Raw genomic sequence first — 57,671 nt, 5'->3', positions numbered from 1 at the left:
CATGGGTGTCAGGCAAAGTGGTCATGACCATGCGTCGCCGCCTGTTTGGTCATATGATGGGCATGCCAGTCTCCTTTTTTGATAAACAGTCTACAGGTACGCTGTTGTCACGTATTACCTATGATTCAGAGCAGGTCGCGTCATCGTCTTCCGGCGCGCTGATCACCGTGGTACGTGAAGGGGCCTCAATCATTGGCCTGTTTATCATGATGTTCTATTACAGCTGGCAGCTGTCACTGATCCTGATTGTACTGGCGCCAATTGTGTCAGTGGCGATCCGTGTGGTTTCCAAGCGCTTTCGTAGCATCAGTAAAAACATGCAAAACACTATGGGGCAGGTTACGACCAGTGCGGAGCAGATGCTGAAAGGCCACAAAGAAGTTCTGATTTTTGGTGGTCAGGAAGTCGAAACCAAGCGCTTTGATAAGGTCAGCAACAAGATGCGTTTGCAGGGTATGAAGATGGTTTCCGCTTCTTCTATCTCCGACCCTATCATCCAGTTGATTGCGTCTCTGGCTCTGGCCTTCGTGTTATATGCGGCCAGCTTCCCAAGCGTAATGGAAAACCTGACGGCAGGGACAATTACGGTTGTCTTCTCCTCAATGATCGCGCTGATGCGTCCGTTGAAATCGCTGACCAACGTCAACGCGCAGTTCCAGCGCGGTATGGCGGCATGCCAGACCTTATTTACGATCCTGGATAGCGAACAGGAGAAAGATGAAGGTAAACGTGTTATCGAGCGTGCTACCGGCGATCTCGAGTTCCGCAACGTGACTTTCACCTATCCGGGACGTGAAGTACCGGCTCTGCGTAACATCAACCTGAATATTCCCGCGGGTAAAACCGTTGCTCTGGTTGGCCGTTCGGGCTCAGGAAAATCCACCATCGCCAGCCTGATTACGCGCTTCTACGATATTGATGAAGGGCAGATTCTGATGGACGGACACGATCTGCGCGAATATACCCTGGCATCCCTGCGCGATCAGGTTGCGTTGGTTTCGCAGAATGTGCACCTGTTTAACGATACGGTTGCCAACAACATCGCCTACGCGCGTACCGATATGTACAGTCGTGAGCAGATCGAAAAAGCGGCACAGATGGCCTACGCCATGGATTTCATCAACAAGATGGATAATGGTCTGGATACGGTGATTGGTGAAAACGGCGTCCTGCTTTCCGGCGGACAACGTCAGCGTATCGCTATCGCCCGTGCCTTGTTGCGTGACAGTCCAATTCTGATCCTTGATGAAGCAACATCAGCTCTTGATACCGAATCTGAACGTGCGATTCAGTCTGCGCTGGATGAGCTACAGAAAAACCGTACTTCTCTGGTCATTGCTCACCGTCTTTCAACCATTGAACAAGCCGACGAAATCATCGTGGTGGAGGATGGTCTGATTGTCGAACGCGGAACCCATAGCGACCTGATTGAGCAGCGCGGGGTCTATGCGCAATTACACAAAATGCAATTCGGTCAATGATCGCACGTATCTGGTCTGGTGAATCACCGCTGTGGCGATTGTTACTTCCACTCTCCTGGCTTTATGGCCTGGTGAGTGGCGGGATCCGTCTATGCTACAAGCTTGGGCTGAAACGCGCTTGGCGCGCGCCAGTACCGGTTGTGGTGGTCGGAAACCTTACAGCCGGCGGCAATGGCAAAACACCGGTGGTGATTTGGCTGGTTGAACAACTGCAGCAACGCGGGATTCGCGTGGGCGTGGTGTCGCGTGGTTACGGCGGGAAAGCGGCTGCTTACCCGTTGTTATTGACCGCAGAGACCACTACCGCAGAAGCGGGTGATGAACCTGTGCTGATCGCCCAACGTACCGGCGTGCCGGTAGCGGTATCCCCGGTAAGATCGGATGCGGTAAAAGCCATTTTGGCCCAACATGACGTGCAGATTATTGTGACCGACGATGGGCTACAGCACTATCGTCTGGCGCGAGATGTTGAAATCGTGGTTATTGACGGCGAACGTCGGTTTGGCAACGGCTGGTGGCTTCCCGCTGGTCCAATGCGGGAACGCGCAGGTCGCTTAAAATCGGTGGATGCGACTATTGTTAACGGTGGCGTTGCGCAACCAGGTGAAATCCCTATGCGACTTGAACCGGGGCTGGCCGTTAATTTACGTACAGGTGAACGCCGTGATGTATCGCAATTGCCCAATATTGTCGCCATGGCGGGCATTGGCCACCCACCGCGTTTTTTTGCCACGTTGAAAGCATGCGGTGCCAGCGTGCAAAAAAGCATTGCGCTGGCAGACCATCAGTCTCTGACCTACAGTGACGTCAGTGCGTTTGTAAACGCCGGGCAAACGCTGGTGATGACGGAAAAAGATGCGGTTAAGTGCCGGGCATTTGCCGATGAAAACTGGTGGTATTTACCTGTTGACGCTCATTTGTCAGGCGATCGGCCTGACGTGTTGCTGGATAGTTTAATCTCGCTGACTCGCTAACTGATTCACGCTGCGGCAGCGAATCATTTATGAGGCCATAGATGTCGTTGCCGCACCTTTCTCTGACGGATGCCCGTCATCTTCACCTTGCCGCTCAAGGTCTGCTGAAAAAAACACGCCGTCGGGCAACCCCGGCAGATATTCTCGCGACTATTTCGCGCATGTCGTTACTGCAAATCGATACTATCAATATTGTGGCGCGAAGTCCTTACCTGGTGCTGTTTAGTCGTTTAGGAGATTATTCACCCCAATGGCTGGACGACTCATTACAGCAGGGCGAACTGATGGAATACTGGGCGCACGAGGCCTGCTTTTTGCCGCGCAGCGATTTTATGCTGATACGTCACCGCATGCTGGCCCCGGAGAATATGGGCTGGAAGTATAAAGCGGCGTGGATGAAAGAACATGCTCATGAAATTGAGCAACTGCTCCAGCACATCCAGCATAACGGACCGGTACGATCTGCTGATTTTGAGCATCCACGCAAGGGAACCAGCGGCTGGTGGGAATGGAAACCGCAGAAGCGTCATCTTGAAGGGCTGTTCACTGCCGGGAAAGTGATGGTGGTGGAACGGCGTAATTTCCAGCGCGTGTATGATTTAACCCATCGCGTCATGCCACACTGGGACGATGAACGCGACCCACTTTCGCAGGAAGATGCTGAAAGCGTTATGCTGGATAACAGCGCCCGCAGTCTGGGGATTTTCCGCGAACAATGGCTGGCAGACTACTACCGCCTGAAGCGCCCGGCGCTAAAAAACTGGTGCAACGAACGGGCGGAACAGCAACAGATTATTCCTGTCGACGTTGAAGGGCTGGGAACGCTATGGCTGCATAGCCACCTTCAGCCGCTACTCGAACAGGCGCTGGCGGGCAAATTAACGGCGACCCACAGCGCAGTGTTATCGCCTTTTGATCCGGTGGTTTGGGATCGTAAACGGGCAGAGCAGCTATTCGATTTTAGCTACCGGCTGGAGTGTTACACGCCAGCACCAAAACGTCAGTACGGTTATTTCGTCTTGCCGTTGCTGCACCGCGGGCAGTTGGTTGGGCGAATGGATGCCAAAATGCACCGTAAAACGGGCGTGCTGGACGTGATTTCGCTGTGGTTACAGGATGGGGTTAAGCCTGGGGTGACTTTGCAAAAAGGATTGTTTCAGGCGATTGACGATTTTGCCCGCTGGCAGCAGGCAACACGCGTTACGCTGGGACGTTATCCTGAAGGTTTATTTGCTGATGCACGCCATGGTTGGGAAATAGACCCAGCCCTTTAAGCGATTATGTTAATATTTACGGATTCACAATCCGGTCCATCTGGAGGAACTATGGATCATCGTCTGCTTGAAATCATTGCCTGCCCGGTATGCAATGGCAAACTCTGGTTTAACCAGGAAAAACAGGAACTGATTTGTAAACTGGATAACCTTGCTTTCCCACTGCGTGATGGCATTCCTGTGTTACTGGAAACCGAAGCCCGCGTTCTGACTGCTGATGAGAGTAAATCATGAGTTTTGTGGTCATTATTCCTGCGCGTTATGCGTCCACTCGTCTGCCGGGCAAGCCGCTACTGGATATCAACGGCAAGCCAATGATCGTGCATGTCCTGGAGCGTGCGCGTGAATCTGGTGCTGAACGTATCATCGTGGCCACCGATCACGAGGATGTCGCTCGCGCGGTAGAAGCGGTGGGGGGGGAAGTGTGCATGACCCGCGCCGATCACCAGTCTGGTACGGAACGCCTGGCGGAAGTCGTCGAGAAATGTGGTTTTAGCGATGATACCGTTATTGTGAACGTACAGGGTGATGAGCCGATGATTCCGGCGGTTATTATTCGCCAGGTGGCTGAGAATCTGGCGCAACGTCAGGTCGGTATGGCGACTCTTGCGGCTCCGATTCACAGTGCGGAAGAGGCATTTAATCCGAATGCGGTAAAAGTCGTTTTGGACGCTGAAGGATATGCGCTCTATTTTTCACGCGCGACCATCCCATGGGATCGCGATCGTTTCGCCAAAAGTCTGGAAACGGTGGGGGACACCTTCCTGCGCCATCTGGGCATTTACGGCTATCGCGCCGGTTTTATTCGCCGCTATGTTAACTGGCAGCCTAGCCCGCTTGAGCATATCGAAATGCTGGAGCAGCTGCGAGTGCTGTGGTACGGTGAAAAAATTCACGTTGCCGTCGCAAAAGAAGTCCCGGGTACCGGCGTAGACACTACCGAAGATCTCGAGCGCGTTCGCGCCGAAATGCCTTAGTTTTTCTCACGGCACTCCCCCATATTGATGCGTATTTTTGGGAGGAGTGTCGTATCGTTGCGCTTTCCCTCCACTTTTCTTTTCATCAATTGATCTCATCCGGGTGACATCTGTCTGCCCGACGCTCATTATGAAAGCAGTAGCATTTATGAGGGCAATCTGAAATGGAACAGTTGCGTGCCGAACTCAGCCACCTGCTGGGCGAAAAACTCAGTCGTATAGAATGCGTGAATGAAAAAGTGGATACGGCCCTGTGGTCACTGTACGACAGCCAGGGAAATCCGATGCCGCTGATGGCGAGAAGTTTCACCACGCCAGGTATGGCGCAGCAACTGGCATGGAAAACCTCCATGTTAGCGCGCAACGGTACGGTGCGTATGCCCGTCATTTACGGGGTCTTAACCCACGAAGAGCATCCCGGCCCCGATGTGTTACTGCTTGAGCGTTTACGGGGTGTGCCGGTGGAAGCGCCAGCCCGAACGCCCGAACGCTGGGAACATTTAAAAGATCAGATCGTAGAAGGTCTGCTGTCATGGCATCGGCAGGATAGCCGTGGCTGCGTGGGCATGGTGGATAACACGCAAGAGAATATCTGGCCATCCTGGTATCGCCAGCGTGTTGAGGTGCTGTGGACCACGTTAAATCAGTTCAACAATACTGGCTTGACGATGCAGGATAAGCGCATCCTGTTTCGTACACGTGAGTGTTTACCCGCGTTATTTGAAGGATTCAATGATAACTGTGTACTAATCCACGGTAATTTCAGTTTACGTAGCATGCTCAAAGACGCCCGTAGCGATCAGCTACTGGCCATGGTGGGACCGGGGTTGATGCTGTGGGCGCCCAGAGAGTATGAATTGTTCCGTTTAATGGATAACGCGCTGGCGGAAAGCCTGCTTTGGCAATACCTGCAACGCGCGCCTGTGGCGGAGTCCTTCATCTGGCGGCGCTGGCTGTATGTGTTATGGGATGAGGTGGCGCAACTAGTCAACACCGGACGTTTTAATCGCACCAACTTTGATCTGGCAACGAAATCACTGCTGCCGTGGCTCGCCTGAACCTTTTAACCACTGCCAGATGCGACCCAATGTTTCGTAACCAGCGCGATCGCTGTGCATCAACCAGACGGGAGAGGGGATCGCGCGTTCCCACGGATTTAGCGGTGAATCAATTGCTAACTGATTAGCCGGCGCGGGCAACGGGTGTAGTCCAGCCTGTTGGAAGAAAATCATTGCTCGTGGTAAGTGCGATGCGGAGGTCACCAGCAGGAACGGCGCGCTGCCGATGGCCTGCTTAACCGCTGCGGCTTCTTCTTCAGTATCTTTAGGTTTATCCAGCGTGATGATATCACCGTGTGGCACACCCAGTGACTGCGCTACGCGGGCTCCCGCTTCTGCAGTACTGACGTTATTGCTCTTTGCCGCAGCACCGGTAAAGATAAGCTTCGATCCCGGATTAGCACGCCAGAGGCGAATACCTTCATTCAGACGCGGAAGACTGTTGCTGATTAGGTTTGAACTTGGTGCCCACTGAGGATTCCAGGTATACCCTCCGCCCAGCACCACAATGTATTCCACTTTTTGTGTATCCTGCCAGGTTGGATAGCTGTCCTCAATCGGTTTCAGTAGGCTATCAGCGACGGGTTGCAAGCTAAGAAGTAACAGCGCCAGCCAACTCAGGCTAATGCACACTTTCCCTGTTTTTTGAAAGCGGCTAAACCAGAGCAGCGCCAGGCCTATACCCATGATAATGAGCATTAGCGGAAGTGGCAGCATCATACCGCCAATCACTTTCTTCAGCGTAAAAAGCATCCTTTTTGGTTCCTTTTTTAACCATACAGCAGGGGATCTGCAGCGATATTACACCAGGAAGGTTCATTCTCGGCGTGGGTGTGACAAAATAGCGGTTTTACTTAGTCACCCTAAAGCCAGCATGTGGAGAGCCTGATGCGGGATCGCAATTTTGATGACATTGCAGAGAAGTTTTCCCGTAACATTTACGGCACCACTAAAGGTCAGCTTCGCCAGACGATCCTCTGGCAGGATCTGGACAAACTTCTTGCCGACTACGCGGGCCAGACATTGCGTGTGCTTGATGCGGGAGGCGGAGAAGGGCAGACAGCCATTCTGATGGCGCAGCGGGGCCATCACGTTACCTTGTGCGATCTTTCTGCTGAGATGGTGGCGCGAGCGCAACGGGCGGCAGAAGAGCAAGGTGTGAGCGACAACATGCATTTTATACATTGTGCCGCTCAGGACATCCCACAGCATTTGGATTCTCAGGTTGATCTGATATTGTTTCATGCTGTGCTGGAATGGGTGGCCGATCCACAAACCGTCTTAAAAACATTGTGGTCGATGTTACGCCCGGGCGGTGCTTTATCGCTGATGTTCTACAATGCAAATGGCCTGTTGATGCGTAATGTGTTGGTCGGTAATTTCGGCTATGTACAGCAGGGAATGTATAAAAAGAAACGGCGCACGTTGTCTCCCGATTTCCCGCGCGACCCTCAGCAGGTCTATGGCTGGCTGGAGGAGATTGGCTGGGAGATAACCGGTAAAACGGGCGTGAGGGTGTTTCATGATTATCTGCGTGATAAACAAAAACAGCATGACTGTTTTGATGCTTTAACAGAAATAGAAACGCGCTATTGCCGCCAGGAACCGTATATCAGCCTTGGGCGCTATATTCATGTCACCGCGATTAAACGTCCGGCCCGAGCCGCAGATGCAAGGATAACCTATGAGTGAATTTTCCCAGACAGTCCCCGAACTGGTTGCCTGGGCCAGAAAAAATGACTTCTCCATCTCTCTGCCGGTAGACAGACTTTCGTTCCTGCTGGCGGTCGCCACATTGAACGGTGAGCGACTTGACGGTGAGATGAGTGAAGGTGAACTGGTGGATGCGTTCCGCCATGTGAGTGATGCGTTTGAGCAAACCAGCGAAACCATCGGCGTCCGCGCCAACAACGCGATCAACGACATGGTGCGTCAACGTCTGCTGAACCGCTTTACCAGCGAGCAGGCTGAAGGCAACGCCATTTACCGTTTAACGCCGCTCGGGATTGGCATCACAGATTACTATATTCGTCAGCGCGAGTTCTCTACGCTGCGTCTTTCCATGCAACTGTCGATTGTTGCAGGCGAACTGAAGCGCGCGGCGGATGCGGCAGCGGAAGGTGGCGATGAGTTCCACTGGCACCGCAACGTCTATGCGCCATTGAAATACTCGGTGGCGGAGATTTTCGACAGTATCGATCTGACCCAGCGCATCATGGATGAACAGCAGCAGCAGGTAAAAGACGACATCGCACAGTTGCTAAACAAAGACTGGCGGGCGGCGATTTCCAGCTGTGAACTGTTGCTTTCTGAAACGTCTGGTACGCTGCGTGAACTGCAGGATACGCTGGAAGCGGCGGGGGATAAGCTGCAGGCTAACCTGTTACGCATCCAGGACGCCACAATGACGCATGATGATTTGCATTTCGTTGATCGGCTGGTGTTTGATTTACAAAGCAAGCTCGACCGCATTATTAGCTGGGGTCAGCAGTCCATTGACTTGTGGATCGGCTACGATCGTCATGTGCATAAATTTATCCGTACCGCGATCGATATGGATAAAAATCGCGTCTTCGCCCAGCGTCTGCGTCAGTCTGTGCAGACCTACTTTGACGACCCATGGGCGCTGACCTATGCCAACGCCGATCGTCTGCTGGATATGCGTGACGAGGAGATGGTGCTGCGTGACGAAGAGGTCACTGGTGAACTTCCGGAAGATCTGGAATATGAAGAATTTAACGAGATCCGTGAACAACTGGCGGCGATCATCGAAGAACAGCTGGCTATCTACAAATCCAGACAAACACCACTGGATCTCGGTTTGGTAGTGCGCGAGTATCTGGCGCAATACCCGCGTGCGCGTCATTTCGACGTCGCGCGTATTGTTATCGATCAGGCGGTACGCCTTGGCGTAGCGCAAGCAGACTTCACCGGACTGCCAGCCAAATGGCGGCCGATTAATGATTACGGAGCCAAGGTACAGGCGCATGTCATTGACAAATATTGAACAAGTGATGCCGGTAAAGCTGGCGCAGGCGCTGGCGAATCCGTTATTTCCGGCGCTGGATAGTGCCTTACGTTCGGGCCGCCATATCGGTCTGGATGAACTGGATAATCATGCCTTCCTGATGGATTTTCAGGAATATTTTGAAGAGTTTTACAGCCGCTATAACGTGGAATTGATCCGTGCGCCGGAAGGGTTCTTTTACCTTCGTCCGCGTTCAACGACGCTCATTCCGCGTTCGGTCCTGTCTGAACTGGACATGATGGTGGGTAAAATTCTTTGCTATCTCTATCTCAGCCCGGAACGCCTGGCGAACGAAGGGATTTTTACCCAGCAAGAGCTGTATGACGAGCTGTTAACGCTGGCGGATGAAGCCAAACTGCTGAAGCTGGTGAACAACCGTTCAACCGGTTCTGACGTTGACCGCCAGAAGCTACAGGAAAAAGTGCGTTCTTCGCTCAACCGCTTGCGCCGCTTAGGCATGGTGTGGTTTCTGGGCCACGACAGCAGCAAATTCCGTATTACGGAATCTGTCTTCCGCTTTGGCGCGGATGTGCGTAGCGGTGACGATCCGCGTGAAGCACAGCGTCGCTTAATTCGTGATGGTGAAGCGATGGCGGTCGAGAACCGTCTGCAGCTCAACGATGAGCCCGAAGAGAATCAGCCGGACAGTGGAGAAGAAGAATAATGATTGAACGCGGTAAATTTCGCTCACTTACGCTGATTAACTGGAATGGTTTTTTTGCCCGTACGTTTGATCTCGATGAGCTGGTCACCACGCTGTCCGGTGGTAACGGTGCGGGTAAATCCACCACCATGGCGGCATTTGTTACGGCGCTCATTCCGGACTTAACCCTGCTGCATTTCCGTAACACCACCGAAGCTGGTGCAACCAGCGGTTCACGTGATAAAGGTCTGCACGGTAAGCTGAAAGCAGGGGTCTGTTACTCAATGCTCGACGTCCTCAACTCGCGTCATCAGCGCGTGGTCGTGGGTGTGCGTCTGCAACAGGTTGCGGGTCGTGATCGCAAAGTGGATATCAAACCGTTTGCCATTCAGGGGCTGCCGATGTCGGTACAGCCAACCCAACTGGTGACGGAAACGCTGAACGAACGCCAGGCGCGCGTACTGTCTCTACCTGAGCTGAAAGAGAAGCTTGATGAGATGGAAGGTGTGCAGTTTAAGCAGTTCAACTCAATAACCGATTATCATTCGCTGATGTTCGATCTGGGCATCATTGCCCGTCGCCTGCGCTCCGCGTCTGATCGTAGTAAATTCTACCGTCTGATTGAAGCCTCGCTGTACGGCGGGATCTCCAGCGCCATTACCCGTTCACTGCGTGACTACCTGCTGCCGGAAAACGGCGGCGTCCGTAAAGCGTTCCAGGATATGGAAGCCGCGCTGCGTGAAAACCGCATGACGCTGGAAGCGATTCGCGTAACCCAGTCTGACCGCGACCTGTTTAAACATTTGATCAGCGAAGCGACCAACTATGTGGCTGCGGATTATATGCGCCACGCCAACGAACGTCGTATCCATCTGGATAAAGCACTGGAATATCGTCGTGAACTGTATACCTCACGTAAGCAGCTGGCGGCAGAGCAGTACAAGCACGTGGATATGGCGCGTGAACTGGGCGAGCATAACGGCGCCGAAGGCGATCTGGAAGCCGATTATCAGGCCGCGAGCGATCACCTGAATCTGGTGCAAACCGCGCTGCGTCAGCAGGAAAAAATTGAACGCTACGAAGCGGATCTCGAAGAACTGCAGATCCGTCTTGAAGAACAAAATGAGGTGGTTGCGGAAGCCGTTGACCGCCAGGATGAAAACGAAGCCCGCGCGGAAGCCGCCGAACTGGAAGTGGATGAGCTGAAAAGCCAGCTTGCCGATTACCAGCAGGCGCTGGACGTCCAGCAGACGCGAGCCATCCAGTATACCCAGGCGATCCAGGCCCTAAATCGGGCGAAAGAGCTCTGCCACCTACCGGATCTGACAGCCGACAGCGCCGCCGAATGGCTGGAGACTTTCCAGGCCAAAGAGCAGGAAGCCACTGAAAAGCTGCTAACGCTTGAACAAAAAATGAGCGTGGCGCAAACCGCGCATAGCCAGTTCGAACAGGCTTATCAGCTGGTGGCGGCTATCAACGGCCCGCTGGCACGTAGTGAAGCCTGGAGCGTGGCGCGTGAACTGCTGCGCGAAGGCGTTGAACAGCGCCACCTGGCGGAACAGGTTCAGCCATTGCGTATGCGACTGAGCGAACTGGAGCAGCGTCTGCGCGAACAGCAGGATGCCGAGCGTCTGCTGGCCGAATTCTGCAAGCGTCAGGGTAAACAGTTTGATATCGATGAGCTGGAAGCGCTGCACCAGGAACTGGAAGCGCGCATCGCCGCCTTGTCGGACAGCGTCTCGTCTGCCAGCGAACAGCGTATGACGCTGCGTCAGGAACAGGAACAGCTACAATCCCGTATTCAGCATTTGATGAAGCGGGCACCTGTCTGGCTGGCTGCGCAAAATAGCCTGAATCAGCTTAGCGAGCAGTGTGGCGAAGAGTTTACCTCCAGCCAGGATGTGACCGAGTATCTGCAACAATTGCTGGAGCGCGAGCGTGAGGCCATTGTTGAGCGTGATGAAGTCGGTGCACGTAAAAATGCGGTTGATGAAGAGATTGAACGTTTAAGTCAGCCGGGCGGGGCGGAAGATCAGCGTCTGAACGCGCTGGCGGAACGCTTTGGCGGCGTGCTGCTGTCAGAAATTTATGATGACGTTAGCCTTGAAGATGCCCCGTACTTCTCTGCGCTGTATGGTCCTTCGCGCCATGCCATCGTGGTACCGGATCTATCACTAATTACCGAACAGCTTGAAGGGCTGACGGATTGCCCGGAAGATCTCTATTTCATCGAAGGGGATCCGCAGTCGTTTGATGATAGCGTCTTCAGCGTTGATGAACTGGAAAATGCGGTGGTGGTGAAAACCGCCGAGCGTCAATGGCGTTATTCCCGCTTCCCGAAGGTGCCTATTTTTGGTCGTGCAGCGCGTGAAAGCCGTATCGAAACCCTGCATGCCGAGCGTGAAGGGCTGTCTGAACGTTTCGCCACGCTCTCCTTTGATGTCCAGAAAACCCAGCGTCTGCATCAGGCGTTCAGCCGCTTTATCGGCAGCCATCTGTCGGTGGCGTTTGAAGCCGATCCAGAAGCGGAAATTCGCCAACTGAATAGCCGTCGCGTTGAACTGGAACGTGCGCTGACCAATCATGAAAATGATAATCAGCAAAGCCGTATGCAGTTTGAACAGGCGAAAGAGGGCGTCTCCGCGCTGAACCGCCTGCTGCCTCGCTTGAATCTGCTGGCCGATGACACGCTGGCCGATCGCGTGGACGAAATTCGCGAGCGTCTGGATGAAGCTCAGGAAGCCGCGCGTTTTGTACAGCAACATGGCAATCAGTTGGCGAAACTGGAACCTATCGTTTCAGTTCTGCAAAATGACCCTGAGCAGTTTGAACAGCTGAAGGAAGACTATACGTATTCCCAGCAGATGCAGCGCGACGCACGTCAGCAGGCTTTTGCGCTGACTGAAGTCGTACAGCGTCGGGCGCACTTTAGTTATTCCGACTCAGCCGAAATGCTGAGCGGTAATAGCGATCTGAACGAAAAATTGCGTGAACGCCTGGAACAGGCGGAAGCCGAACGTACCCGCGCTCGTGAGGCGCTGCGCAGCCATGCTGCACAGTTAAGCCAGTACAACCAGGTCATGGCATCGCTAAAAAGCTCTTATGACACCAAAAAAGAGCTGCTTAACGATTTACAACGTGAACTGCAGGATATTGGTGTCCGTGCGGACAGCGGTGCCGAAGAGCGCGCGCGTATCCGTCGTGACGAACTGCATGCGCAGCTCAGCAACAACCGTGCACGCCGCAACCAACTTGAGAAAGCACTGACCTTCTGCGAAGCGGAGATGGAAAACCTGACCCGCAGACTGCGCAAGCTGGAACGTGATTATCATGAAATGCGTGAGCAGGTAGTCACCGCCAAAGCCGGCTGGTGTGCAGTCATGCGGATGGTGAAAGATAACGGTGTGGAACGTCGTCTGCACCGTCGCGAGTTGGCCTATCTTTCTGGTGACGAACTGCGTTCGATGTCGGATAAGGCGCTCGGTGCGCTACGTCTGGCGGTTGCGGATAACGAACACCTGCGCGATGTGTTGCGTATGTCTGAAGATCCAAAACGCCCAGAGCGCAAAATCCAGTTCTTCGTCGCGGTTTACCAGCATCTGCGTGAACGTATTCGCCAGGATATTATCCGTACCGACGATCCGGTTGAAGCCATCGAACAGATGGAGATTGAGCTGAGCCGTCTGACGGAAGAATTAACCTCTCGTGAACAGAAACTGGCGATCAGCTCACGCAGCGTGGCGAACATTATTCGTAAGACCATTCAGCGTGAACAGAACCGTATTCGCATGCTGAACCAGGGGCTGCAAAGTGTGTCGTTTGGCCAGGTTAACAGCGTTCGCCTGAACGTCAATGTGCGTGAAACGCATGCTACCTTGCTGGACGTACTTTCAGAGCAACATGAACAGCATCAGGATCTGTTTAACAGCAATCGCCTGACCTTCTCAGAAGCGCTGGCGAAGCTGTATCAGCGCCTGAATCCGCAGATCGACATGGGGCAACGCACGCCGCAAACCATTGGTGAAGAGCTGCTGGACTATCGTAACTATCTGGAAATGGAAGTTGAGGTTAACCGTGGTTCTGACGGCTGGCTGCGTGCTGAATCTGGCGCGCTGTCAACGGGTGAGGCGATCGGGACCGGGATGTCTATTCTGGTGATGGTGGTGCAAAGCTGGGAAGATGAAGGTCGCAGATTGCGCGGGAAAGACATCTCTCCTTGCCGCCTGCTGTTCCTTGATGAAGCAGCACGACTCGATGCGCGCTCTATTGCGACTCTGTTTGAGCTGTGTGAGCGTTTGCAGATGCAGCTGATTATCGCTGCGCCGGAAAACATCAGCCCAGAGAAAGGCACCACCTACAAACTGGTGCGTAAAGTCTTCCAAAACACCGAGCACGTTCATGTGGTGGGGCTGCGCGGATTTGCGCCTCAGTTACCGGAACCACTGCCGGGGACTGAAGATGCCTCCTCGCAGGCAAGTTAAGCAAAAAGGCGGCTACAAGGCCGCCTTATTTTTTTCCGCAAAGACGTCATGCCTGGTGTAATTTCTTTAGACTTCTTTACATTAGGTTAGGCAAAAACTTTTTGATGTTTATATACTAAAGGTAAGCCCAACGCGTCACGGGCTTGCTCGTCATACTTCAGTTTGTATTGGCGTTTTACAGGTCCGACCCCGTCAAAATAAAAGGGGAATACAGGCGGCCTGGCTATTCAGAGTATGATAAAGAAAACAGGGGGCAAGGGATGTTGCTTAATAAAATGTGTGGTCGTCGGCTGTCGGCAATCAGTTTATGCCTGGCCGTAACATTCGCTCCACTGTTCAATGCGCAGGCCGATGAGCCTGAAATGATCCCTGGCGATAGCTCTGCGACCGTCAGTGAACAGCCAACAGCGTTGTCGCAGCCGCAGGTTCAATCTTCTGCGACGGCTATCATGGCGGGTATTCAACCGCTGCCAGAAGGCGTGTCTGTCGATAAAGCCCGCGCCGAAATACACTCTCAACTGCCAGCAGGCTATACGCCGGTCTACATGAGCCAGCTGGAACTGCTGTATGCCGCACGTGAAATGAAGCCGATGTGGGAAAATCGTGATGCGGTAAAGGCCTTTCAACAACAGTTGGCCGAGGTCGCGATTGCTGGCTTTCAGCCGCAGTTTACTACCTGGGTTGCACTTCTGACTGATCCGGCAGTAACCGGTCAGGCGAGAGACATTGTGCTCTCGGATGCGATGATGGGGTATCTGCACTTTATCGCTAATATCCCTGTCAAAGGTAATCGCTGGCTTTACAGCGATAAGCCCTATGCGCTAACGACGCCGCCGATTTCTGTCATCAACCAGTGGCAGGTCGCACTGGATAACGGTCAACTAACTTCGTTTGTTGCCAGCCTGGCGCCTCAGCATCCGCAGTATGCAGCCATGCATGAATCGCTGCTCAAGCTGGTAGGTGATACACGTCCCTGGCCGCAGCTCACCAGTACAGCAACGCTACGTCCGGGGGAGTGGAGTAATGACATCCCTGCGCTGCGTGAAATTTTGCGACGAACCGGGATGCTGGAGCCTGCCGTCAGTACGTCTGGCAAAGAAGGGCGTGGCACCTACGATCGTGAACTGGTTGATGCGGTAAAGCGTTTTCAGACGTGGCAGGGACTTGGCGCCGATGGCGCGATTGGCCCTGCCACGCGTGACTGGCTGAACGTGACGCCCGCTCAGCGTGCGGGCGTGCTGGCGTTAAATATTCAGCGCTTACGCCTGCTGCCGAGTGAGCTGTCTACCGGTATCATGGTGAACATTCCTGCCTATTCGCTGGTTTATTATCAGAATGGCAATCAGGTGCTGGCCTCGCGCGTTATTGTCGGGCGTCCAGATCGCAAAACGCCGATGATGAGTAGTGCGCTGAATAACGTGGTCGTTAACCCACCGTGGAACGTTCCGCCGACGCTGGCCCGAAAAGATATTCTGCCTAAGTTATGGAATGATCCGGGATATCTTGAACGTCACGGCTATACCGTGATGCGCGGCTGGAACAGTAAAGAGACGATAGATCCGTGGCAGGTTGACTGGGCCACCATCACTGCGTCCAATCTGCCGTTCCGCTTTCAGCAGGCTCCGGGCGCACGTAACTCGCTCGGACGCTATAAATTCAATATGCCGAGTTCGGACGCTATTTATCTGCACGATACACCGAACCACAATCTGTTCCAGAAAGATACGCGGGCGTTAAGTTCCGGCTGTGTGCGTGTGAATAAGGCATCTGAGCTGGCGAATATGCTGCTACAGGACGCGGGTTGGAATGATACCCGCATCTCGGATGCCCTGAAGCAAGGGGATACGCGGTACGTGAATATTCGCCAGAATATTCCGGTCAACCTCTACTATCTGACCGCATTTGTTGGCCCGGATGGTCGCACGCAGTATCGTACAGATATTTACAATTACGATCTGACAGCGCGATCCAGCGCACAAATTGTGTCAAAAGCCGAGCAATTAATCAGATAAATGAAGCAGTTCGAGGAAAATGATTGTCGTAAGTTATGCTGGAAACGGGGCAAAATGGCTGTGAGCCCCGTATTTCCTGGGGTTGGGAGCCTTGACGTGGACTACTTAGCCAGATAAGGTTTCCCGCGTGCGCTAGAGCATACATACGATAACATTGACCTTGTAGACCTTAATACCATGGACAAATTTGACGCTAATCGCCGCAAACTGCTGGCGCTTGGTGGTATTGCCCTCGGCGCTGCCATCCTGCCTACGCCTGCGTTTGCAACACTCTCTACCCCACGTCCGCGTATATTGACTCTGAATAACCTGCATACCGGTGAGTCAATAAAAGCAGAGTTTTTTGATGGCAGGGGCTATATTCAGGACGAATTAGCAAAACTTAACCACTTTTTCCGTGATTTTCGGGCCAATAAAGTGAAATCCATTGACCCCGGACTGTTTGATCAACTCTTCCGTCTGCAGGGCCTGCTGGGTACGCGTAAACCCGTACAGCTGATCTCCGGTTATCGTTCCGTCGATACCAATAATGAACTACGTGCGCGCAGTCGCGGTGTGGCCAAGAAAAGCTACCACACCAAAGGCCAGGCCATGGATTTCCATATTGAAGGCATCGCATTAAGTAATATTCGCAAAGCTGCGTTATCTATGCGCGCAGGTGGTGTAGGATACTACCCCAGCAGTAACTTTGTGCATATCGACACCGGCCCTGCACGGCACTGGTGATCCATAAGCTTAATGAAACAGGAGCTGTATGAACTATCGTATTATTCCGGTCACTGCATTCGCCCAGAACTGCTCGCTAATCTGGTGTGAGCAGACTCGTCTGGCCGCGTTGGTCGATCCCGGCGGCGATGCCGAGAAAATCAAACAGGAAGTGGATGCCAGCGGTCTGACGCTAATGCAGATCCTGCTTACTCACGGTCATCTTGATCATGTTGGGGCGGCAGCTGAACTGGCACAGCATTATGGTGTACCGGTTATTGGTCCGGAAAAAGAAGATGAGTTCTGGCTACAGGGGCTCCCTGCGCAGAGCCGCATGTTTGGCCTGGGCGATTGTGAGCCGCTGACGCCCGATCGCTGGCTGAACGAAGGTGATCGGGTCAGCGTTGGCAACGTGACGTTGCAGGTGTTGCATTGTCCGGGTCATACACCGGGACATGTGGTCTTCTTTGATGAGCAATCAAAGTTACTGATTTCGGGTGACGTGATTTTCAAAGGTGGCGTAGGGCGCAGCGATTTTCCGCGCGGAGATCACAGCCAACTGATCGATTCGATTAAACGTAAACTGTTGCCGCTGGGCGATGACGTGACGTTTATTCCGGGTCACGGCCCACTTTCTACGCTGGGTAACGAACGGCTTCATAACCCGTTCCTGCAGGACGAAATGCCTGTCTGGTAATACCGCAGATAAATAAAAAGGCCGCTATTGCGGCCTTTTTTGTACGCGATAGATTACAGTACTGCGACAATCGCTTCGCACAGCGGCGCCATGTTATCTGGCGTCATTCCAGCTACGTTTACACGTCCGGAAGCGACAGCGTAGACACCAAACTCTTCACGCAGACGCAGAACCTGCTCTTTTGTCAGGCCGCTGAATGAGAACATGCCGTTCTGTTTGATGATAAAGCTGAAGTCGCGATTCGCACCTTTCTCCTGCAGCGTATTCACGAACAGTAAACGCATGCGCTGAATGCGTTGGCGCATATCGGTCAGTTCCTGTTCCCAGATGGCACGCAGCGCGTCATTGCTCAGAATCGTGGCAACTACGGATGCGCCGTGTGCTGGCGGGTTGGAATAGTTAGCGCGAATGACTGATTTCATCTGACTAAACGCACGGTCGACGGTTTCAGCATCAGCAGCAACCAGCGTACAAGCACCTACGCGCTCATTGTACAGACCAAAGTTCTTGGAGTAGGAACTGGCAACGATCAGCTCTTTGTGCAGCGCGGCGAATGCGCGCAGACCTTCTGCATCTTCTTCCAGACCGCGGGCAAAGCCCTGGTATGCAAAGTCAAACAGCGGCAACCATCCTTTCTCGACAGAAAGCTGAGCCAGCGTTTGCCACTGCTCAAGCGTAGGATCGATACCGGTTGGGTTATGGCAGCAGCCGTGGAACAGTACCACATCGCCAGCCTGAGCTTCGCTGAGGCTGGCCAGCAGCGCATCAAAGTCTAATGAGTGGTTCGCTGCATCGTAATAGTTGTATTCACGAACTTCCAGACCTGCAGAGTTAAAGACGCTCTTATGGTTCGGCCAGCTTGGGTTGCTCACCCATACGCGTTTAGCCGACGTATTTCTTGCGAGAAAATCAGCTGCCACGCGCAGTGCGCCAGTGCCGCCAGGGGTCTGTGCTGTACGTGCGCGTTTATCGTTGATAAGCGAACTCGTTTTACCAAACAGTAATTCCTGAGTGCAACGACCAAACTCTGGAATACCGTCAATGCCAAGGTAGTTTTTGGTGGTTTCATTTTCCAGTATATATTGCTCGGCTTTTTTAACGCTGGTCAGCACCGGCGTTTTGCCTGTCTCATCTTTATATACACCGATCCCGAGGTTTATTTTTCCAGGGCGGTCATCGGCACGAAACAAATCAGCCAGACCCAAAATGGGGTCGGCAGGAGCGGCGGTAATGTTCTCAAACATGACGAGGTTCCATAGTGATTACAGAAGGGAAGTCCGCTATCAGGTTAACGGTAGATTTACAAAATGCCAACCGTTACTGACGAAAAGCTGAGGTGTTTTTTTAAGACGCAAGAATTCGCTAGCAGATATAAAAAAACAGGACCGAAGTCCTGTTTTTAAGGCATTTAACAAAGAGGTCTGCTATTAGAACTGGTAAACGATACCGAGTGCTACGGTGTCGTCAGAGTTCACACCCAGTTTGTTGTCAGAGTCGATCTGGTTGATCTGGTAGTCAACATAGGTGGACATGTTTTTGTTGAAGTAGTAGGTTGCGCCTACTTCAATGTAGTTCACCAGATCTTCGTTGCCTACACCTTCTACGTCTTTCGCTTTAGATTTGTTGTAGGAGATGGACGGGCGCAGACCGAAATCGAACTGATACTGAGCGACAACAAAGAAATCTTGCGTTTTGTTGGCGAAGCCGCTGGTGGTCACGCCATTCTGGGTAGTGGAGAGGCGGGTTGCGTTACGGGTTTCACCGTAGTTCGCTGCCAGGTAGATGTTGTTAGCATCGTACTTCAGGCCGGTTGCCCACTGCTCAGCTTTTTTGCCACCGTTAGCGTAGAAAGAGTTTTCCTGCGCGTTGGTACGGTCAGCTGCACCGTAAGCACCAACGATACCGAAGCCATCCATTTCGTAGCTTACAGAACCGCCAACGCCGTCGCCGTTAGAACGACCGGTATTGCCATCACGCTCGTTTTTACCCAGATACTGGATACCGAAGTTCAGGCCGTCAACCAGACCGAAGAAGTTAGAGTTACGGTAGGTCGCAACACCACCTACACGGCCAACGAAGAAGTTGTCGCTGTACGCGGTATCACCACCAAATTCTGGCAGCATATCGGTGTAACCCAGGGCATCGTAAACGATACCGTAGTTACGACCGTAGTCGAAAGAGCCCAGATCGGCATATTTCAGACCAGCAAATGCCAGACGGGTTTTGTTACCGTTCTGAGCGTCGCTGCCGCCTTCAGAGTTGTTACCGGCAAAGTTGTATTCCCACTGACCGTAACCGGACAGATCGGAATTAATCTGAGTTTCCCCTTTGAAACCAAGACGGGCATAAGTCTGATCGCCATCGTTGCCAGCGTTATCAGAAAAATAGTGCAGACCTACGGTTTTACCGTATACATCCAGCTTGTTGCCATCTTTGTTATAAACTTCTGCAGCGTTAGCTGCCCCGGCTACCAGCAGAGCAGGGATAACCACTGCCAGAATATTGCGCTTCATCATTATTTATTACCCTCATCGGTTTTTATATGACACCTGCCACTGCCGCCAATAAATTCCGTCAATGAAAATTTACGGAACTATTGATGAGAGTTTGGTGTCTTTATGTGTCTGACAGGCATCTTTCCATTCAAACTACCGTTTCGCTACCGTCAAAGTGCTACAAATATAAAGATTTGGTTTCAAAAAGAAAAAATGTGTAACAAGATGTTATTTTTGTGCGACTTTGTGAACAGCGTCAAACTTCGGATACCCTTGCGCCCAAAATTCTCGTTTTTATTTCTATTTATATGATTTTCTTATATTTAATTTTGCTAAGGTTATTTTTTCTCCGTAATACCGGAAAGTTTGGATTTTACGGGTAACGATTTTTGGACGTCTGGAGTGCCGTGCGAAAGGCTAAAAAATGTACTATTTAATCAGAAAATGCTAATCCACAATAAAATTACTGGTTATTTTTTGTGCAAATGTATTGCGATGAAATATTACGTAACAGGTGGAGGGGATTGAAAGGTTGTGTTTAACGTGAGATGGGTATCCAGATAACATGAAAAGGGTATAAAAAAGGCCAGCAATGCTGGCCTTTGAAACAATAACGCACGTTTAGAAGGTGGCGTTACGCGGAGTACGCGGGAACGGAATAACATCACGGACGTTTTGCACGCCGGTGACGTAAGCGATCAGACGCTCGAAGCCCAATCCGAAGCCGGAATGCGGAACGGTACCGTAGCGACGCAGGTCGCGATACCACCAGTAATCCTCTTTGTTCAGACCCATTTCCAGCATACGGGCATCCAGCACGTCCAGACGCTCTTCACGCTGAGAACCACCGATGATTTCGCCGATTCCAGGAGCCAGAACGTCCATTGCAGCAACGGTTTTACCGTCTTCGTTAAGGCGCATATAAAACGCTTTGATATCTTTCGGGTAGTTTTTCACCACCACCGGCGCTTTAAAGTGCTCTTCAGCAAGATAACGTTCATGCTCGGAAGACAGATCCACACCCCAGTAAACCGGGTTTTCAAACTGTTTGCCGCATTTTTCCAGAATGCTTACCGCGTCGGTGTAATCCACCTGCGCGAAGTCAGCGTCAATGAAACGTTCCAGGCGTGAAATCGCGTCCTTGTCGACACGTTCAGCGAAGAATTTCATATCATCTGCACGCTCTGCCAGTACGGCTTTAAACGCGTATTTCAGCATCGCTTCAGCCAGGCCTGCAACATCGTTCAGGTCAGCGAACGCCACTTCTGGTTCCAGCATCCAGAACTCTGCCAGGTGACGACTGGTGTTAGAGTTTTCTGCACGGAACGTCGGGCCAAAGGTATAAATTTTGGACAGGGCGCAGGCGTAAGTTTCACCGTTCAACTGACCGGAAACGGTCAGGAAGGCTTCCTTACCAAAGAAGTCTTTATCGAAATCGACTTTACCCTGATCGTTGCGCGGCAGGTTTTCCAGATCCAGCGTAGAAACACGGAACATTTCACCGGCACCTTCCGTATCGGAAGCGGTGATCAGCGGAGTCGATACCCAAAAGAAACCCTGCTCGTGGAAGAAGCGATGCAGCGCTTGCGCCAGCGTATGACGTACGCGCGCTACCGCACCAATCATATTGGTGCGCGGACGCATATGCGCCACTTCACGCAGATACTCGATGCTGTGACGCTTAGCCGCCATTGGGTAGGTATCAGGATCTTCAACCCAGCCCGCGACTTCAACTTCAGTGGCCTGAATTTCAAAGCTCTGTCCTTGTCCAGGTGATGCAACGACTTTACCCGTTACGATAACTGAACAACCCGTCGTCAGGCGCAGTACGTCCTGATTGTAATTGGGCAGAGAATTATTGATGACGGCCTGTACAGGATCAAAGCAGGAACCGTCATAAACGGCGAGGAAGGAGATGCCAGCTTTTGAATCTCGGCGGGTACGCACCCATCCGCGCACGGTGACTTCGCTGTCAACGGCTACGCGGCCCTGGAGTACGTCGGCTACAGGCACAACGCTCATAATATTCTCTCTGTTAATAGTCGGATATATAAACACATGTCCACCCATAATGGGGGGGATACCTATGTTACCTGGCATCTGCAATCAGACAAGCAGAATTCGTAGCTGGAGTGAAAGATTTCGGAAATAAACGCGAATAAGGGAGCCAAAATGGCTCCCTGGAAGGATTAACTGGCTTTTTTAATATGCGGGAGATCGAAGGCTTTGCGCAGTGCACGAACAAATGCTTTATCGTGGCAGATGGTTTTACCCGGGCTGTCAGATAACTTCGCCACTGGTTTGCCGTTACATTCCACCAGCTTAATTACGATATTAAGCGGCTTAACCTGTGGAATGTCGCATGTTAGCCGTGTCCCAATACCAAAACTCAACTGTACGCGGGAAGAGAAGTGGCGGTAGAGTTCAATCGCTTTTTTCAGATCGAGGTTATCTGAAAAGACCAGCGTTTTGCTCAGCGGATCAATACCCAGTTTTTCATAATGGGCGATGGCTTTTTCACCCCATTCCACCGGATCGCCTGAGTCATGGCGTAATCCCTGGTAGCGGGTCGCAAACTCAACGCCAAAGTCGCGTAAAAATGCGTCCATGGTGATGCAATCGGTCAATGCAATGCCGAGTTGATCAGGATACTCATTTAACCAGGCGGCCAGGGCTACACGTTGGCTGGTGGCAAGTTCAGGACTGATTTGCTGATGAGCCTGGAACCACTCATGCGCCTGCGTACCCATTGGGGTTAATGACAGGCGGCGGGCCAGATCGTAGTTACTGGTGCCGACAAACCAGGGCTCTTGCTGCAGGCGTTTAACGATAGCCTGCTGTACTTCGCGCGAAAAACGACGACGCGTACCGAAATCCATCAAATGGAAGCGGGACATATCGACATCTTTTGTTAAAGCAGAGAATTCTACTAGTTTGCTTTCCAGCTCATCGAGTGCCTGCGGGACGCCTGATTCAGGTGAGCGGTAACGGTGTACCAGTTCGCTAATCACCGCTAACAGCGGGACTTCCCACATGATCACTTCACGCCACGGACCGGTTAAGCGGATGTTTAGCTTACCGTTATCATTGGTGACGCAAACCTGTTCCGGGTTATAGCGGAAATCACGTAACCAGGTGAGGTAATCAGCTTTAAAGAAAGGCAGGCTGGAGAGCCACTGGTACTCATCCTCCTGCAGTCGCAGGCGCTGCATAGCATTCACCTGCTCACGAATAGAATCGGCATAAATACCGAGCAGGTCATCGCCACGGCAACGAAATTCAGCCGCTACTTGTACGTCATAGTAGTGGTGAAAAACGGCTTGCTGCATATGCAACTTATAAGCGTCTGTATCCAGCAGCGAGTGCAGAACAGGAGAAGCGAATTGTGTCATAGGTGCGCAGTAGCATCCTCTCACGGGAGCGTTTAGTACAATAAACAACTAAGAAAACCGCTGGAGTATACCCTGTTTAGCGATTTATTGAACCCCGATCACACCATAAGCTCTCTTTCTGGTCGAGGGCAATTCGTGCCACGTGTTATAAAAATGTAGCAAAAAGGGTGTTTGTGCCTGAAAAGATGAACATTCTGCGTAGCGCGATTTACGCAACAGGAATAGACTGAAGCCGAGACTCTATTAAAGATGCTAAAGGTTTTTTTATGACACAACAGCCACAAGCCAAATACCGTCACGACTATCGTGCGCCGGATTACCAGATTACTGATATTGATTTGACCTTTGACCTGGATGCTGAAAAAACCGTGGTCACCGCAGTGAGCCAGGTTGTCCGTCATGGCGCGTCCGACGCGCCCCTGCGCCTGAATGGCGAAGATCTGACCCTGGTGTCGATCCACGTAAACGACGAGCTGTGGACAGAGTATAGAGAAGAAGAGGGCGCTCTGGTCATCAATCAACTGCCGGAACGTTTTACGCTGCGTATCGTGAATGAAATTAGCCCAGCGGCGAATACCGCGCTGGAAGGGCTGTACAAGTCAGGCGATGCGCTGTGTACCCAGTGCGAAGCAGAAGGTTTCCGCCATATTACCTGGTATCTTGATCGCCCGGACGTGCTGGCGCGTTTTACTACCAAAATAATCGCCGATAAAACGCAATATCCGTTCCTGCTCTCCAACGGTAACCGCGTGGCGCAGGGTGAACTGGAAAATGGTCGCCACTGGGTTCAGTGGCAGGATCCATTCCCGAAACCGTGCTATTTATTTGCGCTGGTGGCCGGTGATTTTGACGTCCTGCGCGATACTTTTACTACCCGCTCAGGGCGTGAAGTAGCACTGGAACTGTACGTCGATCGCGGTAACCTGGACCGCGCGCCATGGGCGATGACCTCGCTGAAAAACTCCATGAAATGGGATGAAGAGCGCTTTGGCCTCGAGTATGACCTCGACATCTATATGATTGTCGCTGTGGATTTCTTCAACATGGGCGCGATGGAGAATAAAGGTCTGAACATCTTTAACTCCAAATACGTGCTGGCGCGTACCGATACCGCCACCGACAAAGATTACCTCGATATTGAGCGCGTCATCGGTCACGAATATTTCCATAACTGGACCGGCAACCGCGTGACCTGTCGCGACTGGTTCCAGTTGAGCCTGAAAGAGGGTTTAACTGTGTTCCGCGATCAGGAGTTCAGTTCCGATCTCGGCTCACGTGCGGTAAACCGCATCAGCAATGTGCGTACCATGCGCGGTCTGCAGTTTGCTGAGGACGCCAGCCCGATGGCGCATCCTATCCGCCCGGATATGGTCATCGAAATGAACAACTTCTATACCCTGACCGTGTACGAGAAGGGTGCGGAAGTGATTCGTATGATCCACACCCTGCTGGGTGAGGCTAACTTCCAGAAAGGGATGCAGCTGTACTTTGAGCGTCACGACGGTAGCGCTGCAACCTGTGATGATTTTGTGCAGGCGATGGAAGATGCGTCTAACGTTGATCTCTCCCATTTCCGCCGCTGGTACAGTCAGTCCGGTACGCCGATTCTGACCGTGCGTGATGACTATAACCCATCAACTGAACAGTACACGCTGACCATTAGCCAGCGCACGCCGACCACGCCGGATCAGGCCGAAAAACAGCCGTTGCATATTCCTTTCGCTCTCGAGTTGTATGACAACGAAGGGAAAGTGATCCCGCTACAAAAAGGCGGGCACCCGGTGAATTCCGTACTCAACGTCACCCAGGCAGAGCAGACGTTTGTCTTTGATAACGTCTACTTCCAGCCGGTTCCGGCGCTGCTGTGCGAATTCTCCGCGCCGGTAAAACTGGAATATAAATGGAGCGATCAGCAACTGACCTTCCTGATGCGTCACGCGCGTAATGATTTCTCTCGTTGGGACGCGGCGCAAAGCCTGCTGGCGACCTACATTAAGCTCAACGTTGCCCGCCATCAGCAGGGACAACCGCTGTCGCTGCCGGTACACGTGGCCGATGCATTCCGCGCAGTTTTGCTGGATGAGAAAATCGATCCGGCGCTGGCGGCAGAGATCCTGACGCTGCCTTCAGTAAATGAAATTGCCGAACTGTTCGACATCATTGATCCGGTGGCGATAACCGAAGTTCGCGAAGCGTTAACCCGCACGCTGGCGGCCGAGCTGGCGGATGAATTCCTCGCCATCTATAACGCTAATCATCTCGATGAGTACCGCGTTGAGCATGCCGATATTGGCAAGCGTACGCTGCGTAACGCCTGCCTGCGTTTCCTGGCCTTTGGCGAAACCCATCTGGCTGACACGCTGGTAAGCAAGCAGTACCATGAAGCGAACAATATGACCGATGCGCTGGCGGCGCTATCCGCGGCAGTCGCGGCGCAGCTTCCTTGTCGTGACGCGTTGATGCAGGAGTATGACAATAAGTGGCACCATGACGGTCTGGTGATGGATAAATGGTTTATCCTGCAATCCACCAGCCCGGCTAGAAACGTGCTGGAAACGGTACGCGGCCTGTTGAAGCATCGCTCTTTTAGCATGAGTAACCCAAACCGCATCCGTTCGCTGATCGGTGCCTTCGCGGGCAGCAACCCGGCAGCATTCCATGCGGAAGATGGTAGCGGTTATCAGTTCCTGGTTGACATGCTGACTGAGCTCAACAGCCGTAACCCGCAGGTGGCGTCACGTCTGATTGAGCCGCTGATTCGCTTAAAACGTTATGATGCAAAACGTCAGGCGAAGATGCGTGCGGCGCTGGAACAGCTGAAAGGTCTGGAGAATCTGTCAGGCGATCTGTTCGAAAAGATCTCTAAAGCGTTAGCCTGATAATATTGCCGGATGGGTCCGGCCTACCATTCACGCGTAGGCCGGATAAGCGGTAGCGCCATCCGGCATTTTTAACCTTGCTTGCGTAGCTGAACTTCATTGTCGCCACGCTGCATCACCCGGTTCAACACCTCGGCTTCCAGTTCTGTCAAACGCACGGAACCAATCCGGCGAGGTCGTGCAATATCCACCGTTAAATCCAGCCCGATTTTTCCGTCCTCAATCAGCAAAACGCGATCGGCCATTGCTACCGCTTCGCTGACGTCATGGGTGACCAACAGTACGGTAAAGCCGTGCTCTTGCCATAAAGAGACGATCAGCTCCTGCATTTCAAGGCGGGTTAAGGCATCCAGTGCGCCGAGGGGTTCATCCAGCAGCAGCAGACTAGGGCGATGAATTAATGCCCGGGCCAGGGCCACGCGCTGTTTTTGTCCGCCAGAAAGCGCTGCGGGCCACTCCTGAGCACGATTCTCCAGTCCAACGGCGGCCAGCGCATCTCGGGCCGCATTGTGCCAGTGACCTTTCAGACCCAGACCGACGTTATCGATAACCGTCTTCCATGGTAGCAGACGCGCATCCTGAAACATCATACGCGTATCATCCTGAATTTTCGCCAGTGAGGTGGTTCCGGCAAGTAATGCGCCTGAGGTGGGCGACTCCAACCCTGCCAGCAGACGCAGCAACGTGCTTTTACCACCACCGCTGCGGCCAACCACGGCAACGAACTGCCCGGCCTGTATATGCAAATCTAACTGATTGAGCACCGTATTGGCGGCGTATTGTTTTGTCACGGCGCTCAGCAACAGCGGCGTACCTTGGTTCAAGCGAGCGGTATTCATACGGTAGCCTCCTTTATATGGTAAGCCGGGTGCCAGCGCAGCCAGACTCGCTCCAGCAATTGGGCGCTGACGTCGGCAAGTTTGCCGAGTAAGGCGTAGAGAATAATGGCCACCACAACCACATCGGTTTGCAGAAATTCGCGGGCGTTCATCGCCAGGTAGCCAATACCGGCATTGGCTGAAATGGTTTCTGCGACGATAAGTGTCAGCCACATCAGCCCGAGAGCGAAACGCACGCCGACCATAATTGAGGGCAGGGCACCAGGGAGGATGACATGAACAAACAGTGAAAAGCCGGACAACCCATAGCTACGCGCCATTTCTACCAGCCCACGATCGATATTACGGATCCCATGCCAGGTGTTGATGTAAATCGGAAACAGCGTGCCTAACGCAACGAGAAAGATCTTGGCGGATTCATCAATGCCGAACCACAAAATCACCAGCGGGATCAGTGCCAGATGCGGTACGTTACGCAGCATCTGCACCGAGGTATCCAGCAGGCGTTCTCCCCAACGCGAAAGACCGCTGATCAGTCCCAGCGTCAGGCCAATCGATCCACCGATGGAGAATCCGATCAGCGCGCGCCAGGAACTGATGGCCAGATGCTGCCAAAGCTCGCCGCTGGCGGAAAGCGTCCAGAAGGCTTCGATAACACCCTCCGGAGAGGGCAGTATGCGGTTGGACAGCCAGCCCATTGATGATGCGAGCTGCCAGAGCGCCACCAGACCTACCGGTAAAAACCAGGGCGCGAGGCGCAATAACCATCCGTTTTTCGTCGTTGCCATTAGCCGCTCCTTAGCTTTGTGCGACTTTGCGCGGGATGAATTCGTTTGCAACCGCTTCGCCTTGCTGTTGCAGGCGCTGCGGTTGCGGAATTTCTGGTATCGCGACATCCAGATGCGGGAACAGCAGCTCACCAACCTTGTACGCTTCTTCCAGATGCGGATAGCCGGACAGCACAAAGCTGTCGATTCCCAGCGCGGCATACTCGTTAATACGTGCTGCGACCGTAGGACCGTCTCCAACCAGTGCGGTCCCTGCGCCACCGCGTACCAGTCCTACCCCTGCCCACAGGTTCGGGCTAATTTCCAGTTTGTCGCGTTTACCGTTGTGCAGTGCAGCCATTCGCTGCTGACCAACCGAATCCGTTTTTGAGAAGGCGGCCTGGGCTTTGGCGATGGTGTCGTCATCCAGATGGGCTATCAGACGATCCGCTGCCTGCCATGCCTCGTGCGTTGTCTCTCGTACGATCACATGCAGACGAATACCGAAGCGGATCTTACGCCCGAGCGCCGCTGCTTTGGCCCGCACCTGTTCAATCTTCGCTTTCACCTGTTCGGGCGGCTCGCCCCAGGTCAGGTAGAGATCAACCTGTTCTGCAGCAAGATCTTGTGCGACATCAGACGAGCCGCCGAAATAAAGCGGTGGTCGGGGTTGTTGTACGGGAGGGAAAAACAGCTTCGCGCCGCGGACGTGAATATGTTTGCCGTTGAAATCCACCGTTTCACCTTGCAGCAAGCGCCGCCAGACCTGAGTAAATTCAGCAGAGGCTTCATAGCGCTCGGTGTGATCGAGGAACACGCCGTCGCCTGCCAGCTCCTGTGGATCGCTGCCGGTCACTAGGTTAAATAACGCCCGGCCATTTGAGAGTCTGTCGAGCGTTGCAGCCTGACGTGCGGCAACCGTTGGCGAGGTAACGCTTGGACGCAGCGCGACCAGAAACTTTAATCGCTGGGTGACCGGGATCATCGAGGCGGCGACCAGCCAGGCATCTTCGCAAGAGCGACCTGTTGGGATCAGAACGCCGGTAAACCCAAGACGATCGGCCGTTTGCGCGATTTGTTGCAGATAACCGTGATCGACAGGGCGCGAACCTTCTTCCGTTCCAAGATAATGACCGTCACCATGGGTGGGTAAAAACCAAAACATGTTCAGACTCATAATTTTTCTCCTGCCTGCTGAGTGGGTTGCCAGATACGCTGGCGAATATCGATTTTTTTCGGCACCAGACGGTTGTCATAAAACAGATCGGCGGTTTGTTGTTGCAGGGCTGCAACAGAGGCGTTGACTGGCACAATGGTGGTTGGCGGACGGTGATCCAGATAAGACGCAATCACCGGTTCTGGCAGTCCCATGGTTTTGGCCAGCAGGGTAATACTTTGCTGGCGCTGGCTGAGGGTTAACGCATCGGCCTGGCTAAAGGTATCCAGTACGCCAAGAACAAATGCGCCATTTTTCTCGGCATAGGGACGGGCGGCGAGATAAAACGAACCGGTTTGCTTGAGGTCTGAGCCGTCTTTTAGCACGCGTACATCACCTTGCAGTAACGCGGCGGAATAATAGGGGTCCCAGATAGCCCATGCATCAACGTTTCCTTGCTGAAAGGCTGCTCGCGCGTCGGCGGGAGTCAGATAGGTCGGTTGAATATCGGTAAATTTCAGTCCGGCCTGCTGCAGCGCCCGGAGCAGTAAATTGTGGGCGCTGGACCCTTTCTGGAAGGCGACTTTATGTCCTTTAAGCTGCGCGACGCTCTGGATCGGGCTATTTTTCGGCACTAGAATCACTTCGGCTTTCGGCTTGGGCGGCTCGACGCCCACGTAAACCAGATCGGCTCCGGCAGCCTGGGCGAAAATTGGCGGAATATCACCGGTGCTGCCGAGATCGATACTGCCGATGTTGAGCGCTTCCAGCATTTGCGGCCCAGCCGGGAATTCGACCCACGAGATTTTAGTCTGCGGATAGCGTTTCTCCAGTAGCTGATGGCTTTTGGCCAGCACCATACTGACGCTTCCTTTCTGGTAACCAATACGCAGGGCATCGGGGGCCGATTCTGCGGCATGCCCCAGAGTTGACAACGACAACAACCCACTCAGTGCCAGCCATGACGTGTGACGCTTGAGAAGATCAAGCATGGGCGGCACCTCGCAGGGTGTTCAGTTGAGGAAGTTGGACATCGCGACGATGCAACGCCAGCCAGAAGGTATCAAGCGCACTGTCCAGACGCTGCTGAAGGTTGGGCGTAAACTGAGGTTTATGTTGATAATCAATGACCTGCGAATCATCGGCAAACACACCGTGCAGGATCTCCTGGGCCTTTAATGCGCTCAGTACCGGTTTCAGCGCGTAATCGACGGCAAGCAAATGCGCCACGCTGCCGCCGGTAGCCAACGGCAAAACTACTTTCCCTTCCAGCGCTCGCTCGGGGAGCAGATCGAGCAGGGTTTTCAGGGCGCCAGAGTAAGCGGCTTTATAGACCGGCGTGGCGACAATCAGCCCGTCTGCATCCTGCAATTGTTCGCTAAATGTCTTCAACGCCGGACTGTCAAAACGGGCATAGATTAGGTCTTCCGGGGCAAAGTTATGCAGGTTCCAGTGAAAGACTTCGACATCATGACCGTTTAGTTTTTCTCGGGCATATTCCAGTAACGCGCTGGAGCGAGAGGGAAAGCGTGGGCTTCCCGCCAGAGTAATGACGCGCATAATTTTAATCTCCCCTTATAACTAATTGTTTGCTTTTGCTTAACATTGATAACAATTTATGCAGTCTGGCAGAGAGATTTTGTTTATCGAAATGATTTATACGGGATAGAAAAGTTGGAAATTGAATAAAAAGGCAGGGGCCAGGAAAACGATTGCTATTTATTGCCGCAGGTCAATTCCCTTTTTGCTCGCGATCGCACATAATACGCCCCCGGTTTGCACACCGGGAATCCAGGAGAGTTCATGTACTACCCCTTCGTTCGTAAAGCCCTTTTTCAGCTCGATCCAGAGCGCGCTCATGAATTGACATTCCAGCAATTACGTCGCATTACCGGCACACCGCTTGAAGCGCTTGTGCGCCAGAAAGTACCGGCAAAACCGGTTACCTGTATGGGGTTGACGTTTAAAAATCCGCTCGGGCTTGCTGCCGGACTGGATAAAGACGGGGAGTGCATTGATGCGCTCGGCGCGATGGGATTTGGTTCCATTGAGATTGGTACCGTGACGCCACGTCCACAGCCGGGTAACGATAAACCGCGTCTGTTCCGTCTGGTCGATGCAGAAGGTTTGATCAACCGCATGGGGTTTAATAACCACGGGGTTGATAACCTGGTTGAGAACGTTAAAAAATCGCATTTTGACGGTATTCTGGGGATTAATATTGGTAAGAATAAAGATACTCCAGTAGAGAACGGCAAAGATGACTATCTGATTTGTATGGAAAAAGTCTATGCTTATGCGGGTTATATCGCGATTAATATCTCTTCACCGAATACGCCGGGATTACGTACGCTGCAATACGGCGAGGCGCTAGACGATCTCCTGACGGCAATTAAAAATAAGCAAAATGATCTGCAAACGATCCACCATAAATATGTTCCAGTGGCGGTTAAGATCGCGCCGGATCTTTCTGTGGAAGAACTGATCCAGGTTGCTGACAGTTTAGTTCGTCATAATATTGATGGCGTAATTGCGACTAACACTACGCTCGATCGTTCTCTCGTTCAAGGAATGAAAAATTGCGATCAAATGGGTGGCCTGAGCGGTCGACCGTTACAATTAAAAAGTACAGAAATTATTCGCCAGTTGTCTCAGGAATTAAAAGGCCAGCTGCCGATTATTGGTGTTGGTGGTATCGACTCGGTGATTGCTGCACGTGAGAAAATAGCTGCTGGTGCCACCCTCGTACAGATTTATTCGGGCTTTATTTTTAAAGGTCCGCCGTTGATAAAAGAAATCGTCAGCAATATCTGAATGCTACCTTAATCACAAACCAGGGCTTTATTTCTAGCCCTGGTTGTTTTATATTCCTTTACTGTTGCTTATTTAAACATTCTGAGCTTTTATTATTAGGGCAATAAACGAAGCGGCAAAAGGATACTGTCGTAACGGTGATGATTAAGGAAAGGAGAGAAACTGATGCGAATTAAACCCGACGATAACTGGCGCTGGTATTATGATGAAGAGCACGATCGTATGATGCTCGATTTAGCCAATGGCATGTTATTCCGTTCGCGTTTTGCTCGTAAAATGCTCACTCCTGATGCATTTTCTCCGTCAGGTTTTTGTGTTGATGACGCCGCGCTTTATTTTTCCTTTGAAGAAAAATGTCGCTACCTGGATTTAGCCAAAGAACAAAAAGCGGAACTGGTGCTCAATGCGCTGGTGGCGATTCGTTATCTCAAACCGCAGATGCCGAAAAGCTGGCACTTTGTTGCACACGGTATTAACTGGTCACCGGTCGTGGGTGACGCTGCCTGTGTTGATTTAAGCGATACCGATGAACAGGTAAACCTGTTAGTGGTTGAGCCGGGTGAAAACGCCGCGCTTTGTCTGCTTGCGCAACCTGGTGTGGTTATCGCCGGGCGTACGATGCAGCTTGGCGATGCGATTAAAATAATGAATGACAGACTGAAACCGCAGGCAGTAGTTGACAGTTTCAGCCTTGAGCAGGCGGTTTAGCTCTCCAGCCTGATTGCTGTTTTGGGAACACAGCTGCAGCACAGAATCGTTCCGTCGTCCCCTATCGCTGATTTCTTCAACGGGCTAACTTCGCCATCTACCAGTCGAATTCGACAGCATCCACAAATGCCTGCCCGGCATGAATAGGGAACCCGGATACCCTGGTTTTCCAACTGCTCAAGCAATACCTGCTGATTATTTCCGCGAAAGGTCTGTCCCTGCCAGTCAATAAGCACCGTGGCATCAGGTTGTTGTTCGGGTGCAGTGTCGTCTAATTCCGCTGCGCCGTACGCCCTGGCGGGGCCGGTTGCCAAAATCTCTACCTCATCGCCGACGCGAATAACGCCACTGTTGCGTGCGATAAGATTCTGGCCGAAATCGACATCGCCATTATCTACCGCAGTACGGAAGGTTTGCAGTGTTGCGAGCGGTTCGCCGGATGGGTGTTTCTGGCCTTTTTCCGGGCTAACGGTAGTGAAAATACAGCGGCTACAGGGTTTTGCAACATCAAAAATGACGTCGCCAATACGAATCACTTTCCAGGTATCTTCTTCCCAGGCGCCAGCTCCTGAAACCACCAGATTGGGGCGAAACTGTTCCATTTTGACGCTTGCCGGACAGCGCTGTTGCACATCGCGCAGGGATGCTTCGTTGGCCAGCAGATAGGGATAACCATCAGCGAAGGATAAAGGAACATCAACATGTCGTTTTACACGGCGCGTCAGCTGCGGACCGACCCAGCGTAGCTGCACGTCACGGGAGAAAAAACTGCTAAGCCACTGGTTAATAGCCACTGGCGCAATGCGCGCGGTAAAATGATTTCCCCATACTTCAGTTGGCGCATCCTGGGTGGCGAAGTCGGCAAATCGTACGAGCGCACTGCTGCCGTCTGGAGCCGTAAGATGCAGCCCATCGTGGAATGGGGAAGGCGTAAAACGGACCATTTGTGGGAACTGGCGGGCGGTTATGAACGTTCCGTCAGGTTCAGTGATCATAAATATGCGATCAAAGGCGAGACCGCTAATATCTGCCAGGGCATGCGTAAGCCCAATGCCGCGCATTGATTTAACCGGATGAATAAAAAGTCGGGTTAACGTGACCACTGTACAGCCCCTCGAATGAAAATAAGCCTTCAACTTTATGACATACAGCCCATATTAGCTATAATGCGCAGCAATTTTCTCGGAGTAAAAGTGACATTATGAATTCTCTGTTTGCCAGTACGGCCCGCGGGCTGGAAGAGCTGTTAAAAACTGAACTGGAAAACCTCGGCGCGCTGGAGTGTCAGGTCGTTCAGGGTGGGGTCCATTTTAAGGGCGACACGCGGCTTGTTTACCAGAGCCTGATGTGGAGTCGCCTGGCCTCGCGCATTATCCTGCCGATGGGAGAGTGCAAGGTCTACAGCGATCTTGATCTGTACCTCGGCGTTCAGGCAATCGACTGGACAGAGATATTTAACCCTGGTGCTACGTTTGCCGTTCATTTTAGCGGCCTGAACGAAACCATTCGTAACAGCCAGTACGGTGCGCTAAAGGTCAAGGATGCGATTGTCGATGCATTTACCCGTAAAAATATGCCGCGTCCGAATGTGGATCGTGAATCTCCGGATTTGCGCATCAACGTCTGGTTGAACAAAGATACCGCCAGCATTGCGCTCGATCTGAGCGGTGATGGTTTGCACCAGCGTGGCTATCGCGATCGCGCGGGTCAGGCACCGATTAAAGAAACGCTGGCCGCCGCTATTGTTATGCGTTCTGGCTGGCAACCGGGAACCCCGTTACTCGATCCGATGTGTGGTTCCGGCACACTGCTGATTGAAGCGGCGATGTGGGCAACCGATCGCGCGCCGGGCCTGCACCGCGGGTACTGGGGCTTCAGCGGTTGGGCGCAGCACGACGAAGCCGTCTGGCAAGAAGTTAAAGCCGAAGCGCAGGTGCGTGCGCGTAAGGGACTGGCTGACTATACCTCGCATTTTTATGGATCCGACAGCGATGCGCGAGTGATTGAAAAAGCGCGCAGTAACGCTCGCCGCGCCGGTATCGCCGATCTGATGACGTTTGACGTTAAAGATGTCGCCAAACTGAGCAATCCGTTGCCGAAAGGACCGTATGGGACAGTTATCAGTAACCCGCCTTACGGCGAACGTCTGGATAGCGAACCGGCGCTGATTGCCCTGCACAGCTTGCTGGGCCGTACGATGAAAAACCAGTTTGGCGGCTGGAATTTGTCGCTGTTCAGCGCCTCTCCGGATCTGCTCAGCAGCCTGCAATTACGTGCCGACAAGCAGTTCAAGGCGAAAAACGGCCCGCTGGATTGTGTGCAGAAAAACTATCACGTTGCAGAGACCACCGCGGACAGCAAGCCTGCCACGGTCGCGGAAGATTATGCTAACCGCCTGCGCAAGAACATCAAGAAACTGGAAAAATGGGCGTGTCAGGAAGGCATTGAATGTTATCGCCTGTATGACGCTGACCTGCCGGAATACAACGTTGCTGTGGATCGTTACGGTGAGTGGGTCGTGGTTCAGGAATATGCTCCACCGAAGACAGTTGATGCACAAAAAGCGCGTCAACGCCTGTTTGACATTATTGCCGCAACGCTGTCAGTACTGGAAATCGCGCCCAATAAACTGGTGCTGAAAACCCGTGAACGCCAGAAAGGCAAGAATCAGTATCAGAAGATGAATGAGAAGGGTGAATTCATTGAGGTAAGCGAGTACAACGCGCGCCTGTGGGTGAACCTGACTGACTACCTTGATACGGGTTTATTCCTCGATCACCGTATTGCGCGCCGTATGCTGGGGCAGATGAGTAAAGGTAAGGACTTCCTTAACCTGTTCTCCTACACCGGCAGCGCCAGCGTACATGCAGGATTGGGCGGTGCGCGTAGCACCACGACGGTTGATATGTCGCGTACCTATCTGGAATGGGCGGAACGCAACCTGCGTCTGAACGGCCTGAGCGGTCGCGCTCACCGTTTAATTCAGGCCGATTGCCTGGGCTGGTTGCGTGATGCCAATGAACAGTTTGATCTGATTTTCATCGATCCGCCGACGTTCTCTAACTCAAAACGTATGGAAGACTCGTTTGATGTGCAGCGCGATCATCTGGCGCTGATGAAAGATCTGAAACGTCTGCTGCGTAAAGACGGCACGATCATGTTCTCCAACAACAAACGTGGGTTCCGTATGGATCTCGACGGTTTGGCTGAACTGGGATTGAAAGCACAAGAAATCACCCAAAAAACGCTTTCCCAGGACTTTGCCCGTAACCGTCAGATCCACAATTGCTGGCTGATTACCGCAGCCTGAAAGGAAAATTAAATGTCATTAATCAGTATGCATGGTGCATGGCTGTCGTTCAGCGATGCCCCGCTTCTTGATAATGCTGAACTGCATATCGAAGATAACGAGCGGGTCTGTCTGGTTGGCCGTAATGGCGCGGGCAAATCGACGCTGATGAAGATCCTGAACCGTGAACAGGGTCTTGACGATGGGCGTATTATTTATGAGCAGGATCTGGTTGTGGCGCGTCTGCAGCAGGATCCGCCGCGCAACGTGCAGGGTAGCGTCTACGATTTTGTCGCCGAAGGGATTGCAGAACAGGCGGTTTACCTCAAGCGTTATCACGATATCTCGCATCTGGTGATCGCCGATCCGAGTGATAAAAACCTCCAAGAACTGGCGAAGGTTCAGGAACAGCTGGATCACCACAATCTGTGGCAGTTGGAAAACCGTATTAATGAAGTACTGGAACAGCTTGGCCTGGAAGCAGACATGGAGCTGGCATCGCTTTCCGGCGGCTGGCTACGTAAGGCGGCGCTGGGCCGCGCGTTAGTGAGCAACCCGCGCGTGCTGCTGTTGGATGAACCGACGAACCACCTGGATATTGAAACCATTGACTGGCTGGAAGGGTTCCTGAAAACCTTCAATGGGACAATTATTTTCATTTCCCATGACCGTTCATTTATCCGCAATATGGCGACGCGTATTGTCGATCTTGACCGCGGCAAGCTGGTGACCTATCCGGGGAGTTACGATCAGTATCTGCTGGATAAAGAAGAAGCGTTGCGCGTAGAAGAGTTACAAAACGCGGAATTTGACCGCAAGTTGGCGCAGGAAGAAGTCTGGATCCGTCAGGGTATCAAAGCGCGTCGTACGCGTAACGAAGGTCGCGTGCGCGCACTGAAAGCCATGCGTCGCGAGCGTGGCGAACGTCGCGAAGTGATGGGCACAGCGAAGATGCAAGTCGAAGAGGCTAGCCGTTCAGGCAAGATTGTTTTCGAAATGGAGAATGTGGATTACCAGGTTGACGGAAAGCAGCTGGTGAAAGATTTCTCCGCGCAGGTGCAGCGTAGCGACAAGATCGCGCTAATCGGACCTAACGGCTGCGGCAAAACAACGCTGCTGAAGTTGATGTTAGGTCAGCTTCAGGCTGACAGCGGACGCATTCACGTCGGTACCAAACTGGAAGTGGCCTATTTCGATCAGCACCGCGCCGAACTGGATCCCGATAAAACCGTGATGGACAACCTGGCTGAAGGTAAGCAAGAGGTGATGGTTAACGGTAAACCTCGCCATGTGCTGGGTTACCTGCAGGACTTCCTGTTCCATCCGAAACGCGCGATGACACCAGTGCGTGCGCTCTCTGGCGGGGAACGTAATCGCCTACTGCTGGCACGTCTTTTTCTGAAACCCAGCAATCTTTTGATTCTCGATGAACCAACGAACGATCTTGACGTCGAAACGCTGGAACTGCTCGAAGAGTTGATTGATAGCTACCAGGGCACCGTGCTGCTGGTGAGCCACGACCGTCAGTTTGTCGATAATACCGTGACCGAATGCTGGATCTTCGAAGGCGGCGGTAAAATTGGTCGTTATGTCGGCGGCTATCATGATGCGCGCAGTCAGCAATCGCAGTATGTGGCGTTTAAGCAGCCAGTTGCGAAAAAAACAGAGGAACCAGCTGCTCCTAAAGCAGAAATTGTCAAACGCGGCACCAGCAAACTAAGCTATAAACTGCAGCGCGAACTGGAGCAGCTCCCCGCGTTGCTTGAAGAACTGGAAGCTAAGCTGGAAGCCTTACAGGCTCAGGTTGCTGACGCCGCGTTTTTCAGTCAGCCTCACGAGCAAACGCAACAGGTGTTAGCGAATCTGAACGAAGCGGAACAAGAACTTGAGCAAGCCTTTGAGCGCTGGGAGTATCTTGAGTCTTTGAAGAATGGCGCATAATTAAAGGAGCACCTATGTGCGAACATCACCATGCCGCGAAGCATATTTTGTGCTCGCAGTGTGACATGCTGGTGGCGTTACCTCGCCTTGAGCATGGTCAGAAAGCGGCATGTCCACGATGTGGCACTACGTTAACCGTTGAGTGGGACGCGCCCCGGCAGCGTCCCACTGCCTATGTTTTAGCCGCACTATTTATGCTGCTGCTGTCAAACCTCTTTCCCTTTGTGAATATGAACGTCGCAGGGGTGAGTAGTGAAGTGACGTTGCTGCAAATTCCCAGCGTGCTCTTTTCTGAAGATTACGCCAGTCTCGGCACCTTCTTTATCTTATTCGTTCAGCTGGTTCCGGCTTTTTGCCTGCTGACGATCCTGCTACTGGTAAACCGGGTTCAGATGCCCGAGCGGCTTAAAGCATGGCTGGCGCGCATTTTGTTTCAGTTAAAAAGCTGGGGAATGGCAGAAATCTTCCTCGCCGGCGTGCTGGTGAGCTTTGTTAAGCTGATGGCCTACGGCGATATCGGCGTGGGCAGCAGCTTTATTCCGTGGTGCTTCTTTTGCGTTTTACAGTTGCGTGCATTTCAGTGCGTTGACCGTCGCTGGCTATGGGATGATATTGCGCCAATGCCTGTCATAAAGCAGGCCTTAAAACCTGGCGTGCCTGGTATTCGACAGGGACTGCGTTCCTGCTCTTGCTGCACTGCAATACTTCCCGCTGATGAACGGGTGTGCCCACGTTGTCAGACGAAAGGTTATGTGCGGCGTAAAAACAGTCTGCAATGGACGTTGGCATTACTGTTTACGTCAATCATGCTTTATCTTCCTGCCAATATTCTGCCGATTATGATTACCGATTTGCTCGGGTCAAAGCTGCCGTCAACCATACTTGAGGGGGTGGTTTTAATCTGGAGCGAAGGCTCGTATCCGGTGGCTGCGGTTATCTTTATCGCCAGTATTATGGTGCCGACGTTGAAAATGATCGCCATTGCCTGGCTATGCTGGGACGCCAAAGGGCACGGCAAACGCGACAGTGAACGTATGCACCTGATTTATGAAGTTGTGGAATTTGTCGGTCGCTGGTCAATGATCGACGTATTTGTGATTGCGGTACTCTCTGCGCTGGTGCGCATGGGAGGGTTAATGAACATTTATCCTGCAATGGGTGCTTTGATGTTTGCTTTAGTCGTCATTATGACAATGTTTTCTGCGATGACATTTGATCCGCGTCTGTCGTGGGATCGTGAACCAGAACCAGGCCATGAGGAGTCCTGACAGCATGGAATCTAAAAGTGGGGAAGCCAAAGTGCAAAAGGTAAAAAACTGGTCGCCCGTGTGGATATTTCCTATCGTCACTGCACTCATTGGCGCGTGGGTTCTGTTTTATCACTACAGTCATCAGGGGCCACAGGTCACGCTTATTACCACCAATGCCGAAGGTATTGAAGGGGGCAAAACGACGATTAAGAGCCGCAGTGTAGACGTCGGCATCGTTGAGAGCGCAACCCTGACGGATGATCTGACCCATGTGGAGATTAAAGCGCGTCTTAACTCCGGAATGGAAAAGCTGCTGCATAAAGATTCTGTCTTTTGGGTGGTGAAGCCGCAGGTTGGACGTGAAGGTATAAGTGGGCTCGGCACGCTATTGTCCGGGGCTTATATTGAACTGCAGCCTGGCAATAAAGGCAGTAAGCTGGAAAATTACCAACTGCTGGATTCACCGCCGCTGGCCCCGCCAGATGCAAAAGGGATCCGTGTGATTCTGGACAGCAAAAAAGCCGGTCAGTTGAGTCCGGGCGATCCGGTGCTTTTTCGCGGCTATCGTGTAGGTTCGGTTGAAACCAGCACATTTGATGCGCAAAAGCGTACGATCAGCTATCAGCTTTTCATTAATGCGCCTAACGATCGTCTGGTGACCAGTAATGTGCGTTTCTGGAAAGACAGCGGGATCGCCGTAGATCTTACCTCAGCAGGTATGCGCGTAGAAATGGGTTCGCTCTCCACGCTGTTTGGCGGTGGTGTAAGTTTTGATGTGCCAGAAGGTTTAGAGCAGGGCGAGCCGGTCGCACAACAGTCAGCGTTTAATCTTTATGACGATCAAAAAAGTATTCAGGATTCACTGTATACCGATCATATCGATTATCTGATGTTCTTTAAAGATTCGATTCGTGGCCTGCAGCCTGGTGCGCCGCTGGAATTCCGTGGCATCCGCTTGGGTACGGTGAGTAAAGTACCTTTCTTCTCACCGAATATGCGCCAGGTGTTCAACAATGATTACCGCATTCCGGTGCTGGTACGCATCGAACCAGAACGTCTGAAGGCGCAGCTGGGCGAAGATACTGATGTTGGTGCTCATCTGGCGGAATTGCTTAAACGCGGATTACGGGCATCGCTCAAAACCGGGAACCTGGTGACCGGCGCGCTGTATGTCGATCTCGACTTCTACCCGAAAGAGCCGCCGATTACTGGTGTGCGTGAATTTAATGGTTATCAAATTATTCCGACCGTGAGCGGTGGTCTGGCGCAGATCCAACAGCGTCTGATGGAAGCGTTGGATAAGATTAATAATCTGCCGCTGAACCCGATGATTGAGCAGGCAACCAATACGCTGTCGGAAAGCCAGCGCACGATGAAGCATCTGCAAACCACGCTGGATAACATGAACAAGATCACGTCCAGCCAGTCGATGCAGGATCTTCCGGCGGATATGCAGAACACGCTGCGTGAACTAAATCGTAGCATGCAGGGCTTCCAGCCTGGTTCCGCGGCCTACAACAAGATGGTGGCAGATATGCAGCGTCTTGATCAGGTGCTACGTGAACTGCAACCGGTACTGAAAACGCTGAACGATAAGAGTAATGCGCTGGTATTTGAAGCGAAGGACAAAAAAGATCCAGAGCCGAAGAGGGCGAAACAATGAAAAAGTGGCTAGTGGTGATGATGGCGGTCTGGCTGACGTCATGCAGCTCCAGCGGAGAGAATAAAAGCTATTACCAGCTCCCTATCGCACAAGGCGGTGTGCAGAGCTCCGCCAATCAGGGAAACCGTCTGCTGTGGGTTGAACAGATTGCGGTACCTGATTATCTGGCCGGTAATGGGGTGGTTTACCAGACCAGCGATGTGCAATATGTTATAGCCAATAATAATCTCTGGGCCAGCCCATTAGATCAGCAATTGCGCAATACGCTGGTTGCTAACCTCAGCATGCAGTTGCCTGGCTGGGTTGTTGCTTCGCAGCCGCTGGGAAGCACTCAGGACACGCTGAACGTCACCGTAACCGGCTTCCACGGTCGTTACGATGGTAAGGTTATCGTGAGTGGAGAATGGTTGCTGAATCATCAGGGACAACTGATCAAACGTCCATTCCACATCGAAGCTGTACAGACTAAAGACGGCTACGATGAGATGGTGAAGGTTCTTGCCAACGCCTGGAGTCAGGAAGCGACGGCTATTGCTCAAGAGCTGAAACGCATCCCATAAGCTTAAATAATTGTAAATTATGCCGCCCCTGGCTCACTGCCCGGGGCGGTTTTTTTATTTTTTTAGCCGTGGAGATAGCTGTTCTGACTGACTATTTTTGTACAAATGATTTAGAGGCTAGCTCACAAATATGACACTGGCGTGAATTTTGCGCATTGACGAGCCTAATGTTTAGGGGTATTCGTTTAGTGTGATTGCACACTTAGTAATCACTGTTTTCTTTTCCACCAGACCAAAAAATGAGGGAAACGAGGCATGAAGAGACAAAAACGAGATCGCCTGGAACGGGCACATCAACGTGGATATCAGGCCGGCATTGCCGGACGCTCAAAAGAAATGTGTCCCTATCAGACGCTGAATCAGAGGTCATACTGGCTGGGAGGCTGGCGAGAAGCCATGGGGGATAGGGTTTTAATGGCCTGATTCTGTCTCTTTAGATAAAAGAAACCTCCGCAGAGCGGAGGTTTCGCCTTTTTGCACACCAGATAAAACGGAGAAACGTTAATGTCTGGCTGCTACGCCGTCCTGGATTAGAACGCGGAAGTGTCCTGGAACAGACCCACTTTCAGATCGTTTGCGGTGTAGATCAGGCGACCATCAACCAGCACTTCACCATCAGCCAGGCCCATGATCAGGCGACGGTTAACGATACGTTTGAAGTGAATGCGGTAAGTGACTTTCTTCGCAGTCGGCAGAACCTGGCCGGTGAATTTAACTTCACCTACGCCCAGCGCACGGCCTTTACCTTCGCCGCCCAGCCAGCCGAGATAGAATCCAACCAGCTGCCACATGGCGTCGAGACCCAGGCAGCCCGGCATCACCGGATCGCCGATAAAGTGACAACCGAAGAACCACAGGTCTGGGTTGATATCCAGTTCAGCTTCAACATAACCTTTGTCAAAGTTGCCACCGGTTTCGGTCATCTTGATGACACGGTCCATCATCAGCATGCTTGGTGCTGGCAGTTGTGGCCCTTTTGCGCCAAACAGTTCACCGCGACCAGAGGCAAGAAGGTCTTCTTTCGTATAGGATTCGCGTTTATCTACCATGTTCTCTGTAAGCCTTATTTTATTGAAGCACGCAGGATAGCTAACACGTGTACGCTGAACAAGTCCGATCAGTTCGGAATAATCCAGTTCAGCCAACGTAGCGGCCATGGAAAACGGTGACGACCTTCCTGTTGCGTAGCCGTGGCAATACGCTCCTGAATGGTTTGCATCAGCGTTGTCTGGCCTTCGCCATCCCACACCAGATTTAGCAACAGTGGCAGCGCATCAGTTACGTCGTCCACCGCCCAGATAGTGAATTTTTCTTCTTCTATGGCTTGTAGCAGCGCGGGATGCAGGCTGAGGTGTCTGACGTTAGCCGAAGGAATGATAACGCCCTGCGTGCCCGTCAGCTCACGCTGCTGGCAGATGGCGAAGAAACCTTCAATTTTCTCATTCAGACCACCGACAGGTTGCGCCCGACCAAACTGATCGACAGAACCGGTAATGGCGATACTTTGATTAACAGGCACGTCGGCGAGGGCGCTGATCAATGCGCACAGTTCTGCCATAGACGCGCTGTCACCGTCCACTTCGCTGTAAGATTGCTCAAAGGTCAGCGAGGCAGAGAAGGGGATTTGCTGCTCAAGCTGGAGTTCCGACATCAGGAAAGCCTGCATAATCATCATACCCTTGGCATGAATATTTCCGCCGAGCTCGGCTTTGCGCTCAATGTCCGTAAACTCGCCGTCACCAATATGCACGACGCAACTGATACGAGAAGGTTCGCCAAATGCGCGTGGGTGGCCTGGAAACTCAATCACCGACAAGGCGTTGATCTGGCCAATACGCTCGCCTTCTGTCTCGATAAGGATCTGCTCTTGCAGAATTTCATCCTGCATGCGTTCAGCCAGGAATCCCTCACGCCATTCGCGCTGAGCCAGCATCAGGCTGAACTGCTCAGCGTTGCAGGTTTCGCTCTTGCATAACGGGGCCACCTCTTTGAACTGTCTGGTGATCCACAGCGGGTTAAGAGGTAATGTATCCTGTTCACCGGTATAGCGAACGGCTTCACGGATCAAAACCTGCCAGGCATCAGGAGCGGGGTAAGGCAAATTATTGCGCATGGCAGTATGCGTGACCCACTGACACCACTGCGTCATGGTTTCGGCATCCACGATCTGCAGATTATCTTCAAACTCGCTGTAAATGGCCTGCTCAGCCAACTCTGGTTCCATATCCTGGAAATCCGCCAGCGATTCACGCTCACCCACCAAAATCACTTTCAGTTTAAGCGGCATAGGCGGAACAGAGACAGGCAGTGGGCGAGACTCATCAAAAGCCACCCAATCAAAACGCTCGTGGCTGACAATGGCTTTCAGACGCATCCACAACAGAGGTTGGGCCAACAGCGTGCGCAATGAGATAACCAGCACCCCCCCATTGGCCTGATGTACCAGACCTGGCTGCAGCGTAATTTCGCCATTGAACTGACGTAGACAGCCAAACAGTTGTTCAGCTTCGGCCCAGTCAGCGCTGACCACCTGCGTCAACGTCGCAAAATTGTCTTCCGCTTTTTCAGCTGTACGATAACGAATAGTGTGACCGGAGATGTCGTAATGACCGCCAGTCAGGCTTCCTGCATCCGTGTGCAAGGGACGTGCAGCCTTTGCAATAAGGTTGAGATACTCAAGCTCCTCCGGTGCTTTAACCAACATGAACGAGGATGTTGTCCAGTGCTGAAGAAGCTGCTCTAGCGCGAATTGTAAACGTGGCTGAGTATCACTAAGTAAGGTGTCGGTGTCGTCAGTGACGTGCGGCTGTGCAAATACTTCCTGATAACTGTCGGTATCAGGAACCAGATCACGCCATGCAAGTTTCGTAATGGTCAAAGTTGATGTTTTTTAGTCTGTTGTAAAAAACGAGATTATACCGTAACCCTCACCACTAAACACCTGGAAAGCGCCGCGAAACGGTTGTGATGACGCGCGACAGTTCACAGGCTGGATATTCTTTTCTTCAGATGCCGAAAAAGCTGATATTCTGATAAGAGTTACACGGTAACATTGAGATCGCAATGAAATATCAACAACTTGAAAATCTTGAAAGCGGATGGAAATGGAAGTACCTGGTGAAGAAGCATCGCGAGGGGGAGTTGATTACCCGCTATGTGGAAGCCAGCGCTGCCAAAGAAGCCGTTGATTTGTTGCTAACCCTCGAAAATGAACCGGTTCGGGTCAACGCCTGGATTGAAGAATACATGAACCCTGCACTGCTCAATCGTATGAAGCAAACGATCCGGGCGAGGCGTAAGCGGCACTTTAATGCAGAACATCAACATACGCGTAAGAAATCTATCGATCTGGAGTTTATGGTCTGGCAGCGTCTGGCAGGTCTTGCGCAGCGGCGCGGAAAAACACTTTCTGAAACTATAGTGCAGCTGATTGAAGACGCAGAGCATAAAGAGAAGTACGCGAACAAAATGTCGACATTGAAGCAGGATTTACAGGCGTTGCTGGGAAAAGACTAGCGGTTGGCTGGTGTAACAAGAGGCTTGTTTTGAGTGGAAACAGATGAAAAAAAACCCCGCATAGCGGGGTTTTTTTATAAGACGATAACTTAAGCCTGAGGCTGAGTTACAACGTCTTTGATGCCTTTAACTTCGATCTCAACACGACGATCCGGAGCCAGGCAGTCGATCAGTGCAGCGCGAGCTTTCACGTTGTCACAGGTGTTGCCAGTAACTGGGTTGGATTCACCCATGCCACGTGCAGAGATTTTGTCAGAAGGAATACCTTTAGAGATCAGGTAATCAACAACGGACTGAGCACGTTTCTCGGACAGACCCTGGTTGTAAGCGTCAGAACCGATGCGGTCAGTGAAGCCCAGAACCACTACGGAACCGTCTTTCGGATCCAGGTTGCTCAGTTGGCTGTACATCTGGTCCAGAGCCTGCTGGCCTTCTGGTTTCAGAGTTGCTTTGTTGAAGTTGAACAGAACGTCAGACTTCAGAGTGAAGTGCTTGGTCTGTACTTCTGGAGCCGGAGCCGGAGCAACAACTACTGGAGCTGCTTCTTCCTGCTGGCCGAAACGGTAAGAAACACCAACGCTCAACAGGCCGTTATCCGGACGACCACCAACGGTGTTCGCGTCACCGATGTTGTTGGTCCACTGGTATTCCAGACGGGTAGCGATTTCAGGAGTAATTGCATACTCTACGCCACCAGCGAATACTGGGGATACACCAGTGTCGTGGTCTTTGAAGCCTTGGTTGTTTTTAGCGTCTGCACGCCAAACCATACCACCCAGACGGGTATAAACGTCCAGATCGTCAGTGATTGGGTAACCCAGTTTAGCGGTCAGCTGAACGCCCTGAGCTTTGAATGCGCCATTTTCAGTGTTGCCTTTGTACGGCATACGACCTAACCAGTCGTAACCCATTTCAAAACCAACGTACGGGTTAACCTGATAACCACCGAACGCACCAGCACCCAGTTGGCTTTCGTGGGTCGGTCCGTTGTTGTCGATCTGGTTGTTGCCAATGTCATGGTACTGAGACCAGCCCAGTTTAGCACCAGTATACCAGGTGTTATCTTTCGGAGCGGCCTGCGCCACGGTAGCGAAACCAGCCAGTGCCACTGCAATTGCGATAGCTGTCTTTTTCATTTTTTGCGCCTCGTTATCATCCAAAATTCGCCATGAATATCTCCGAAGAGAGATAACACGGTTAAATCCTTCACCCGGGGACCAGTTCAATAGTTGCTCTACCGATATCTGCGGCTTACGCCGAGCACCCCTGGCGATGTAAAGTCTACAACGTAGTTGAAAACTTACAAGTGTGAAGTCCGTCAGGCATATGAAAAAAAAAGGCTTGTATACATAATATTTAACATTTATTGATGACTAAATGCACTGAGGATTTCCTGAAAACCGCTTGAGACAGGCGTTCGGACGAAAAACGCGTTAAAGCTCAAAGGCAAATTGAAGCATGAAAAAAAATTCCAGGATAAATCCTAATTTTACTCAATGATACAAATTCGAGTGAATTTTTAGCCCGGAATGCTGTCTCCCCGCAAGTGACTGTGCGCAAACAGGACGCATGATAAAACCCATCGCATTTCCTTCATTAGCCGCTTTTACCAGCTCGGCATGTTCATCTTCCGTTAATTCTTCTGCCAGCCAGCCGATAACGACACTGTAATTACCTGTGCGCAGCGCACGGATCATCGATTCCAGCGTATTGCAGGGGGAGAGTTGGCTAATCTGCATTACTTTTGTCAATGGAAGTCCGGCTGACTGCACCCACTCCCGGCTTAATTTTTGCTGAGGCGTCAGCCACAGCTGCCAGCGTGATTGCTGCCCTAACTGTTGCAGCAGAGGAAGCAGCAGTAGTTGCGTCATCATGGGCTGGTCCTCGCGATAGACTACTTCACTGATAAGCCCAGCGGTTGCGTTCTCTGATGAAACGCGCGCAATGTTGCTTGATGCGGAAGAGAACGACGAAGAACGATTTGCATAGCCTGAAGTGTACATAATCAATCCAGCCCTGTGAGTTACTGTATGAATATACAGTAACCCTGCTATCAACAAAGATCAACCTTATTTTCGGAAACAGGTTCGCAATTTTTAGTCATCGTCACGGGAAAAATAAAATTCATCTTGCCCCATACGCATAAGTTGCCTATTTTCGTCATTAACGGATCCGCTACTGAAAATCATTTGCTTACGTTATGATTTAAAAAGGATTTTTATGAAAGAGCTTTCTTATGCAAGGATCTATAAATCGCAGGAATATCTGGCTTCTCTGGGGACAATTCACTATCGCTCACTGTTTGGTGGCTACAGTCTGACGGTTGGCGATACGGTCTTTGCCATGGTCGCCAATGGTGAGTTGTATCTTCGCGCCTGTGAACAGAGTGCCCAGTATTGTGTACAAAATTCTCCTGTCTGGCTGACATTTATTAAGCGGGGACGTCCTCTTGTACTTAATTATTACCAGGTGAACGATGCCCTGTGGCAAAACCAGCAGCAACTGGTGTCGTTATCGCGATATTCGTTGGATGCAGCGGTTAAGGAAAAACAGAGTCGCTTTACCCAGCATCGTCTGCGGGAATTGCCGAATATGACGTTTCATCTGGAGACTCTGCTGAATGAAGTTGGAATTAAAGATGAGGGGACAATGCGGTCGTTGGGAGCACAAATGTGCTGGCTGAAACTTCGGCAAAATAACCCGGCTCTGACGGTAAAAGTACTCTATGCCCTTGAAGGCGCGGTAGGGGGGATACATGAAGCCGCGCTCCCGGCGACGCGTCGCCAGGAGCTGGTGGAGTGGGTAAGTTCTCTTACGCCGGAACCGGGGTATTAGAAGGTAGTACGGCAATTTGCTGCTGTAATCGCCGGATTTCCGGGAGCAGAGCGATCAATAACCCAACTTGCTGAACGACCAGAGGCTCTTTACTGTCCGGGCGTGGTTCCAGGTGCTGAATTCGCTGCTTCAGCCCTTCTAACGCCTGGTATACGCGTTGCTCGTCAGCGGGTTGATGGTGAAGGGCATCATCAACATAGCAAACAGCGTCATCCAGCAATGCCAGAACGTCTGGATTGGTCAACTGTTCGCGATGTGCGCCAAGCGCAGAAATATAGCTGGTAAACGTATGGTTGAGACACAGTAAACGGAACGCCGTTTCGCGGGTTTGGGCCGTCACATCCGGCTCGCTCGACATGTTTGACACCACGGAGGCGAGTTCAGCATCACGGTTATGCGCGTCACGGCGAGCGATACGGTAGGCCAGACGATTATCACGACCCTGATGATATTGTTCGAGAATTGCATCAAGGTAGCGGCAGTTAGCGTCAGTCGCCCGCTCAATTACCCGTGGTAGATTACGAAAACGCCAGTCTGGCCAGATGAAACTGACAGCCGCCCAGGCGATAGCACAGCCAATTAGCGTATCGATGACACGCGGCAGCGCAACCTCAAAGCCTTCGCCGAGCAGGTTAAAGCACAGTAATACCAGCAGCGTGATAAACATGGTGGCATGCGCATACTGGACGTTGCGAAAGGCAAAAAACAGTACACCAGTGATCACTAAAAGTATTAGCTGCCCTTCTAAAGAGGGCACAAACCACAGGATCGGTAAACCGATGGCAATCCCAACCAACGTGCCGATAATCCTGAGCGCCAGGCGATGTCGGGTGGCATTGTAGTTTGGTTGACAGACAAACAGGCTGGTCAGCAAGATCCAGTATCCGTGATTCATGCCGGTTACCTGGATAATGGCATAACCAACACAGAGCACTAATGACATGCGGACGGCATGGCGAAACAGTGCGGACTCTGGGGTGAAATTACGGCTCAGGCGTAACCAGATATCACTGAATCCATGGGGACTGTCATCAGCAAGCTGATTTTCAGACTCATTGCGCGAGAGTACCTGAGCCTGTTCAGACTCAATGGTGGCCAGTTGCGCATCGATAGCCCGCAGGTTCGATAGTAAGAATCCCAGCGTATTGAGCAGATCTGCAGGCTCACCACTGGCACGCATGCGCTCAAGTGCGGCATCTATATGGGTGAAGACGCGTTCAAAGTGCGGATCGTGCTGGTAAGGCGTGCGTAATAAAATACAACGAGACAATTGTGAACAGGCTTGTCCTTGCATCGACATCAACCGCTGGAAGCGGAACATCACATCGCTGTGACGGAAATGATCGCGTAGCGTTTGATACTGAATATGTGAGGAGCTTGCGCGTTCATGAATATCCTGCGCCACAAAATAGTAATGTAGCGTGCGACGTGTTCCCCGTTGTCCACGGTCACCGCGCAGGCGAGTCAGCAGCGACACTTTGGTCTGGTTTAGCGTTGCCATCAGTTGCCCATTAGCGAGGGCTAAATCATACAACGGCGCCTGGCTTTCATCTTCTATGTCGGGATCAAAAAGACGCGACTTCAGTTCCAGGTAGTGCGCTAATTGTTCGTAGCTGCGTGCAAGATTATCCTGTAAGGGGCGGATGGGGAACAGAAGATGTCCGGTGAGCGTCAGCAGGTTATACCAGATAGCGCCAGCGAGCAGCAGGATTGGTTGTTGATACCACTGATCGTAAAGCGAGGTGCCCAGCATCGTGTAAATGGCGATGAGCAACGCGCCAAAAGCGATGGTTGCATAGCGCTGGCCTAATCCCCCCAGCAGAATAAAACCGCTGGTGGAAAGCGTTAACCCAATAGCAAACAGCCAGGGCCATGGGAAGAGCAGTTCAACGGAGGCTGAGGCAATAAAAAAGCACACCAGCGTGATGATTAAATTGCGCAGTCGGCCCGCGAGACGATCGTCGAGATCGGTAAGTGCGGCAGCGACCATACCTAGCGTGAGAGGGATGGTCAGCTTGACGTCACCCAGCCACCAGGGCAGCGCCGTTGTACCGCATAGCGCGATAAAAATCCGCACGTAGTACAACCAGGTGCTGTTCCAGGTATAGCGTTTGAGCAGAGGACTTAACATAAAGGCCATTGGTCCTGATTATTCAAAGCGACGACGTGCATTGGCTTCACGCGCTGCACGGGCAACTTCTACTGAAACTACCCGGCGACCCACCGGCCAGAGCGCAATAGCAGCGATTTTAAAGTTCGCAATGCCAACCGGAATACCAATAATCGTTATGCACTGAGCAATACCAGAGACAATGTGCATCAGACACAACCACCAGCCGAAGAAAATTAGCCAGAAAATATTAAGCACGGTGCCGCCGGTATTCAACAGGACGCTTTTACCGGCAGGATTCAGTTCATCGACATGTATCGCTTCGTTGCCATAGGGAAACAGCGAAAGTCGGGTTATCTCCCAGCATGAACGGGTCAAAGGTAAAGTAAAAATAAGCACGATACTGACCAGCGTTGCCAGTAACCAGGCCAGGGTGGTGGCGAACCCCCCAAGCACAAAATTTAAAATATTCAGAACAGTACGCATAAACCCTCGGTTAACTCTGGTTTTCTGTGAATTCGGCAATTGTAACGTTTTTTTGGGCTGGAGCACGTTTTCTCTGGCGGTTACACTGATAAGCAAACCTCTTCGTGTGGATCCGCTTGAGTCTTATGGAACTGAAAGCTACTTCTCTTGGAAAACGTCTGGCACAACACCCTTACGATCGGGCCGTTATTCTCAATGCCGGGATTAAAGTTTCCGGCGATCGTCACGAGTATCTTATTCCCTTCAATCAGTTACTGGCTATTCATTGCAAACGTGGTCTGGTGTGGGGCGAGCTGGAGTTTGTACTCCCGGATGAGAAGGTGGTTCGTCTTCACGGTACAGAGTGGGCGGAAACCCAGCGCTTCCATCATCATTTGAATGCACTCTGGCAGCAGTGGAGCCAGGAAATGAGTGACGTTGCTGCGGGGGTTTTACAGCAACAGTTGGATGCGATAGCGGCCCGTACTAGTGAAAGTAAATGGCTGACGCGCGAACAAACGTCAGGGCTGCAGCAGCAGATTCGCCGTGCCTTTGCCGCGTTACCGCTCCCGGTTAATCGGCTGGAAGAATTTGAAAATTGCCGGGAGGCGTTACGTCAATGCCAGGCATGGTTGAAGGACATTGAAGCCTGCCGCTTACAGCACAATCAGGCGTACACCGAGGCAATGCTGGAAGAGTATGCTGAGTTTTTCCAGCATATTGAATCTTCGCCGTTGAATCCGGCTCAGGCGCGTGCGGTAGTGAACGGTGAGCAATCTTTATTGGTTCTTGCGGGGGCCGGAAGCGGCAAAACATCCGTATTGGTCGCCCGTGCGGGCTGGCTGCTTGCACGAGGAGAAGCCGCGCCAGAACAGATCCTGTTGCTGGCGTTTGGACGCAAAGCAGCCCAGGAGATGGATGACCGCATTCGTGAGCGTCTGCATACGGATGAGGTCACTGCACGGACGTTCCATTCACTGGCGTTGTACATTATTTCGCAAGGTAGCAAAAAAGTTCCAACAGTGAGCAAGCTGGAAAATGATGCCGCCGCTCGCAACAAACTATTTATAACGACCTGGCGTCAGCAGTGCAGTGAGAAAAAGGCTCAGGCTAAAGGCTGGCGACAATGGTTAGAAGAAGAAATGCAGTGGTCTGTACCCGAAGGTAACTTCTGGGATGACGAAAAATTACAGCGCCGTCTGGCCTCCCGGTTGGATCGCTGGGTTAGTTTGATGCGGATGCATGGTGGAGCACAGGCGGAGATGATTGCTAATGCTCCGGAGGAGATCCACGATCTGTTCAGTAAACGCATAAAGCTAATGGCGCCGCTGCTCAAGGCCTGGAAGAGTGCCCTGAAGGATGAGAATGCCGTCGATTTCTCCGGGTTGATCCATCAGGCTATTGTCATTCTGGAGAAGGGGCGGTTTATCAGTCCGTGGAAACATATTCTGGTCGATGAATTTCAGGATATTTCCCCTCAGCGCGCCGCCCTGTTAGCCGCCTTGCGAAAGCAAAACTCGCAGACCACGCTGTTTGCCGTGGGAGATGACTGGCAGGCCATTTACCGGTTCAGCGGAGCACAGCTTTCTCTGACGACCGCATTCCAGCAAAATTTTGGTGAGGGCGATAGCTGTAATCTGGATACGACTTACCGTTTTAATAGCCGGATTGGCGAAGTCGCAAACCAGTTTATCCAGCAAAACCCACATCAGCTCACGAAACCGCTGAACAGTCTGACGATCGGTGATAAAAAAGCTGTCACGTTGCTCGATGAAAGTCAGTTAGATCTGTTGCTGGATAAGCTGTCGGGTTTTGTGAAAGCTGAAGAGAGAATTCTGGTGCTGGCGCGGTACCATCATCTGAAGCCAGCCAGCCTGGACAAAGCGGCCACCCGCTGGCCCAAGCTGCAGTTGGATTTTATGACTATTCATGCCAGCAAAGGGCAGCAGGCGGATTACGTCATTGTTATGGGGCTTCATGACGGGAATGACGGTTTTCCGGCTCCGGCTCGTGAGTCGATTATGGAAGAGGCGTTACTCCCGGCTGTTGAAGATTTTCCTGATGCTGAAGAGCGGCGGTTGCTGTATGTGGCGCTAACGCGTGCACGACATCGGGTATGGCTACTGTTTAGCAAAGACGCGCCATCATGTTTTGTTGATGAGCTTAAGCAATTAGACGTTCCGGTGACCCGGAAACCCTGAAAAGCAGGCGGCAGTTGCCGCCTGCTTAGCGTTTATTTGAGGCGTTCTGCAAGATAACGGGCGTAATCCGGGATCAAGATATCCGTTGCGTCGTTGAAGTTTGGCGACTGGATAATAAAATCAGCCGTTGACACGTTGGTGGCGACCGGAATGTTCCAGACTGTGGCCAGGCGTAGCAGGGCTTTGACATCAGGATCGTGGGGAACGGCGTTGAGCGGATCCCAGAAGAAAATCAGCACATCAATTTTCCCTTCTGAAATTAGCGCACCCACCTGCTGGTCACCCCCCATCGGGCCGCTCAGCATGGCGTTGACGTCCATTCCTGTCGCGCGTTGAATTAAATTTCCTGTTGTTCCTGTAGCATACAGAACGTGTTTTTCCAGTAATGGCTGGTGGCGTTCAACCCAGCTCATCAACATCTTTTTGCAGTGATCGTGTGCGACCAACGCAATATGTTTCTGCGCTGGTAATGTGCGAGTCGTTAATTCCATAGTACAGCTCCCAAGTTAACCTTGTTACAGAGTACTGGAAGCACTTGACGCTGCAAGAGAAAGACAAAAAAAATGCGTATGCGAACATAAATGTCACGATGGGGGCTGTTTCTCAGCCCATTGTAAGAAGTTACTTCGCGTTTGTGCGTCAGCCTGTTGAAACCAATATTTTAAGCGTTGCTCAGTCAGCGTTTGCGACTGAGGCGGCACGCGGTCCAGTTCAGATACCCCGGAAAGCAGCGAACTGTCATCGGCCATCATCGTGGCAAATTGCGGTAAAGACGCATGCTTAGCCGCTTTGTTATAGCGCTCTGTTTCTATTTCATAATCTACGATTTTTGCGGTGGATGTGATTGACAGAATATCCAGCTTAACCGGTATAGGCATGGAATCCCCATCCAGCAGTTCTACGCGTGGGGCATCATCAAAATGCGTTGCATCTCGCTCGTTGCTCAGACGTGGCAGGTGAAAATTAACCTGACTGACGAGTTGGGTATCAAAGCTGATGACCAGCGGGGGCGAAATATACAGACGTTCTTCGTGGCTGGACAGGCGAATGGTTTTTTCTACGCGAAACACAAGCTGGTGCCGACCATTTTCCAGCTCAATACTTTCGGCACCACGCAGTAATGAGCTGGAGACTTTTTTTCCGTCCAGCACCAGAAGGTCAATATCATTAGACAGACGTAGAGAGGTAGCAAAAACGGTTACCGGCAAACACAGGGCAATTAAGGCTGTCACAATGCCGGCTTTCATAGGTTTCTCCTGTCCAGAAAAAATCTGTATAAGATGTATCTAAATTTTTCGATAATCATGTTTACTAACATATAGACATATTTTTGAGTTTAGCTCTCATGCGCCAGTATGGGATGAATGGTCGCAAAGTCAGGTTTGTCGTACACTTTGTTAAACAGCCTGGAGGAAAACGATGAAAGAGACCGATATTGCTGGCATTTTGACAACGACCCGCACGATTGCACTGGTGGGAGCAAGCGATAAACCCGATCGCCCAAGCTATCGGGTTATGAAATATTTACTCGATCAGGGCTATCACGTTATTCCTGTTTCACCGAAAGTTGCCGGAAAAACACTGCTGGGGCAGCAGGGCTATGCGACGCTGGCAGATGTACCAGAGAAAGTGGATATGGTAGATGTCTTCCGTAATTCCGAAGCGGCGTGGGGTGTTGCTCAGGAGGCAATTGCCATCGGCGCGAAGACCCTATGGATGCAGCTCGGCGTGATTAACGAGCAGGCAGCCGTACTGGCTCGTGATGCAGGGTTGACGGTGGTAATGGATCGTTGCCCGGCGATTGAGATCCCGCGGCTGGGACTGGCGAAGTAAGGTTGATCTGTAGCCGAACAAAACGCACAGACCCGATTAGCTAATCGGGTCTGTGTTTGCATCAATTGCGCAGGCGCGGGGCCTGAAGCTGTTTTCGAATTGTTCGCGCCAGTTCATCCATCGACGGTTGCTCCGGATGTTCTTCCTGTAGCTCGCTACTCAGTTGTGCTTCGGCCAGATACGTATGTACTGGCAGACCATTATCGTCTTCCATCACCACGTGATACCAGGGAGCGGCGCGAAGTTCGTCGTTAACCGCCAACTCATCGGCTGACGGTTGATCAAGCGAATATTCCGGGTCGATATCCACGACCACTCCGAGGTAACCTAACAGGGAATGGCGGACCTGCTGGCCGATACCGAATTTGCTGGCAATCATAGTCACCTCCCGGGAAATAGATACCCTCTATGTAAGGGTAATATTCCACTTTTCAAGTTACATGATGCGACAGGCAAACCCTTTCAGATACAGCCCTTCCGGGTAGGTAGCGATCACCGGGTGATCGGCGGCCTGACGGAACTGCTCTATAAATTGTACATCACGACCAGCATCTATTGCGGCATCAGCGATGATTTTCTGAAATAAATCGGTGGTCATAAGCCCAGAGCAGGAGAAAGTCAGCAGTACGCCGCCCGGATTGAGCAACTGAATAGCCAGCATATTGATGTCCTTATAGCCGCGGCAGGCGCCCATCAACTGGCTTTTGTTTTCGACAAATTTCGGCGGATCCATCACGATGACGTCGAATTTCTCACCACGATCGCGATAAGCTCGCAGAAGTTTGAACACATCATCACGCACGAACTCAGCTTTGCTCAGATCCAGCTTGTTCAGTTCCACGTTTTGGCGGGCAATATCGAGCGCTTCCTGAGAGGTGTCAACACTGACGACCTGACGGCAGCCACCCATTAATGCTGAAACCGCAAATCCACCGGTATAAGAGAAACAGTTCAGTACACGCTGATTTTCCACATAACGACGCGTGGCCAGGCGGCTATCGCGTTGATCGAGGTAGTAGCCGGTTTTGTGACCATGCTGAATATCAACCAGCAGCTTCATGCCGTGCTCTTCAATTGGCAGCAGTGCTGGCGGAAGCTCGCCCGTTACTGGCCCTTGAGTCAGCTCCATACCTTCTTTTTTTCGCACCGCTACGTCGCTACGGTCATAAATGGCGCAGTCCGGGAAAACAATTTGCAGAGCGCTAATCAGCGCGGCGCGTTGGTATTCAGCCCCCGCACTGAGCAACTGCAACACCAGGAAGTTGCCGAAGCGGTCAATGGTGACACCCGGCAGACCATCGGATTCGCCGGCGATCAGACGGTAGCTATCCAGACCGTCTTTTTTCGCCAGCCAGTCACGCCATGTCTGCGCCTGCTGCAGACGACGGGTGAAGAAATCAATATCGATGGACTCAGACTTGTCAAATGTCCAGACGCGTGCACGGATCTGCGACGCGGGTGAGTACGCGCCGCGTGCTAACCATTTACCCTGATGGTCAACAATATCGATGGTTTCACCGAGGTTGGCTTTACCTTCCATACGTGCGACAGCACCGGAAAATACCCACGGATGGCGGCGCAATAATGATTTTTCGCGCCCTTTGGCTAACACTAAACGTACACTCATAATTTACTATTCTGTCAATTCAAAGAAATGGGCGCCATTGTCCTGAGTTTTACGCATATTTGCAACGCGCGCAGTGATGATAAGGAGAACCGCAATGTCGAAAGTCTGCATAATCGCCTGGGTCTATGGCCGGGTTCAGGGGGTAGGATTTCGCTACACCACCCAGTATGAAGCACAACGGCTGGGATTGACCGGATACGCGAAGAATATGGATGACGGCAGCGTAGAGGTTGTCGCCTGCGGTGAAAGTGACCGGGTGGAACAACTGATGAAGTGGTTGAAAGCCGGGGGGCCGCGAAGCGCCAGGGTAGACAGAGTTCTCAGCGAACCCCATCGTCCTGGCGACGAGCTAAAGGGATTTAGTATCCGTTATTAAATACATTTCACCGGTTTCGGCAGGCCGGCAATTTTAGTCGCCTGCTTGGCCGGACCTTTCGGGAACAGGCGGTAGAGATAACGGCTGTTGCCTTTCTCTTCGCCAAACTTGTTGGCCATCGCTTTTACCAGCATGCGGATAGCGGGGGAGGTATTAAATTCCAGATAAAAATCGCGGACAAAACGCACCACTTCCCAGTGTTCTGCGGAGAGCGTAATGCCTTCGTTTTCGGCGATTTTCTCCGCCAGCGGCTCGCTCCACAGCGTGGTATCTTTCAGATAGCCTTCGCTATCGGTACTGATTTCTTTACCTTCAAAGATCAACATAATTCGTCACTACGTTAGTCAAACTGGCGGCAGTTTACCAAAAAAGAAAGCCCCGCATAAGCGGGGCTGGATAGTGCGAGTTGACAACTTAGTCGCGGCTGGCGAAGCCCAGAATGCTCAGCAGGCTGACGAAGATGTTGTACAGCGAAACATACAGGCTGACCGTTGCACGGATGTAGTTGGTTTCACCGCCACGGATGATATTGCTGGTTTCAAACAGGATAGCGCCTGAAGAAATCAGAATAAACACCGCGCTGATGGCCAGATGCAGAGCTGGCAGTTGCAGGAAGATATTCGCAACCATACCAATCAGCACCACCACGATACCTGCCATCAGCATACCGCCGAGGAAGGACATATCTTTACGGGTGGTCAGCACATAGGCAGAACAGCTGAAGAAGACCAGAGCAGTGCCGCCCAGCGCCATACCGATAACATCACCCATGCCTGCAGACAGGTAGGTGTTCAGAATCGGTCCCAGAATGTAGCCCAGGAAGCCGGTGAATGCGAAAGCAGACAGAATTCCGACCGGCTTATCCGCAGTTTTATATGTCAGGAACATCAGACCATACATACCCACCAGCGTCAGGATTAGACCCGGGGATGGTAGCATCAGCACGGTGCTTGCCGTTGCGGTGATGGCAGAAAACGCCAGCGTCAGGCTGAGCAGAAAATAGGTATTGCGCAGCACTTTATGCGTGCTGAGTAGCGATGTACGGTCGCGCGAAGAACTAATAATACGATCCATGAGTCACTCTCTTATGACAGATGTAATTAATGATGGAGGATAATGAAATCAAGGGGAATGACACAGCGGTTTTACCCATCTTTACGCATTTTAACCCGCCAGACTTAAGCATTTTATTTCAGCAAAAGTGCCTAAATTAGATGTTACCACTTATTGTTTGAAAATGTCAGATCGACATCTTATAGGTTACTGAAAAATATTGCGTTATTCCTGAATCTCTCTGACAGTGACAGCAGTGTCTACATAAAACAAAACAATAAGGTGCAGGGAATGACTCAACACAAATCGAAGGTATTTACGTTTACGCTGTTGGCCGCCTGTATGATATCAATAAACGGCGCGGCATGGGCAGCTCATGTTCCCGCAGGAACAGCATTGGCTGAAAAGCAGGAACTGGTGAGAAATAACGGCAGTGAGCCGGCATCGCTGGATCCGCATAAAGTCGAAAGCAACGTTGAGTTTAATTTAATCAGCGATATGTTCGACGGTCTGGTTGCTGTTAATCAGGATGGGTCTATCGAGCCCCGCCTTGCGGCATCCTGGGAGAATAA

Annotated in this window: 51 protein-coding genes (2 of these 51 cut by a window edge); 28 read left to right on the top strand and 23 right to left on the bottom strand. The window is 51.9% G+C overall.

Annotation, left to right across the window (positions count from 1 at the left end; translation table 11 throughout):
* The 6 genes from msbA to OGV85_RS21140 all read left to right on the top strand — a co-directional run.
* Window positions 1–1,481: the 3' portion of a lipid A ABC transporter ATP-binding protein/permease MsbA gene (gene msbA / locus OGV85_RS21165; RefSeq protein WP_003035784.1), read on the top strand. The gene continues 268 nt to the left of window position 1, outside the view; only the last 1,481 of its 1,749 coding nucleotides appear in the window; the start codon falls outside the window, past its left edge; its stop codon occupies window positions 1,479–1,481.
* Entirely contained in the window at window positions 1,478–2,455 is a 978-nt protein-coding gene (lpxK, locus tag OGV85_RS21160; protein WP_048219172.1) for a tetraacyldisaccharide 4'-kinase, read from the top strand. The genes msbA and lpxK overlap by 4 nt, the downstream gene beginning before the upstream one ends.
* 41 nt (window positions 2,456–2,496) lie before the next feature.
* The gene (locus OGV85_RS21155) at window positions 2,497–3,729 is read left to right on the top strand and encodes a winged helix-turn-helix domain-containing protein (RefSeq protein ID WP_032936338.1); all 1,233 of its coding nucleotides are present in this window, start codon (window positions 2,497–2,499) and stop codon (window positions 3,727–3,729) included.
* Window positions 3,730–3,780: 51 nt separating this feature from the next.
* The gene (ycaR, locus tag OGV85_RS21150; protein ID WP_003035793.1) at window positions 3,781–3,963 is read left to right on the top strand and encodes a protein YcaR; all 183 of its coding nucleotides are present in this window, start codon (window positions 3,781–3,783) and stop codon (window positions 3,961–3,963) included.
* Window positions 3,960–4,706 (top strand): 3-deoxy-manno-octulosonate cytidylyltransferase, encoded by a 747-nt coding sequence (kdsB, locus tag OGV85_RS21145; protein ID WP_003035796.1) that lies wholly within the window; start codon window positions 3,960–3,962, stop codon window positions 4,704–4,706. Before ycaR ends, kdsB begins: the two co-directional genes overlap by 4 nt.
* Window positions 4,707–4,870: 164 nt before the next feature.
* The gene (locus OGV85_RS21140; protein ID WP_286553973.1) at window positions 4,871–5,764 is read left to right on the top strand and encodes a YcbJ family phosphotransferase; all 894 of its coding nucleotides are present in this window, start codon (window positions 4,871–4,873) and stop codon (window positions 5,762–5,764) included.
* Here OGV85_RS21140 and elyC read toward each other — a convergent pair.
* On the bottom strand, window positions 5,741–6,517 hold the full coding sequence (elyC, locus tag OGV85_RS21135) for an envelope biogenesis factor ElyC (protein WP_061547823.1): 777 nt from the start codon (window positions 6,515–6,517) through the stop codon (window positions 5,741–5,743). The genes OGV85_RS21140 and elyC overlap by 24 nt on opposite strands.
* A 135-nt stretch (window positions 6,518–6,652) precedes the next feature.
* Here elyC and cmoM point away from each other — a divergent pair, with 135 nt between their 5' ends.
* From cmoM to OGV85_RS21100, 7 genes are all read left to right on the top strand, one after another.
* The gene (gene cmoM, locus OGV85_RS21130) at window positions 6,653–7,456 is read left to right on the top strand and encodes a tRNA uridine 5-oxyacetic acid(34) methyltransferase CmoM (protein WP_061547824.1); all 804 of its coding nucleotides are present in this window, start codon (window positions 6,653–6,655) and stop codon (window positions 7,454–7,456) included.
* Entirely contained in the window at window positions 7,449–8,771 is a 1,323-nt protein-coding gene (mukF, locus tag OGV85_RS21125) for a chromosome partition protein MukF (protein WP_061547825.1), read from the top strand. Before cmoM ends, mukF begins: the two co-directional genes overlap by 8 nt.
* Window positions 8,752–9,456, top strand: coding sequence for a chromosome partition protein MukE (gene mukE, locus OGV85_RS21120; protein WP_003035809.1), 705 nt, complete (start codon window positions 8,752–8,754; stop codon window positions 9,454–9,456). Before mukF ends, mukE begins: the two co-directional genes overlap by 20 nt.
* Complete coding sequence (mukB, locus tag OGV85_RS21115) at window positions 9,456–13,916, top strand: chromosome partition protein MukB (RefSeq protein ID WP_003846984.1); 4,461 nt, start codon at window positions 9,456–9,458, stop codon at window positions 13,914–13,916. The genes mukE and mukB overlap by 1 nt, the downstream gene beginning before the upstream one ends.
* A gap of 260 nt (window positions 13,917–14,176) precedes the next feature.
* Window positions 14,177–15,928 carry a L,D-transpeptidase gene (gene ldtD / locus OGV85_RS21110; RefSeq protein ID WP_032942892.1) on the top strand — a complete coding sequence of 584 codons (1,752 nt, stop codon included), beginning with the start codon at window positions 14,177–14,179 and terminating at the stop codon, window positions 15,926–15,928.
* Between the two features lie 177 nt (window positions 15,929–16,105).
* Entirely contained in the window at window positions 16,106–16,654 is a 549-nt protein-coding gene (gene mepK / locus OGV85_RS21105) for a peptidoglycan L,D-endopeptidase MepK (protein ID WP_003035820.1), read from the top strand.
* Between the two features lie 28 nt (window positions 16,655–16,682).
* On the top strand, window positions 16,683–17,330 hold the full coding sequence (locus OGV85_RS21100) for an MBL fold metallo-hydrolase (protein WP_003035823.1): 648 nt from the start codon (window positions 16,683–16,685) through the stop codon (window positions 17,328–17,330).
* 53 nt (window positions 17,331–17,383) lie between these two features.
* Here OGV85_RS21100 and aspC read toward each other — a convergent pair whose 3' ends face one another.
* The 4 genes from aspC to pncB form a co-directional block, all read right to left on the bottom strand.
* On the bottom strand, window positions 17,384–18,574 hold the full coding sequence (gene aspC / locus OGV85_RS21095; protein ID WP_061547826.1) for an aspartate transaminase: 1,191 nt from the start codon (window positions 18,572–18,574) through the stop codon (window positions 17,384–17,386).
* Window positions 18,575–18,757: 183 nt separating this feature from the next.
* Window positions 18,758–19,846: a porin OmpF gene (ompF, locus tag OGV85_RS21090; protein WP_003035828.1), complete on the bottom strand. Its 1,089-nt coding sequence runs from the start codon at window positions 19,844–19,846 to the stop codon at window positions 18,758–18,760.
* A gap of 600 nt (window positions 19,847–20,446) precedes the next feature.
* Window positions 20,447–21,847 carry an asparagine--tRNA ligase gene (gene asnS / locus OGV85_RS21085; RefSeq protein ID WP_003035832.1) on the bottom strand — a complete coding sequence of 467 codons (1,401 nt, stop codon included), beginning with the start codon at window positions 21,845–21,847 and terminating at the stop codon, window positions 20,447–20,449.
* Window positions 21,848–22,014: 167 nt separating this feature from the next.
* Window positions 22,015–23,217 carry a nicotinate phosphoribosyltransferase gene (gene pncB / locus OGV85_RS21080; RefSeq protein ID WP_061547827.1) on the bottom strand — a complete coding sequence of 401 codons (1,203 nt, stop codon included), beginning with the start codon at window positions 23,215–23,217 and terminating at the stop codon, window positions 22,015–22,017.
* A gap of 266 nt (window positions 23,218–23,483) precedes the next feature.
* On the opposite strand from pncB, the gene pepN reads away from it, so the two are divergent.
* The gene (pepN, locus tag OGV85_RS21075) at window positions 23,484–26,096 is read left to right on the top strand and encodes an aminopeptidase N (protein WP_061547828.1); all 2,613 of its coding nucleotides are present in this window, start codon (window positions 23,484–23,486) and stop codon (window positions 26,094–26,096) included.
* 71 nt (window positions 26,097–26,167) lie between these two features.
* Here pepN and ssuB read toward each other — a convergent pair whose 3' ends face one another.
* Genes ssuB through ssuE form a run of 5 tightly spaced genes read right to left on the bottom strand, consistent with a single transcriptional unit; the run spans window position 26,168 to window position 30,418 of the window.
* Entirely contained in the window at window positions 26,168–26,935 is a 768-nt protein-coding gene (gene ssuB, locus OGV85_RS21070) for an aliphatic sulfonates ABC transporter ATP-binding protein (protein WP_061547829.1), read from the bottom strand.
* Window positions 26,932–27,723 (bottom strand): aliphatic sulfonate ABC transporter permease SsuC, encoded by a 792-nt coding sequence (ssuC, locus tag OGV85_RS21065; protein WP_061547830.1) that lies wholly within the window; start codon window positions 27,721–27,723, stop codon window positions 26,932–26,934. Before ssuC ends, ssuB begins: the two co-directional genes overlap by 4 nt.
* Before the next feature lie 10 nt (window positions 27,724–27,733).
* Window positions 27,734–28,879: an FMNH2-dependent alkanesulfonate monooxygenase gene (ssuD, locus tag OGV85_RS21060; RefSeq protein ID WP_048219161.1), complete on the bottom strand. Its 1,146-nt coding sequence runs from the start codon at window positions 28,877–28,879 to the stop codon at window positions 27,734–27,736.
* Window positions 28,876–29,850 (bottom strand): sulfonate ABC transporter substrate-binding protein, encoded by a 975-nt coding sequence (locus OGV85_RS21055; RefSeq protein ID WP_061547831.1) that lies wholly within the window; start codon window positions 29,848–29,850, stop codon window positions 28,876–28,878. The genes ssuD and OGV85_RS21055 overlap by 4 nt, the downstream gene beginning before the upstream one ends.
* Complete coding sequence (gene ssuE / locus OGV85_RS21050; protein ID WP_003035849.1) at window positions 29,843–30,418, bottom strand: NADPH-dependent FMN reductase; 576 nt, start codon at window positions 30,416–30,418, stop codon at window positions 29,843–29,845. The genes OGV85_RS21055 and ssuE overlap by 8 nt, the downstream gene beginning before the upstream one ends.
* A 243-nt stretch (window positions 30,419–30,661) precedes the next feature.
* Here ssuE and pyrD point away from each other — a divergent pair, with 243 nt between their 5' ends.
* On the top strand, window positions 30,662–31,672 hold the full coding sequence (gene pyrD, locus OGV85_RS21045) for a quinone-dependent dihydroorotate dehydrogenase (protein WP_003035851.1): 1,011 nt from the start codon (window positions 30,662–30,664) through the stop codon (window positions 31,670–31,672).
* 165 nt (window positions 31,673–31,837) lie between these two features.
* The gene (gene zapC / locus OGV85_RS21040) at window positions 31,838–32,380 is read left to right on the top strand and encodes a cell division protein ZapC (RefSeq protein WP_003035852.1); all 543 of its coding nucleotides are present in this window, start codon (window positions 31,838–31,840) and stop codon (window positions 32,378–32,380) included.
* Here the strand turns inward: zapC and OGV85_RS21035 are convergent.
* Complete coding sequence (locus OGV85_RS21035; protein ID WP_003836850.1) at window positions 32,377–33,483, bottom strand: YcbX family protein; 1,107 nt, start codon at window positions 33,481–33,483, stop codon at window positions 32,377–32,379. The genes zapC and OGV85_RS21035 overlap by 4 nt on opposite strands.
* 98 nt (window positions 33,484–33,581) lie before the next feature.
* Here OGV85_RS21035 and rlmKL point away from each other — a divergent pair, with 98 nt between their 5' ends.
* From rlmKL to rmf, 6 genes are all read left to right on the top strand, one after another.
* On the top strand, window positions 33,582–35,690 hold the full coding sequence (gene rlmKL / locus OGV85_RS21030) for a bifunctional 23S rRNA (guanine(2069)-N(7))-methyltransferase RlmK/23S rRNA (guanine(2445)-N(2))-methyltransferase RlmL (protein ID WP_061547832.1): 2,109 nt from the start codon (window positions 33,582–33,584) through the stop codon (window positions 35,688–35,690).
* Between the two features lie 12 nt (window positions 35,691–35,702).
* Window positions 35,703–37,610, top strand: a complete 1,908-nt coding sequence (locus OGV85_RS21025) for an ABC transporter ATP-binding protein (protein WP_003836846.1) — start codon at window positions 35,703–35,705, stop codon at window positions 37,608–37,610.
* Between the two features lie 14 nt (window positions 37,611–37,624).
* Window positions 37,625–38,878, top strand: coding sequence for a membrane integrity-associated transporter subunit PqiA (gene pqiA / locus OGV85_RS21020; protein ID WP_003035862.1), 1,254 nt, complete (start codon window positions 37,625–37,627; stop codon window positions 38,876–38,878).
* Between the two features lie 4 nt (window positions 38,879–38,882).
* The gene (gene pqiB, locus OGV85_RS21015) at window positions 38,883–40,523 is read left to right on the top strand and encodes an intermembrane transport protein PqiB (protein ID WP_003836843.1); all 1,641 of its coding nucleotides are present in this window, start codon (window positions 38,883–38,885) and stop codon (window positions 40,521–40,523) included.
* Window positions 40,520–41,083 (top strand): membrane integrity-associated transporter subunit PqiC, encoded by a 564-nt coding sequence (gene pqiC / locus OGV85_RS21010; protein WP_003035868.1) that lies wholly within the window; start codon window positions 40,520–40,522, stop codon window positions 41,081–41,083. The genes pqiB and pqiC overlap by 4 nt, the downstream gene beginning before the upstream one ends.
* A gap of 255 nt (window positions 41,084–41,338) precedes the next feature.
* The gene (gene rmf, locus OGV85_RS21005) at window positions 41,339–41,506 is read left to right on the top strand and encodes a ribosome modulation factor (protein WP_003035871.1); all 168 of its coding nucleotides are present in this window, start codon (window positions 41,339–41,341) and stop codon (window positions 41,504–41,506) included.
* A gap of 107 nt (window positions 41,507–41,613) precedes the next feature.
* On the opposite strand, the gene fabA is transcribed toward rmf, so the two are convergent.
* Together fabA and OGV85_RS20995 are read right to left on the bottom strand one after the other, a co-directional pair.
* On the bottom strand, window positions 41,614–42,132 hold the full coding sequence (gene fabA, locus OGV85_RS21000; protein WP_003035875.1) for a bifunctional 3-hydroxydecanoyl-ACP dehydratase/trans-2-decenoyl-ACP isomerase: 519 nt from the start codon (window positions 42,130–42,132) through the stop codon (window positions 41,614–41,616).
* 68 nt (window positions 42,133–42,200) lie between these two features.
* Window positions 42,201–43,961 carry an AAA family ATPase gene (locus OGV85_RS20995; protein WP_061547833.1) on the bottom strand — a complete coding sequence of 587 codons (1,761 nt, stop codon included), beginning with the start codon at window positions 43,959–43,961 and terminating at the stop codon, window positions 42,201–42,203.
* A gap of 185 nt (window positions 43,962–44,146) precedes the next feature.
* On the opposite strand from OGV85_RS20995, the gene matP reads away from it, so the two are divergent.
* Window positions 44,147–44,599, top strand: a complete 453-nt coding sequence (matP, locus tag OGV85_RS20990) for a macrodomain Ter protein MatP (RefSeq protein ID WP_003035881.1) — start codon at window positions 44,147–44,149, stop codon at window positions 44,597–44,599.
* 89 nt (window positions 44,600–44,688) lie between these two features.
* Here the strand turns inward: matP and ompA are convergent, their stop codons facing one another.
* The gene (ompA, locus tag OGV85_RS20985) at window positions 44,689–45,735 is read right to left on the bottom strand and encodes a porin OmpA (protein ID WP_003035883.1); all 1,047 of its coding nucleotides are present in this window, start codon (window positions 45,733–45,735) and stop codon (window positions 44,689–44,691) included.
* 357 nt (window positions 45,736–46,092) lie between these two features.
* On the bottom strand, window positions 46,093–46,602 hold the full coding sequence (sulA, locus tag OGV85_RS20980) for an SOS-induced cell division inhibitor SulA (RefSeq protein ID WP_032948945.1): 510 nt from the start codon (window positions 46,600–46,602) through the stop codon (window positions 46,093–46,095).
* 217 nt (window positions 46,603–46,819) lie between these two features.
* Here sulA and OGV85_RS20975 point away from each other — a divergent pair, with 217 nt between their 5' ends.
* Window positions 46,820–47,434: a TfoX/Sxy family DNA transformation protein gene (locus OGV85_RS20975; RefSeq protein WP_003035889.1), complete on the top strand. Its 615-nt coding sequence runs from the start codon at window positions 46,820–46,822 to the stop codon at window positions 47,432–47,434.
* On the opposite strand, the gene yccS is transcribed toward OGV85_RS20975, so the two are convergent.
* Both yccS and OGV85_RS20965 read right to left on the bottom strand, forming a co-directional pair.
* Window positions 47,412–49,565, bottom strand: coding sequence for a YccS family putative transporter (yccS, locus tag OGV85_RS20970; protein WP_032941200.1), 2,154 nt, complete (start codon window positions 49,563–49,565; stop codon window positions 47,412–47,414). The genes OGV85_RS20975 and yccS overlap by 23 nt on opposite strands.
* An 18-nt stretch (window positions 49,566–49,583) precedes the next feature.
* Complete coding sequence (locus tag OGV85_RS20965) at window positions 49,584–50,030, bottom strand: YccF domain-containing protein (RefSeq protein WP_003035892.1); 447 nt, start codon at window positions 50,028–50,030, stop codon at window positions 49,584–49,586.
* 125 nt (window positions 50,031–50,155) lie between these two features.
* Here OGV85_RS20965 and helD point away from each other — a divergent pair, with 125 nt between their 5' ends.
* A complete protein-coding gene (gene helD, locus OGV85_RS20960) occupies window positions 50,156–52,210 on the top strand; it encodes a DNA helicase IV (RefSeq protein WP_061547834.1) in 2,055 nt (684 codons plus the stop codon).
* Window positions 52,211–52,242: 32 nt separating this feature from the next.
* On the opposite strand, the gene mgsA is transcribed toward helD, so the two are convergent.
* Window positions 52,243–52,701 (bottom strand): methylglyoxal synthase, encoded by a 459-nt coding sequence (mgsA, locus tag OGV85_RS20955; protein WP_003035897.1) that lies wholly within the window; start codon window positions 52,699–52,701, stop codon window positions 52,243–52,245.
* A 93-nt stretch (window positions 52,702–52,794) separates the two neighbouring features.
* The gene (gene csgI, locus OGV85_RS20950; protein ID WP_003035900.1) at window positions 52,795–53,457 is read right to left on the bottom strand and encodes a curli synthesis inhibitor; all 663 of its coding nucleotides are present in this window, start codon (window positions 53,455–53,457) and stop codon (window positions 52,795–52,797) included.
* Window positions 53,458–53,629: 172 nt separating this feature from the next.
* Between csgI and OGV85_RS20945 the strand changes: the two genes are divergently transcribed.
* Window positions 53,630–54,043, top strand: coding sequence for a CoA-binding protein (locus OGV85_RS20945; protein ID WP_003035903.1), 414 nt, complete (start codon window positions 53,630–53,632; stop codon window positions 54,041–54,043).
* Between the two features lie 61 nt (window positions 54,044–54,104).
* Here OGV85_RS20945 and hspQ read toward each other — a convergent pair whose 3' ends face one another.
* Window positions 54,105–54,422 carry a heat shock protein HspQ gene (gene hspQ / locus OGV85_RS20940; protein WP_003035905.1) on the bottom strand — a complete coding sequence of 106 codons (318 nt, stop codon included), beginning with the start codon at window positions 54,420–54,422 and terminating at the stop codon, window positions 54,105–54,107.
* A 57-nt stretch (window positions 54,423–54,479) separates the two neighbouring features.
* A complete protein-coding gene (gene rlmI, locus OGV85_RS20935; RefSeq protein ID WP_032936284.1) occupies window positions 54,480–55,670 on the bottom strand; it encodes a 23S rRNA (cytosine(1962)-C(5))-methyltransferase RlmI in 1,191 nt (396 codons plus the stop codon).
* Between the two features lie 94 nt (window positions 55,671–55,764).
* Between rlmI and yccX the strand changes: the two genes are divergently transcribed.
* Entirely contained in the window at window positions 55,765–56,046 is a 282-nt protein-coding gene (gene yccX, locus OGV85_RS20930; protein ID WP_061547835.1) for an acylphosphatase, read from the top strand.
* Here the strand turns inward: yccX and tusE are convergent.
* Both tusE and yccA read right to left on the bottom strand, forming a co-directional pair.
* Window positions 56,043–56,372: a sulfurtransferase TusE gene (tusE, locus tag OGV85_RS20925; protein WP_003035914.1), complete on the bottom strand. Its 330-nt coding sequence runs from the start codon at window positions 56,370–56,372 to the stop codon at window positions 56,043–56,045. The genes yccX and tusE overlap by 4 nt on opposite strands.
* A gap of 88 nt (window positions 56,373–56,460) precedes the next feature.
* On the bottom strand, window positions 56,461–57,120 hold the full coding sequence (gene yccA, locus OGV85_RS20920) for an FtsH protease modulator YccA (protein WP_003035917.1): 660 nt from the start codon (window positions 57,118–57,120) through the stop codon (window positions 56,461–56,463).
* A 270-nt stretch (window positions 57,121–57,390) separates the two neighbouring features.
* Here yccA and OGV85_RS20915 point away from each other — a divergent pair, with 270 nt between their 5' ends.
* A protein-coding gene (locus OGV85_RS20915) for an ABC transporter substrate-binding protein (protein ID WP_061547836.1) crosses the window boundary here: on the top strand, window positions 57,391–57,671 show its 5' end (the start). The gene runs 1,348 nt beyond the window's last position; the window shows 281 of its 1,629 coding nt (coding positions 1–281); the start codon lies at window positions 57,391–57,393; the stop codon falls past the right edge of the window.

This window comes from Citrobacter sp. Cf132, from assembly GCF_030333885.1.
In the GTDB taxonomy this organism is placed as follows: domain Bacteria; phylum Pseudomonadota; class Gammaproteobacteria; order Enterobacterales; family Enterobacteriaceae; genus Citrobacter; species Citrobacter freundii.
The sequence above is the reverse complement of the archived record's forward strand: the minus strand, read 5'-3'. Positions and strand labels throughout refer to the sequence as shown.

Excerpts from the sequence above, each read along its gene's own strand:
- pqiC (WP_003035868.1), top strand. The coding sequence starts at position 40,520 with ATGAAAAAGTGGCTAGTGGTGATGATGGCGGTCTGGCTGACGTCATGC.
- yccA (WP_003035917.1), bottom strand. The coding sequence starts at position 57,120 with ATGGATCGTATTATTAGTTCTTCGCGCGACCGTACATCGCTACTCAGC.
- mepK (WP_003035820.1), top strand. The coding sequence starts at position 16,106 with ATGGACAAATTTGACGCTAATCGCCGCAAACTGCTGGCGCTTGGTGGT.
- mukE (WP_003035809.1), top strand. The coding sequence starts at position 8,752 with ATGTCATTGACAAATATTGAACAAGTGATGCCGGTAAAGCTGGCGCAG.
- yccS (WP_032941200.1), bottom strand. The coding sequence starts at position 49,565 with ATGTTAAGTCCTCTGCTCAAACGCTATACCTGGAACAGCACCTGGTTG.
- rlmKL (WP_061547832.1), top strand. The coding sequence starts at position 33,582 with ATGAATTCTCTGTTTGCCAGTACGGCCCGCGGGCTGGAAGAGCTGTTA.
- matP (WP_003035881.1), top strand. The coding sequence starts at position 44,147 with ATGAAATATCAACAACTTGAAAATCTTGAAAGCGGATGGAAATGGAAG.
- hspQ (WP_003035905.1), bottom strand. The coding sequence starts at position 54,422 with ATGATTGCCAGCAAATTCGGTATCGGCCAGCAGGTCCGCCATTCCCTG.
- OGV85_RS20975 (WP_003035889.1), top strand. The coding sequence starts at position 46,820 with ATGAAAGAGCTTTCTTATGCAAGGATCTATAAATCGCAGGAATATCTG.
- rlmI (WP_032936284.1), bottom strand. The coding sequence starts at position 55,670 with ATGAGTGTACGTTTAGTGTTAGCCAAAGGGCGCGAAAAATCATTATTG.
- pqiB (WP_003836843.1), top strand. The coding sequence starts at position 38,883 with ATGGAATCTAAAAGTGGGGAAGCCAAAGTGCAAAAGGTAAAAAACTGG.
- ldtD (WP_032942892.1), top strand. The coding sequence starts at position 14,177 with ATGTTGCTTAATAAAATGTGTGGTCGTCGGCTGTCGGCAATCAGTTTA.
- ssuC (WP_061547830.1), bottom strand. The coding sequence starts at position 27,723 with ATGGCAACGACGAAAAACGGATGGTTATTGCGCCTCGCGCCCTGGTTT.
- mukF (WP_061547825.1), top strand. The coding sequence starts at position 7,449 with ATGAGTGAATTTTCCCAGACAGTCCCCGAACTGGTTGCCTGGGCCAGA.
- pncB (WP_061547827.1), bottom strand. The coding sequence starts at position 23,217 with ATGACACAATTCGCTTCTCCTGTTCTGCACTCGCTGCTGGATACAGAC.
- ycaR (WP_003035793.1), top strand. The coding sequence starts at position 3,781 with ATGGATCATCGTCTGCTTGAAATCATTGCCTGCCCGGTATGCAATGGC.
- asnS (WP_003035832.1), bottom strand. The coding sequence starts at position 21,847 with ATGAGCGTTGTGCCTGTAGCCGACGTACTCCAGGGCCGCGTAGCCGTT.
- ompF (WP_003035828.1), bottom strand. The coding sequence starts at position 19,846 with ATGATGAAGCGCAATATTCTGGCAGTGGTTATCCCTGCTCTGCTGGTA.
- ssuB (WP_061547829.1), bottom strand. The coding sequence starts at position 26,935 with ATGAATACCGCTCGCTTGAACCAAGGTACGCCGCTGTTGCTGAGCGCC.
- mukB (WP_003846984.1), top strand. The coding sequence starts at position 9,456 with ATGATTGAACGCGGTAAATTTCGCTCACTTACGCTGATTAACTGGAAT.
- ompA (WP_003035883.1), bottom strand. The coding sequence starts at position 45,735 with ATGAAAAAGACAGCTATCGCAATTGCAGTGGCACTGGCTGGTTTCGCT.
- cmoM (WP_061547824.1), top strand. The coding sequence starts at position 6,653 with ATGCGGGATCGCAATTTTGATGACATTGCAGAGAAGTTTTCCCGTAAC.
- OGV85_RS21025 (WP_003836846.1), top strand. The coding sequence starts at position 35,703 with ATGTCATTAATCAGTATGCATGGTGCATGGCTGTCGTTCAGCGATGCC.
- mgsA (WP_003035897.1), bottom strand. The coding sequence starts at position 52,701 with ATGGAATTAACGACTCGCACATTACCAGCGCAGAAACATATTGCGTTG.
- pyrD (WP_003035851.1), top strand. The coding sequence starts at position 30,662 with ATGTACTACCCCTTCGTTCGTAAAGCCCTTTTTCAGCTCGATCCAGAG.
- csgI (WP_003035900.1), bottom strand. The coding sequence starts at position 53,457 with ATGAAAGCCGGCATTGTGACAGCCTTAATTGCCCTGTGTTTGCCGGTA.
- sulA (WP_032948945.1), bottom strand. The coding sequence starts at position 46,602 with ATGTACACTTCAGGCTATGCAAATCGTTCTTCGTCGTTCTCTTCCGCA.
- OGV85_RS20965 (WP_003035892.1), bottom strand. The coding sequence starts at position 50,030 with ATGCGTACTGTTCTGAATATTTTAAATTTTGTGCTTGGGGGGTTCGCC.
- yccX (WP_061547835.1), top strand. The coding sequence starts at position 55,765 with ATGTCGAAAGTCTGCATAATCGCCTGGGTCTATGGCCGGGTTCAGGGG.
- tusE (WP_003035914.1), bottom strand. The coding sequence starts at position 56,372 with ATGTTGATCTTTGAAGGTAAAGAAATCAGTACCGATAGCGAAGGCTAT.
- pepN (WP_061547828.1), top strand. The coding sequence starts at position 23,484 with ATGACACAACAGCCACAAGCCAAATACCGTCACGACTATCGTGCGCCG.
- OGV85_RS21155 (WP_032936338.1), top strand. The coding sequence starts at position 2,497 with ATGTCGTTGCCGCACCTTTCTCTGACGGATGCCCGTCATCTTCACCTT.
- elyC (WP_061547823.1), bottom strand. The coding sequence starts at position 6,517 with ATGCTTTTTACGCTGAAGAAAGTGATTGGCGGTATGATGCTGCCACTT.
- zapC (WP_003035852.1), top strand. The coding sequence starts at position 31,838 with ATGCGAATTAAACCCGACGATAACTGGCGCTGGTATTATGATGAAGAG.
- OGV85_RS21140 (WP_286553973.1), top strand. The coding sequence starts at position 4,871 with ATGGAACAGTTGCGTGCCGAACTCAGCCACCTGCTGGGCGAAAAACTC.
- OGV85_RS21100 (WP_003035823.1), top strand. The coding sequence starts at position 16,683 with ATGAACTATCGTATTATTCCGGTCACTGCATTCGCCCAGAACTGCTCG.
- OGV85_RS21055 (WP_061547831.1), bottom strand. The coding sequence starts at position 29,850 with ATGCTTGATCTTCTCAAGCGTCACACGTCATGGCTGGCACTGAGTGGG.
- pqiA (WP_003035862.1), top strand. The coding sequence starts at position 37,625 with ATGTGCGAACATCACCATGCCGCGAAGCATATTTTGTGCTCGCAGTGT.
- aspC (WP_061547826.1), bottom strand. The coding sequence starts at position 18,574 with ATGTTTGAGAACATTACCGCCGCTCCTGCCGACCCCATTTTGGGTCTG.
- fabA (WP_003035875.1), bottom strand. The coding sequence starts at position 42,132 with ATGGTAGATAAACGCGAATCCTATACGAAAGAAGACCTTCTTGCCTCT.
- OGV85_RS20945 (WP_003035903.1), top strand. The coding sequence starts at position 53,630 with ATGAAAGAGACCGATATTGCTGGCATTTTGACAACGACCCGCACGATT.
- rmf (WP_003035871.1), top strand. The coding sequence starts at position 41,339 with ATGAAGAGACAAAAACGAGATCGCCTGGAACGGGCACATCAACGTGGA.
- helD (WP_061547834.1), top strand. The coding sequence starts at position 50,156 with ATGGAACTGAAAGCTACTTCTCTTGGAAAACGTCTGGCACAACACCCT.
- lpxK (WP_048219172.1), top strand. The coding sequence starts at position 1,478 with ATGATCGCACGTATCTGGTCTGGTGAATCACCGCTGTGGCGATTGTTA.
- kdsB (WP_003035796.1), top strand. The coding sequence starts at position 3,960 with ATGAGTTTTGTGGTCATTATTCCTGCGCGTTATGCGTCCACTCGTCTG.
- ssuD (WP_048219161.1), bottom strand. The coding sequence starts at position 28,879 with ATGAGTCTGAACATGTTTTGGTTTTTACCCACCCATGGTGACGGTCAT.
- ssuE (WP_003035849.1), bottom strand. The coding sequence starts at position 30,418 with ATGCGCGTCATTACTCTGGCGGGAAGCCCACGCTTTCCCTCTCGCTCC.